This is a genomic window from Paenibacillus sp. ALE2, assembly GCF_054113385.1.
The window spans coordinates 4,597,982-4,650,000 of record NZ_CM134213.1 but is presented as its reverse complement, the minus strand read 5'-3'; the positions used below and the strand labels follow the sequence as shown (position 1 = coordinate 4,650,000).

The window sequence follows — 52,019 nt, the reverse complement described above, 5'->3', positions numbered from 1 at the left end:
CCATCAGCTAAGGTCCCCAAGTGTGTGTTAAGTGGGAAAGGATGTGGAGTTGCACAGACAACCAGGATGTTGGCTTAGAAGCAGCCACCATTGAAAGAGTGCGTAATAGCTCACTGGTCGAGTGACTCTGCGCCGAAAATGTAACGGGGCTAAACACACCACCGAAGCTATGGCTTGATGCTTGCATCAGGGGTAGGGGAGCGTTGAATGCGGGTTGAAGGTGTACCGGAAGGAGCGCTGGACTGCATTCAAGTGAGAATGCCGGTATGAGTAACGAAAAGATCTGTGAGAATCAGATCCGCCGAAAGCCTAAGGGTTCCTGAGGAAGGTTCGTCCGCTCAGGGTAAGTCGGGACCTAAGGCGAGGCCGATAGGCGTAGTCGAAGGACAACAGGTCGAAATTCCTGTACCACCGTAATCCGTTATGAGCGATGGGGTGACGCAGTAGGGTAGTGACGCGGACTGATGGATGTCCGTCTAAGCAGTGAGGCTGATGTGTAGGCAAATCCGCACATCGTAAGGCTGGGCTGTGATGGGGAGCGAAAATTATAGTAGCGAAGGTCATGATCTCAGACTGCCAAGAAAAGCCTCTAGCCAGGAGAAGGTGCCCGTACCGCAAACCGACACAGGTAGGCGAGAAGAGAATTCTAAGGCGCGCGGAAGAACTCTCGTTAAGGAACTCGGCAAAATGACCCCGTAACTTCGGGAGAAGGGGTGCCTCGGTAGGGTGAATAGCCCGAGGGGGCCGCAGTGAAAAGGCCCAAGCGACTGTTTAGCAAAAACACAGGTCTGTGCGAAGCCGCAAGGCGAAGTATACGGGCTGACGCCTGCCCGGTGCTGGAAGGTTAAGGGGAGTGGTAAGCTCGTAAGAGCGAAGCTATGAACCGAAGCCCCAGTAAACGGCGGCCGTAACTATAACGGTCCTAAGGTAGCGAAATTCCTTGTCAGGTAAATTCTGACCCGCACGAATGGCGTAACGACTTGGGCGCTGTCTCAACGAGAGATCCGGTGAAATTTTAATACCTGTGAAGATGCAGGTTACCCGCGACAAGACGGAAAGACCCCATGGAGCTTTACTGCAGCTTGATATTGAATTTGGGTACGATCTGTACAGGATAGGTGGGAGCCGTAGAATCTTGAGCGCCAGCTTGAGGGGAGGCATCCTTGGGATACCACCCTGATCGTATCTAGGTTCTAACTTGGTACCGTGATCCGGTACGAGGACAGTGTCAGGTGGGCAGTTTGACTGGGGCGGTCGCCTCCTAAAGAGTAACGGAGGCGCCCCAAGGTTCCCTCAGAATGGTTGGAAATCATTCGAAGAGTGCAAAGGCAGAAGGGAGCTTGACTGCGAGACCTACAAGTCGAGCAGGGACGAAAGTCGGGCTTAGTGATCCGGTGGTACCGCATGGAAGGGCCATCGCTCAACGGATAAAAGCTACCCTGGGGATAACAGGCTTATCTCCCCCAAGAGTCCACATCGACGGGGAGGTTTGGCACCTCGATGTCGGCTCATCGCATCCTGGGGCTGAAGTAGGTCCCAAGGGTTGGGCTGTTCGCCCATTAAAGCGGTACGCGAGCTGGGTTCAGAACGTCGTGAGACAGTTCGGTCCCTATCTGTCGTGGGCGTAGGAAATTTGAGAGGAGCTGTCCTTAGTACGAGAGGACCGGGATGGACGTACCGCTGGTGTACCAGTTGTTCCGCCAGGAGCACCGCTGGGTAGCTATGTACGGAAGGGATAAGCGCTGAAAGCATCTAAGCGTGAAGCCCCCCTCAAGATGAGATTTCCCAGTATGTAAGACCCCTTGAAGACGACGAGGTAGATAGGTTGGGGGTGGAAGTGCAGTAATGCATGGAGCTGACCAATACTAATCGGTCGAGGGCTTATCCTAAGATAAGACGCAATGAGTTTCGGATCCAGTTTTCAAGGTGTAACCTTGAAGGTATGTAGAAGTACATACGACAAGCGTATGGCGATTCATTCACACGATCCGTGATGAACTGAATAACCTCACGAAGGAATTTGCGAGGCAAATTCACGTTTGGTGGCGATAGCGGAGGGGTTCCACACGTACCCATCCCGAACACGACCGTTAAGTCCTCCAGCGCCGATGGTACTCGGACCGCAGGGTCCTGGGAGAGTAGGACGTTGCCAAGCACGAAAAAAGAGCACAGCCATTAGGGTTGTGCTCTTTTTGTATAACCGATTTATTTATCGGTCACCTGAACGGCTCATGCCATGCCTTCGGTTAAAAGTACTACAATACTCTGGTTCTTCCTTATACAGTACTGCCTGGAGGGCACTTAAGGATTGAAGTTTATGGGTAATTTCCTTTTGCCACTTTGTATCTCCGACTTGTACGGCAAGATTGAGAAGATCCAAATTCGGTTTTATTTTTGAAAAAATCATGTTAAACTTTTCTCATAAAATAAACGGACTTTCAGAGGTGAGTTGTAGTGCTGGAACGCTCTATGGAGAATACAAGGGATTTAAACAACGGAAAGGGAGTGATTTAAAGAAGAAAAGGAGACGATGAGGATGAGCACTTATCAAACGGTTATTAGTGATGGATTTGAGCTGAAATATACTATAAGAGGTAACGGAAAGTCGATATTGGTGATCGGCAGTAGTGTATATTATCCTCGCATATTTTCAGACCATTTATATAAAAAGTTTCAGTTTATTTTCTTAGATCATAGAGGGTTTGCAAAACCGACTCGTGCTTTAAAACCAGAAGACTATACTTTGGATAAAGTCATCAAAGACATAGAAACAGCAAGACAATGCCTTCATTTAGATCCATTTATCATATTAGGACATTCCGGGCATGCTTTTATGGCTTTGGAATATGCTAAACAATACCCAGACTATGTTGAAAAAGTGGTGCTATTAAATTCAGCGCCTACGAACAGCCAAGAAAGACAACGGCAAAGCTTGTCATACTTTTATGAAACGGCCAGTCCAGCCAGAAAAGAACGTTTTGAAAAAGATATTGTTTTATTAGAGGATGATATCAAAAGAGATCCCGACAGAAGATTTGTTCACATGTGTATACGTATGGGAGCCCAAAGTTTTTATGATTATACCTATGATGCAGCTCATATGTGGAATGATGTGCACACGAACATGCCTATCATTGATTATTTATGGGGAGAAGCCTTCGGAAAGATAGATTTGATACAGTCCTTGGGAGATGTCGATAAGCCCATGTTTATTGGTCTTGGAAGAACTGATTACTTAGTCGCGCCTGTTTCATTGTGGGATCGGGTCGATGATAGCTATACGAACGTAAAAAAGGTGGTTTTTGAGCATAGTGGCCATAATCCGATGTTTGAAGAACCTCATTATTTTGATCAAACATTAACCGAATGGATTAATGAAAATCACTAGGTTTTTAAAACAGTCGATTCCGGTACTGGAAACAGACCTGAAGATGATGGCAGGTTGACCCTAAAGATCTACGAATGGAGAACAAATAGTTTGAATTTTAAAAGGAGAATGTTTACCTTTTGGCTTGTCACTGAAGCATCGGGGACAGCTTGAGTTAGCATTCTCCTTTCATTTATAAATCGCTATGGTAGTAGTTTGGCACGAAGCATGTTACTTCGCACTGGCTCAAACTCATAGAAAATATTACTCCATTCTTTTTGTCATGACTTGACGGATCAATGAGGTTCTGTATAATAACCGAGAGATCATACTGTAATGATAGTTTATTTCCATTTGATATGGAGGTTGGAGGTCGTTTTGAAATACGAAATTATTTTATTTGATGTTGATGATACGCTGTTTGATTTTAAAATGGCAGAGAGCCATGCGCTACATAATACGTTCACCCAATTTGGATTGCCGCAAGGGGCCACAGAGTATAAATCCAGCTATGATGAGATTAACAGTGTGTTGTGGCGAGAGGCAGAGGAAGGACTTATTACCTCGGCACAGTTGCGGGTGGAAAGATTTAAACGATTGTTTACTGTCCATAAGCTAGACTTCAATCCAGACGCCTTTAGTGCTGCTTATTTACGTTATTTGGGTGAAGGTGCTTTTTTGATGGACGGAGCGGTTGAACTATGTGACGTACTATCTGAGTATCGTTTGGCGATTATTACGAATGGAATCAAAGAGGTACAAACCTCCAGAATTCAGCTCTCTCCGCTGCGTGATGTGTTTGAGCAGGTAATTATTTCAGAAGAAGTGGGTTGCCAAAAGCCACAAGCTGGTATTTTCGATTACGCATTTGCCAAGCTAGCCATTTCAGATAAAAGTAAGGTCCTTATGGTCGGCGATTCTTTAACCTCTGATATTCAAGGAGGGAATAAGTACGGAATTGATACCTGCTGGTTCAACCCTGCCAGAAAAACAAATACGTCTGGTATTCAACCCACTTATGAAATAACAAGTTTGATGGAATTACTGAGTAGTGTACTTTCAATAGGGTCTGTACTGAATCGTACGTCGGCGGAAATCTAGATGAATGATGTAGAAATCAGAAGACCGAAAGTTAAAGATGCCGAAAAGTTAAATGAATTGTTTAGAATAGTGATTACAGACACATTTGCTAAAGAAGGTATTGGAAGCAAGCTGGAGGATATAGAGGATGAAATTGAGACTAAAAGAGCGTATTTGGAAAGTGACTTAGAAAGCCACGGTGAGCAACGATATTTTTTAATCGCTGTAGACGGGGATCGAATAATGGGTTCAATTGAATATGGCCCGGCAAGTGAACTTATAAGTAAATCTACCAATGATGCATTAAAAAATTTGTGCGAGGTAGGAACTGTATTTGTTCACCCTGACTACCAGAAGATTGGAGTAGGAAATTTATTATTGAAATCAATGTATCTGGCGTTGAAAGATAGAGGAGTAGAAGAATTTTGTTTAGATAGTGGGTATCGTATTGCACAAAAAATATGGGAAAAGAAGTTTGGAACTCCTGATTATTTATTAAAAGATTATTGGGGAAAAGGCTTTGATCATATGATATGGAGAATCAAAATCAAGGATGCTATTAAATGGTCACAAAGTTATTAAACAAGGCAGGTCGGAAAATCGACCTGCCTTGTTTTAATTTTTTATCGTCACCGGCTGAACTATAATTAACAGGAGATAGCTTTAAGGCGGAAGGTAGAGCTGGCAAAATCCCCAGTGAGATCCGAGACAACAAGTCCAATCTTCATTAGACGGTCACCTCCAAAAATTTCACCGTCGAACGCCACACGGAAGGGGGAGACGCCATCTTCAGCCAAGGTACCACCGACTGGTTCTGAAGTATTGCTGGTTGCCCCGGTTTCGATTATATACTTTTTAGCTGGGTCAAGTCCTTTTAGAGTTAGTCGCCGGATAGGACCATTTGGCTCAGCCAACACACGGAAGTAAGCGACAAAAGCTTCGGACTGGTCCTCGCTAACAAACATCCAGGCAGTATTGCCTCGGCCCTCAAACGGACTAAGAAGTCGATACATATCTCCCTGCTGTACAAGGGAACGGATTTCTTTATACTGGGCAATTTGTCTGGCAGCAAGCTCTTTTTCTACATTAGTAAATGCAGTAAGGTCAAGCTCGTAGCCAAAATTCCCGCTCATTGCCACGTCGCCACGTATGGCGAGGGAGGTGTTTCGTCCCACCTGGTGGTTCGGCACGTTCGATACGTGGGCCCCCATGGTACTGGCCGGATACACGATGCTGGTGCCGTACTGGATAGCCAATCTTTCAATAGCATCAGTGTCATCACTGGTCCATGTCTGCGGCATATAGTAGAGCATCCCGGGATCGAATCGTCCACCTCCACCAGAACAGCTTTCAAACAAGATGTCCGGGAAGCGTGAGGTCAGGCGTTCCAGCAGATCATAAAGTCCGAGCATATAACGGTGCGCAGTTTCTTTTTGACGTTCGCTAGTAGCGGTAGCCGAAGCAATCTCTGTCATATTACGATTCATGTCCCACTTGACATAAGTAATTGGGGCGATCGAGAATACGGAGCTCAGCGTCTCGTACAAGTAATCGCATACTTCCTTGCGGGAGAGATCAAGCACCAATTGGGATCGGCCTTCCGTCCGCCGCCGACCTTCCGCATGTAAGCACCAGTCGGGATGGGTGCGGTACAGCTCACTATCAGGTGATACCATTTCCGGCTCAACCCACAAGCCAAATTGTAATCCTTGTTCATTAACCCGTTTGGCTAGGTCGGTGAGACCTCCAGGTAGCTTGCGGCGGTCTTCGAACCAGTCCCCAAGCGAACTGTTGTCGTTGTCGCGCTTGCCAAACCAACCGTCATCAAGAACAAATAGCTCAATTCCAAGAGGTCCCGCTTCTTTGGCAATCGCCTCGATTTTATCGGCGTCGAAGTCAAAATATGTGGCTTCCCAATTGTTCACGAGAATCGGGCGTTCCTTGTCGCGATAAGTTCCTCGGCACAGACGTGTGCGGTAGAGTCGGTGATAGGTGCGCGACATGCCCCCAAGACCTTCTTCGGAAAAGACCAGCACGGCTTCAGGGGTCTGGAATGACTGACCCGGTTCAAGCCGCCAGGAGAAGTCAAAAGGATTAATTCCGATACTTACACGGGTCTGATTAAACTGTTCTACTTCCGCCTGCGCAACGAAATTGCTGCTGTAGATTAGACTGAAGCCGTACACATCCCCACGATCTTCTGTTGCATCTGGACGAAGCAGGGCCAGAAAGGGATTCATTTGGTGACTGCTGGAGCCTCGCCGGCTTTCCAACCGAATGGCGCCGGGTCCAAGATCGCGGCGTTGGATATGTCTTTCCCGAACCCAGGCGCCAGATAGATAGAGAGCTTGATAATTGGAATCGGCGAAGTCGACAGAGGCGCTCATCGCCTGCTCAATATTCATGACAGCGCTTCCCTTATGTTCAAAAAGAGTAGACCTAGCAATAGCGCTGTGGTTCGCAAATACAGTATAGAGTAATGTAGCCTTAAGACCTGAGTGCTGGTCCTCAAGGAACAACAGGAGAGTTGTTGCTTCATCATCCGATTCGGTATAGACGGAAGGGAGGCCTTCAAGCTTTGGTTTGCCCGATTCAACACGGTGGCCACTATATTTTAGCTCCGTAGTTCGAGTTCCATCCGCAAGCGCAACCTGATAAGCCGGTTGACGGAAGTCGCTTGTCCCATACTGTGGATATTCCTGTGGAAGCGCATCCAAAGAAAGCGCACGATTAGAAGAAACGGGAGTGGGGGAGAAGGAGCAGCGCTCTCTAAGCTCCAATATACTTGCGAGACTTTGGTCATGATGAAGTTGGGCTCCCCAATAGACATGTGCAGGATATCCTTCTACCAACTGGATAATATAGCTGCAATCCTTGGACTGCAGGTGAAACAAACCAAGCGCTTCGTTAACATGAATGTTCATGATATTCACTCCTTAGGGGGTTATCATCTCGATTGACTCTCAAATATTGATTTTACTGTTGATGCATGAGCTTTCCCGTATGACAAGCTTAGTCCCGATCACGCTGTACGCAGGTGGTTCACGTCCCTCAAACCGTTCAGAGAGCAACTGCACGGCAGCTTTTCCCATTTGTTCGGGATAGGCACGTACAGTAGTTAGCGGAGGCTGCACGAAGGCCGCCATCTCAATGTCGTCGAAGCCGACAACAGCCATATCTTCGGGTACCTTGACTCCATGTCCATGAAGGGCGCGGAGGGCTCCAATGGCGAGCGGATCGCTGGCAGCGAAGCAGGCTGTCGGTCGTTCCTGCTCGGCTAGAAGCTCGTTCATCATTAGATATCCATCCGCAGTACTCCAGGCGCCTATGCGGACGAACTTCGGATTATACAAACCTCGTTCCCGCATGAATCGTTCAAAATAATGCGCCCTTCGCTCTCCATCGCTCTTCCCGCCAATAAATCCGATTTGTCGGTGGCCAAGCTCGAGCAGATGTCCAAGTGCCTGGTCAACCGCCTGCCGAAAATGGAGTCGTACGGAATCGTATTCCAGCTGCTCATGGTACTGGTCGACAAGGACAATGGTGTTCTTGTCCGGATACAGCTTGGACACCTCTTCAGGATCAACGCCGCCCACGACAATCAGACCATCCGCCTTCTGCAAGGTGTCGAGAGATGAACGGCCTCGCAGCGTCTGTCCCAATGTCAGGCCAAGCTCCTCACAGCGCAGTTCGATTCCACGGCGGATCGAGGCGTAATACGGATCGTCTCTTTCCTCCTCAATGGAACACCACAGCAGGAGGGAGACCGTTTTCCCGGCACGTTCCGTGTTCCTCTTTAACTGCCTCAGGCGGGAAGGCTTATACCCGAGCTGCTCAGCAATTAAAAAAATTCTGTTTTTGGTGTCTGGACTCACGGATAGTGACAGATCGTTATTTAAAACCCTTGAAACGGTTGCGGCAGACACTCCCGCTTCGCGGGCAATGTCTTTAATGGTTGCCAAAGAGCTCACACCTTTTTAGTTAATAATTTTACTAAAAATCGACTTTATCCTAACACATACTTTTTGCACTTTCAAGATGGATTGTTGAATTTTTTTAACATTATTTTAGTTCTACTACTGTTCAGATTAGTTGTGTTAACATGATGAATATTCTCTGATGACGGAGGGGTCTTATTTGAATATTCTGTCCCTAGCTCGTAAGTGGTTTGGTCGCCTTCGCTTTAAAAGCAAGGTTATAGCGGTATTTCTCCCGCTGATCATTATTTCTCTGCTCATTCTTGGACTTGTGTCCAACCAACTTTTCAGTCGTTCATTGATAGAGCAAACGACCAGCAACGTAGTTGACGAATCTCAGCTTATCCTGTCCCGGACCGACTACATATTCAGTAGTGTGGAAACGGCGGCCAACATTATGGTCACGAATATTAACCGGATGTATGATTCATACGGTGCAAGACCTGATACTGCCATAGATCGTGTTCAATTTGGTAACCTGATGCAAAGCCGTCTATCTATTGATTTATCAATCTTTCGCGAAGTGGATGCGGCGGTATTTATTGATAATGAAGGGACAATTTTTGCTTCTTATACCGAAAGTGGGGATGATAGTAAAGTCTATAGCATGCTCAAGCGGGTAAGGGAATCCGAAAGTTATGGACAAGCACTCTGGTTTGATATGGAGAAGAGAGATTTCCTAACACCGGATCCCAACTCTCCGGTTTTGACGCTGGGAAAGATGGTCATTAATATAGACACCGGCGAACCCTATGGAACGCTTTTTCTGTTAGTGAAGGAAGAAGGTTTGTCTGATTATTTTCGTTCCAGCGATCCCGATGCGCCCAAATCTTATTATTTTTTAGATAACGAGATGCGTGTGGCTGTGGCAGAAGACAATGGGATGCTGATGAAGCCAGTGAGTTCACAGTTAGCGGAGGCCATCCAAGGCTGTGGATCTGATGTGTCCCCAAAAACATGTTCATTTGAGGATGGCGGCAATCTCGTAACGGTCAATGATTATAACCGGATGGGTTGGAAGCTGGTCAATATTGTTTCTCTTAGCCTGCTTACAGCTGATGTCCGGCAAAATGTAAGGCTTTCACTCTTAATCGGCGTATTTTGTCTTGCTTTTTCCTGGCTCGGTGCTAGCTTCCTGTCCAAAATGGTCGTTAGTCCTCTCGAACAGCTGACTAGAGCCATGCGAAAAGTAGTTGCCGGCGATTTACAATCGGTTGCGATAGTCCGAACAGAAGATGAAATCGGTACCATTGCTGAAGCTTTTAACTTTATGATAAGACGGATTCGGGAATTGCTGGATGAAGTGAGGCAGGAGCAAAACCGCAAGCGTGAATATGAACTCGCATTGATGACGGCTCAAATAAAACCGCATTTTCTGTACAACACTTTAGATACCATTTATGCACTGAATGAGTTGGATCGTAATGATGAGGCTAGAGATACTACGAAGGCGCTGGCAGATTTTTATCGAATGGTGCTAAATAAAGGACGGGAACTCATTATTTTAGAAAAGGAAGCTCAGATTACTGATGATTACCTGACTATTCTGCAAATCCGTTATCCCGATGTGTTCCGCTATGAAGTGGATATCCCTCCAGAACTTGCGGGTACACCGATCCCGAAACTCTCGCTCCAGCCACTTGTCGAGAATTCGATTTACCATGGTCTTAAGAAGAAAGGAACCAAAGGTTTTATCCGTATTTTCGCTTTTACACAGAACGATAGGGTGATCGTCCGGGTGGAGGACAACGGTGTGGGAATGGACGAAATTCAAGTTCAGAACATTATGTCCAGACATTTACCGAAAGAAGGAATACGATCAATCGGTACCTATAGCGTTCAGCAACGGCTGAGCCTGTATTTTGGCGAGGAGTATGGGATATCCGTGCAGAGTGTTCTCGGAGAGGGAACCATTGTTGACCTGTCGCTACCAACGCAGCCAAAGGGGAGTGTACACCAAGATGTATAAAGTGATGATTGTTGATGATGAGCCGCTGTTCCGAGACTTTCTGCGAATTAAGATAGACTGGGAAAGTTACGGCTTTCGGGTTTGCTGTGAAGCAAGGAACGGGCAGGAAGCACTTCAGGAAGCCGAGCGGCATCAGCCGCACCTTGCCCTCGTTGATATCAATATGCCCTTTATTGACGGAATTGAATTAGCCGAGAGGTTGAAAGTCAAGTTCGAACGAATCGTAATTGTATTCATATCCGGGCATAACGAGTTTGAATATCTACAGAAGGCCGTTCGAACTGGAGTGCAGGATTATTTGCTGAAACCGTTCAATGCAGAAGAAATGCTCTCAATGTTGGAGCGTATTAAAGCGAAATTACCAGTGCTTCCACAGGAGAGTGAAAGTGCAGAGTTAAGGGGACAGGACGGCGAAGTGCTGCATAGCAGAGCAGGTATGCCTGATTTGGGTCATCTACGCGATGCGGTTGTGCTTGACCTCCGAATGAAAGACAGTGAAACACTAGAGGAGGTCCGCAAGGCAATCCGCCAGCTTAGTAAATATAAATGGGGAGATGAATACGCAGATGCGATGCTTATGGGAATCGTATCTTTAGCCCTTTCTTTTGCAAGTGAACGTGGCATTCCTTATGACCAGCTATGGGAAAACGGAGGAGACAAGTCTCCTTACGAACGGCTGCGAGAGTTAGATTCCTGGGAGGCTGCTGAAGGTTGGATGCTCGCCCTATACCGCAAGCTGATCCTGCTGATGGAGAATATGCGTCCTACGAAGGCTTCCAATTTATTCGCGGCGGCGATCAACTATATTGAGGAACATTATGCAGACGCAGAGTTGTCTGCTGAGCAGGTGTCGTGCGGAGTATTCGTCGATCCCAGCTACCTGCGCCGCGTATTTCGCAAGGAGTCTGGCTTTTCCATAGTGGATCACATTACACACATCCGAATGAAGAAGGCTAAGGAGCTTCTGCTGAAAGGCAATCGGAAGCTGTCAGAAATCGCTGAAAGTGTCGGTTACAGTGACCCCAATTATTTCAGCAAATGTTTCAAGAAACGTTTTGGTATGACACCCACTGAATATGAGCAACTCAAAAAGAGATAGTATCTGCCTTGTGAGGCAGAACACATCAATTTAAGCCTGACGGTTTTCCTATATGGAGGACCGCTGCTCTATTTGTCCCGTTTTTTACTGATAATACCCGTTTTATTCCTTAAAGAAGAATAGAGGCAGCGGTATACTGTAGTCAAGCAAATGAAAGCGCAATCATCAAAGACTCTTCATGAGGGGGATAAAACAAATGAAAAAAAATCTTAAAATTTGGAGTGCAGCCTTGCTAGTACTCACCATGTCCGTCGGATTGGTTGCTTGTGGCGAAGACAACTCAGCCTCTTCCAATAACGGATCAGGGGACGGAACAATCAAATTGAAGGTGTATGCGCAGCATTTCGATGACGATACCATTAAGCCGTTCGATTATGCGGTGGCAGAGCTCAAAAAGAAGATGCCAAACGTAGAAATTGAATTGGATCCTGCCGTGCAGGACGGAGGCCAGAAGCTTAAAACATATGCGGCAACGGGCAACATGCCAGATGTTTATTTAGCGGATTGGTCTGTCCTGCAAACTTTTGCAAAATCGAAAAATGTCGAGGTTCTTGACAACTATGACACAACAGCCGAATTCAAGAAGAGTCTTAACCCGGGAGTTGAATCGCGTTTGGTAGCTCCTGACAATCATGTGTATGCTTACCCTGAAACTGGTATTGAATTCCAAATGATTTATTACAACAAGTCCATTTTTGAGAAGGTAGGAATCAAAACACCGCTTAAGACGATTGACCAGATGGCCGATGCAGCGAAAAAGTTAAAAGCTGCTGGTTATGTACCAATGTCGATCTTTGCAAAGGAAAAATGGATTACGACCGCTTTTTATAACGGACTGGTTACAAGAGAGCAGCCGCGTGGATTTGGAGCACTTGAGGAGAAGGGTGTAAAAGCATTGCCAGAAGCATTCGTAACAGCAGCACAGCAAATGAAGCAACTGCAAAGAGCCGGATTGTTCGATGCCAACGCTACGAACACCAATTATGATCAGGCATCCTCTCTATTTTATCAGGGCAAAGCTGCCATGTTCGTGAATGGACAATGGGAAATTTACAGTTCCCAGGAAAAGCTGGGCGATCAAGTCGACTGGATGTACTGGCCTGCAAAGGATGAAGCAACCTACGAGAAGTCCAAATATTTTATTGACGGCTCAGGTTCTCCGCAAGGTTATGCAGTATCAGCGAATAGCAAAAATAAGGAAACAGCCGTAAAGGTAGCGGCATTCCTTGCCTCGAAGTCAGCAGAGTACAGATACACTCAACTTGGAAGTCCGATAGTTCCAGTGAAAGTAGATAAGCCAATGGCCTCCAATGTTCCAGCAATGATGCAGCGAGTTGTCAAAGAGTTGCTGCCTAATGCGCAGGAATATGCTCAACTTCTGAGCAATACAAAAATTCAGAACACCATTAATGACAATACTCAAAATATGATGGTAGACAACTTTTCTGAAAACGATTTTGTGAGCAATCTGAATAGCACATTGAATAAAGAAAACTGAGAATTCAGGGAATCGGCAACCCTTGGCGACATAGAGCGCTGGGGGGTGCTGTTCCAAAGATAAGGGGTGGAAGCAAGACATGAATAAATATTTGGGGAACAAACCGGCGCTCGCACTGTTTCTCCTCCCTGCTTTGATACTGTATAGCGTGATTCTAATCTATCCTGTTTTGCAAACCGTTCTTCGCAGCTTTTATGATTGGGATGGTCTTAGTACGCTGACCTTTTCGGGATTGAATAATTACCGAGAATTATTCTCCGATCCTCTACTTGGGACTTCGCTTAAGAACGGATTGATCTTTGCAATTGTACTGGCAGTCTTTCAGATCGGACTGGGAACGATATTGGCACTAATCTGTGCGGACCCACGTACACGCGGGCGGAAAATACTGAAAACGGCTTATTTTATCCCAGTTGTCCTATCGGTAACCGTGGTGTGCCAGCTATGGATTGCAATCTACGATCCAACCAACGGATTAATCAACCGACTGTTTGAACTCTTGAACATCCCATATCAGCAAAATTGGTTGAGTTCCCCAACAACATCCATTATTGCCATCGCCTTTGTTAATGCCTGGCAGTTTATGGGATACCAATTCTCGTTGTTATATGCGGGAGTTAAGTCAATACCCGAAGACTACTTTGAGGCGGCCACGATTGACGGTTGCAGCAAATGGAAAGCGCATCTGCATGTTACGCTTCCTTTAATGAGGGAAACATACAAATTTTGCTTCATTATCGCGATAACCTCTGGAATAGGGGCGTTTGTGCAGATGCTGATTATGACAAATGGTGGGCCCGGCACTACAAACTATACAATGACATTCATGATTTATCGCTATGCTTTTATGGAGAGCAACTATGGTTATGCGTGTGCTGTATCCGTGCTGCTTGTATTAATCTCGTTATTGGCAACTGTTGTTATCAATAAGCTGTTCGACCGCGGACAAACCGCCTGATGAGGCGTGTATTGAAAAGGAGAACGAAATGAGTAAAACCGCTTTGAGCAAGTTCAGACATGCTGCCCTGCAGATACCACTGTGGTTGTATCTAATTGTTTCGGTCTACCCGTTGTTTTGGATGGTATCCTACTCGTTAAAGAACAACGATGAGATCTTCGTCTCTAACCCATTTGGACTGCCAACGCATTTTCGATACGAAAATTATATTAATGCCTGGACACAATTTAATATTCCCCGTTACTTTCTGAACAGTCTGGTCGTATCAACGATTTCGACTCTGTTTATCCTTTTACTAGCTCTGATGTTTGCCTTCGCAGTGGCTCGTATGAGGTGGAGATTTCGTTCTACCGTCCGGACTTATATGACCATAGGAATGTTTATGCCGCTTCAGGTTATCATGATACCGCTGGCGATTCTGGTTCGCGATTTTAATCTAACGAATACGTATGGAGCTCTTATTCTTCCTTATATCGCAATTGGCCTTCCTTTCTCGTCCATGATTTTCTATGGGTTCCTTACAGGAATCCCTAAGGAGATAGAAGAGGCAGCATGCATGGATGGAGCTAATATTTATAGACTGTTCCTGAAAATCATTGTACCCCTTGCATTACCTGCAATTGCAACTGTAGCCATTTTTCAATTTTTGAACAACTGGAATGAGTTCACTTTGGCCTATATTCTCATTTCTGATGAAAATATGAAGACATTGCCGCTAGGCTTGCTTTTCTTCCAAGGTTCTTATAGTACAGATTGGGGAGCCATGGGGGCTGTTATGACTATTGCCTCCTTACCGATGGTACTCGTGTATCTGTTCTTGAGTGAACAAGTGGAGCGGGCGATGACGGTAGGTTCCGCTGTAAAAGGATAAAAATAGACTTGCAAGCAAACTGCCTGGGTTAAGGATCAGAAAAAGATCCTCTAACCCAGGCAGTTTGTTCGATACAGACATCAAACAATAAAATCGATATTTTCCACTATAATAGATAATAATATCCCCTTTTTTTGGGTGGTTTTTCTTTATAATGAAGGCGCACCCATAACAATTAAAGGAGCTGATATGTTTTGACTCGTAACAAACGCTTAAGAAAATGGTCCACGATCCTGTTAACGGTGCCTATGCTCACGATGTTCGCCTCAAGTGCAATGGCCGAGCAGGATATGAACGGGCATAAGCCTCCGAATTCTGCTGGAAGCGGCGTGTTTTACGAAATTTATATCAATTCTTTTTATGATTCGAACGGGGACGGACATGGTGATTTAAAAGGTATTACGCAAAAGCTTGATTACTTAAACGACGGCAATCCCCGTTCGGGTAAGGATTTGCAGGTCAGCGGTCTCTGGCTCATGCCACTGAATCCGTCTCCAAGCTACCATAAATATGATGTAACTGACTACTATCAAGTGGACCCGCAGTACGGGAATCTGAATGATTTCCGCACCTTGACGAAAGAAGCAAAAAGAAAAGGTGTCAAGGTGATCATTGACCTTGTTATCAATCATTCAAGTAGCGAGCACCTTTGGTTCAAGGAGGCTAGTGCCAACCCGCAAAGCAAATACCATGACTATTACGTATGGGCTGATGAGAATACAAACCTGGATGAAAAGGGATCATGGGGCCAGCAGGTATGGCATAAGAATCCGAATGGCGAAGGGTATTTTTACGGTACCTTCTGGTCCGGGATGCCGGATCTGAATTTTGATAATCCCGAAGTCCGCAAGGAAATGATCAAAGTCGGTAAGTATTGGCTACAGCAAGGTGCAGACGGCTTCCGGCTTGATGCGGCGATGCATATTTTTAAAGGGCAAACGAAGGACGGTGCCGATAAAAACATTGCGTGGTGGAATGAATTCCGTTCCGAGATGGAAAAGATAAATCCAAACGTATATCTGGCAGGAGAGGTATGGGATAAACCGGAGACAATAGCTCCTTATTACGAATCGCTCCACTCTCTGTTTAATTTTGACCTGGGCGGAACGATATTGAACTCTGTGAAAAACGGTCGAGATCAAGGTATTGCTACATTCTCCGAGAAAACGCTGAAGCTGTACAAATCATACAATAAGGCGGCACTCGATGCTCCATTTTTAAGCAATCATGACCAAACCCGAGTTATGAGCGAGCTGGGCGGGGATGTACGAAAAGCCAAGCTGGCTGCATCCATTCTTTTGACGTTGCCGGGTCAGCCGTTTCTCTATTATGGGGAAGAGATCGGCATGAAGGGAGAGAAGCCCGATGAGTATCTTCGAGAGCCTATGCGCTGGTATAAGGGAGAAGGCCTCGGTCAAACAAAGTGGGAGGAACCCAAATACAACAAAGGCGAAGTATCGGTGGAAGCGCAGTTGCGGGACAATGATTCTCTGCTGGAAAGCTACCGCACGCTTATCCGTCTGAGGGAAGAACATGAGGCTCTTCGCAGCGACAGTCTAGAGCCGATCCAAGCAGGTTCTGCCAGCGTGACGGCATACAAACGTTCTTCAGGCAAAGAAACATTGTATGTATATCATAATCTGTCAGGAGAGCCGGTTACCATCCAGATGAAAGATCGAGATAAGGAAAAGCGGAAAGTGGTTTTCTCTACCTCAAAGGATGCTAAAGTAAGGAAAGAAACGGTGACGATTCCCGCTTACAGTTCTTTAATTACCCAAGAAGATAGAAAGAGCTGAGCTACGCAAACTTACAGCCACAATAAGGATGGATATTTATTGGTAAATACATGTGGGGGGTGTGAAGAACACCCCTCTTGTAAAACTGTAATATATACTCAAATATAAGCTCGTAAGGAGGATGCAACCTGATCTCTTCCACTCATCAAAAGCGTATAGTTGCTGTGATGAATTCGTTACCGGTAAAGCAAAAGTATTCTAAAAACGAATTACTGATTAATGATTTCAAATTAAAGTCTTCGGGAGACGTTGAAATGTTCTATTCCCCGCATAATGAATATATCAATTCTTCCGCGAAAGTAATGCTAGTTGGTATTACACCCGGTTGGCAGCAGATGGAAATTGCCTTTCGAACTGCCATAGTAACTTTGAAGGATCAACAGTCATATGAGGAAGCTTGTAAAAAAGCCAAATTTGCAGCAAGGATGGCCGGTTCCATGCGAGACAACTTAATAAATATGCTTCAAGAAATAGGATTGCATGATTTTTTGAAAGTGTCGCATGTACGTAAACTATTTGATTCAGATTGCTCGTTGTTACATACAACTTCCTTAATTCGTTTTCCAGTCTTCGTAAATAAAGAGAATTACAATGGACATCAACCTTCCATGATTAACCATGCTTTTTTGTATGGAGCATTGCTTGAATCTTTTCTTCCTGAATTAGAATGTTTAGAGTATCCACTTATTATTCCACTAGGAAAGTCAGTCGAGACTGTTCTTCGTCGCTTGCTTGATGAACAGAAAATTCAAGAAAAGAAAATTCTGTGGGGGTTCCCTCACCCGTCTGGTGCTAATGGTCATCGAATAAAACAGTTTCAAAATTCAAAGAAGTCAATGCAGGAAATCTTGAGTGAGTATTTATCCAATACTGAATCCCCTAGATCTTAATATCCCCCTTTTTTTGGGGAAAGATTTCCTTTATAATGAAAGCGTATGCAATAACATCTTACAGATGACCTGCATGGCAGTAACCGATTTACAATTGAATTCGATCCGTGAGCAACCGTTTGATAGGTGGTGGCTCAATTTAGGAGTGGAAGGAAAATGAAAATGGACAATCGGAAATACAATGTAGTTATTATTGGTTATGGAGGTATGGGAAGCTACCATGTTCAATTAATTGAACCTATTGAGCAGCTTGCCATTGGCGGTGTATATGATATTGTCGATTATCGGATGGAATTGGCTGCAGCAGCCGGCTATAAAACTTATGCCAGTCTAGATGCCGTTCTCGGCGATCAGGACGTAGATATTGTATTAATAGCAACGCCTAATGACGTTCATAAAGAAATTGCGATTCAAGCATTGCAAGCTGGCAAACATGTTATTTGTGAAAAGCCCGTTACCATCACGAGCGCAGATTTCTTAGATATTGTCGAGGTGGCCAAGCAAGAAAATCGTCTGTTTACAGTACATCAGAATCGCAGATGGGATGAAGACTTCCGTATTGTCAAAGATATAATCAGTAAGAAGACTGTTGGCGATCTTTTCCATCTGGAATCGCGGGTTCAGGGAGCTAACGGCATTCCAGGCGATTGGCGGCAGTTGAAAGCGTATGGTGGAGGAATGCTGCTGGATTGGGGAGTGCATCTGTTGGATCAGCTACTTCAGATTACGGACAGTCAAATCGAAAGCGTGACCGCTACCTTAAGTTATATTTTGGGGACAGAAGTGGATGACGGCTTTAGTAGCTTCATTGAGTTTAAGGACGGTCTTACAGCGGTCATTGAAGTAGGTACAACGAATTACGTAAAGTTGCCGCGTTGGTATGTTAAAGGAACCGAAGGAACCGCAGTGATCAAGGATTGGGATCTGAGCGGAGAGATTGTCACTCGGAATCCAGATGTCGCTCACGTGGAACCCAAACCGATTCAAGCAGGTCAAGGGTTGACGAAAACGATGGCACCTCCGTCTGAGGAATCCACCCTTAAGTTCCCGATTGAGAAAATACCTGCTGCTGCAGAAAGCTTTTACGAAAATTTTGTCTCCACCATTGAAGGAAAAGCCGAGCTTGCGATCAAAAGCGAAGAAGTGCACCGTGTACTGGTGCTGATTGAGACGATTTTTGAGGCGGCAGCGAACAAAAGCGTGATTCGAAGAGATATTTAACGAATTGTAAACAAATCTAACCCCCATTGTCCTCATATTCAGGATAATGGGGGTTATTGTTTTAACTTTCAATCTGTTCTGAATATGGCTAGAAGCGATTTAATCTATTTTTAAACTTCAACAGCTTCAGGTCTTTTTACTTGAAGGGGAGGAGGCACCAGCCATCCTTTTTCTTTAGTCATTTGAAGAATCTTAACTCCTAAAGCTGTTTTGGTAGCATGATATTTTGCAAACAAGGCCCCTATATCCTCTCTAATGGATTGCCCCATCACTTGACTACAAGCCACCAGTCCCAATGAGGTATCAGACGCAATTTTAGCAGCAATCTCCGGGTCAGTAAAGCGCGCACCAACAGGAATATCTTCAAGTTTCACTGGAGGTCTTTCTGGTAAGACTGGCGCTGGAGCAATCCCATTATCAGTAAGGAGTGTATCACACTCTTTAATTTCAAGTTTCGCTTGATCAATGAGTGCATCCAATATTTTTTTCAAATCCTTATCTCCTGCATGATTCAGGAATGCTTGGTAGAAAGACAGAGCTCCTTTTGCGGCCAATGAAAATTGCCAAACACCGGAAATTTCACCATAGTGCATTGGTTCATCTTTTGGATTTCCACTTAATATTCCCATCATAACCGCTCCTTTAATATTTTTTACACCGATCTTATAGTTCCAATTAATGATTAAAAGTATCCAAATAAATTTGTAAATACACAATGGAATAAGGAGCAGTTTTTTGGAGAAATTATATGCATCACACTTTCAGGGAGGATTCCTTTTTATGAAAAAACAAATAGTCACTGCTGTAGCTTCCATGTTCTTCTTTGCAGCTTTAGTCGTTCCTTCATCAGCACAAAGTGCAAATGTAGATGTGGCCAATGACACAGCTAATAATGCTTATCACAACAACAATTCAACCTACAACGCTAACAGTGTACGAGCAAACGCCGTAGATAATGACAACGATATGGATTGGGGATGGATTGGCTTACTTGGGTTACTGGGACTGGCTGGAATGCGCAAAAGAGTATCTGACCATAAATAATTAGTAAACTACAATGGGTTTCAAAACAAAAACACCTTCAGGAGAATGCTTCCATTTCTAAATATGGAGGCCGATTTTGAAAGGTGTTTTTGTGTTGACCACTTAAGTCACTGCATCAGAAAGGATTTTTTATAACCTCTATCTGTTCTTAAGGGTTTTGACCATTTCCAGTAACCCTGATAGAATTAATTATTCCCTATAATGACTTCTATAATATGTGTTAATTATACTTTAGAATAGAACGGGTGAGTCGAAATGCATAACAACAATACTATCGAACTTTTAAATATTTGGCTGTCCCTTACTAAACTCCAATCGAACATAAACGATGAATTGGAACATGCACTTCAAGAAAACTATAGTTTATCCTTAAATGAATTTTTGGTTCTGTATTTCTTATCTCAAACCGAGGAAAAGAAATTAAGATTACAGCATTTACAAGAGATGGTTGGGTTAAGCCAAAGTGCATTATCTAGACTGGTAGTCAGAATGGAAGCAAAAAGCTGCGGAGCTATGCAAAGACATATATGTGAAGATGATCGTCGGGGAATCTATACAAGCATGACCGATTTTGGGGAAAAGAAGTTTGACAGAGCGCTCGAAACCTTCAACCAAATTTTGGAGTCGGCTCTTTCAAAAGATGAGTTGAAGCAAAAATTACAATCACTCATTGAAAAAATATAATTCTTTCATTTAAAATTAAAACTTAATACGAAATTTAATGTCTGAATAGAGTAAAATTTAACCCTAGGTCTAGAGAATACAATCTCTGGGCCTTTATTTACGTAAATGCATAGTTTAAACGGTAGTTGACAAATAAAAAATGCATGCTGTATTATATGCATGTGCATGCATATAATATGTTTACTATAAAACCTAGAAAGGGGTCTTTCTTAATGAAAGATTTATTTAGTCCTTATAAATTTAAAGACTTGGAATTAAAGAACCGGGTCGTCATGCCTCCAATGTGTCAATATTCTGTTGACAAGAAAGATGGTATAGCTACTGATTGGCATTTTATGCACTATGTAAGTCGTGCCATTGGTGGAACTGGATTCATTATAGTTGAAATGACTGATGTAGAACCAGATGGACGTATTTCTGACTTTGACCTGGGATTGTGGTCTGATGAGCAAATTCCTGCATTGAAAAGAATTGTAGATGCCTGCCATAGTTATGGAGCAAAAGTAGGTATTCAAATTGCTCATGCTGGACGTAAAGCAGAAGATGCTGAAGTGCCTGTTGCTCCGTCCGCTATTCCATTTGATGAGAAATCTACATTACCTAGAGCACTTTCAACACAAGAAGTTAAAGAAATGGTGGAGAAGTTCCGCGGCGCTGTAGCACGTGCTGTGAAGGCCGGATTTGATGCCATTGAAATACATGGAGCTCACGGATATTTAATCCATCAATTTCATTCGCCTCTTACCAACCAAAGAGATGATGAATACGGGAAAGATCTCCTGAAATTTGGTCGAGAAGTTATTCAGGCAGCCAAGGCAGAGATGCCGGAAGACATGCCGCTTATCATGCGCATTTCCGCTAAAGAATACGTAGAAGGCGGATACGATATTCAAGATAGCATTTCTTTTGCCAAAGAATATCAACAAGCAGGAGTAGATATTTTTGATATTTCTTCAGGCGGTGAAGGACCTATCGCTGCGTGGGGTAGACCAGGTAGTCACGCAGCATACCAGGTGCCGCTTGCTCGAGAAATCAGACAAGCACTTGAAGTGCCGGTCATTGCAGTCGGAAGACTCGATGATCCGATCCTGGCTAATGCTGTAGTAGGAAATGAGGACGCAGATCTTGTGGCTGTCGGGAGAGGAATGTTAAGAAATCCTTACTGGGCTCTTGAGGCCGCAACAAACTTGAAAAAAGAGACAACGATCCCGAAACAGTATACTACAGGTTTTTAGATACAAAACCTTCCTATTATGCCATATGTTATGAATATAGGATACTTTAACATAGTAATTTAACATACACGTTGATACACCCTGGTGTTCTTAAAAATAAACTTGGAAGTAGAAATGACTCAAAAGCAACCGGTATGCCGGTTGCTTTTTTATTTATGGTGGTCAAACATTCAGTAAGCATATATTAACAAAATTCACTATACTGGAATGATCAGAGATTGCAATTAGTAAGTAAAATGGAAGTAATAAAGGAGGTCTCTATGTATGAAGAAGTCTCATACTTCTGACCATATTAAAATTCCACCAGGATTTTGGACAGGTTTGTATCAATTAGGAATTTCCGCTCACGACGTAGCTTGTAAAGCAAGACTGCCGCTCACCATTATTCATGAGCCCGTAGTCACAAGCGTACAATATCTCGCGATCTGGCAGGCATATTCCGATCTCATTGGTGACACTGCAAAAGGAATCGTTAAGCTTGCAACTGTCTTTGAGACAGCGAAGTACCCACCGACCGTCTTAGCGACATACCACGCTCGTGACTACCGCGACGCTCTAAACCGAATGGCTCGGTACAAACAACTATGTCCTCCCGAAACCTTACGTGTCACTGAGGAGGGGGAGCACTGTACCATAGAACTGGAATGGCTATATACCAAACAGCCCGGTCCACCGATGCTGACGGGTATTACACTTGCATGTCTTCTGGAGCTTGGGCGCCGAGGCACTGGTCAACCTTTGACGGCGCAGCTCGTAGAATTTTCGCAATCCATGGGAGATGTGCAGGCTCTTGAAGCTTATTTTGGGTGTAGTGTCCAGGTTGGTGCAAAATGTAATCGATTGACGTTATATCGAAGAGATCTGGACCGAACTTTTGTCTCATACAACCAAGAGTTGTTAGAGATTCTCACACCCGCTCTGGACCGGTCGCTGGATGAACAGTGCAGCCGCTCAATTACTGAGACGGTCAAATGGATTATAAAACGTAGCCTCACCGGAGGACGCCCCGACATTCAGGCTGTGGCGAAGGAGCTCAGAATGAGCGATCGTACCTTGCAGCGCCGGCTTACTGACGACAATACGAGCTTTAAACAACTGTTAACACAAGCTAGACATGAGCAGGCACTAGAATACTTGGCAGATCCCTCGCTTGATATAAAAGAAGTGGCCTTTTTGATTGGATATGAAGACCAGAACTCATTTTACCGCGCTTTTCGTCTTTGGGAAGGGGATACTCCTTCAAATTGGCGCACTACACATTTAGATACCAACTCGATATCAAAAGAATCGCTAGGAAGATCGACTATCTATTAATAGTTTCCCAACTCCATTCATTCTACAGAGAGCTTGTAATTACTGACCTTATTCATCTGGCGTGTTAAACAAGAACTTTGGCGCAATATGCTAGTTACTGAGCATTGCTGCCCAAGGTAATATAATCAGATACCAGAGCTTAAGGTTGTTTTAAAATAAGCTAAGAATTCGCTTACCAGCAAAGATAAACGAATGAGAGGGAGAAAAGTATTATGGATATGGGATTAAACAATAAAACAGCTTTAGTTACAGGGTCTACGAAAGGTATAGGTAAACCAATAGCCATTGAGCTTGCTAAAGAAGGTGTGAATGTACTTATTAATGGACGGAATAATAAAGAGGTAGAACAAACTGTAAATGAAATAAAATCAAATTTTCCAACGACCTTTCCTCAAAATGCTACAGCCGATATTGTGGATCTGGAGCAGAGGGAGGTTTTGTTTGAAAAATACCCCAATATCGATATCTTAGTGAATAATATGGGGATTTATGAAATTATGCAATATGAAGACGTTGACGATGAAGTATGGGAAAAATATTTCCGTACTAATGTTCTTGCTGCAAACGGATTATCTAAATTTTATTTACCTAAAATGTTGAAAAACAATTATGGCCGTATTATTTTTATTGCGAGTGAAGAAGCAATCATGCCTTCAGGGCAAATGCCACAGTATTGTATGACCAAATCGATGCTGTTATCACTGTCAAAAAGCTTATCTAAATTAACAATAGGAGCAGAAGTTACAGTCAATACGATTATGCCAGGACCAACGCTTTCTGAAAATGTACACCAAATTATTGAGGGTATTTATGCCAATGAAGATATGACTTTTTTAGAAAAAGAGAAACAATTTATGGCCGCAAACCTGCCTCAATCCGAAATACAACGATTTATTAGACCTATAGAAATAGGTAGACTAGCTACATTTGTATGTAGTCCTTATGCAGCCGCATTTAAGGGCTCTCCAATCCGTATAGATGGGGGAATGGTGCCAACTATTTTCTAACTAAACTCCTTTCTCTTTCGTTGAAAAATTAACATTAAATAAAGAGTAGAGGGGTTTATTTGAAGAAACGGTGAACCTATGACTCTCGCAATTGTCCTGACTCCCGGCGTCGCCGACTCATGAATACCAAAGTCAATGCAATTACCGTAAGGACAATCCCAAGCACTTGAAATCCCTCAAAGCTGAACTTACCTCCCATTACGATACCTATCAACAATGAAGAGAAAATGGTTCCCAGATATCTTGATGTATTAAACAATCCGGATGCTACACCGATTATTTCTTTTGGAGAACTTTGGAACAAGGCTGCTTGCATACCTACATTGTTCAGTCCGTTGCTAATACCGAATGCAGCCAAAGCCAAACACACGCTGATTACCGGAGAAGTTGGATTTAATGTTACAAGCCACACAGATCCCAATGTCATCAGGATTGCGGATACCAGTAATGCCGGTCTGTGTCCTGATTTATCAATCCATCGTCCTGCTATTGGAGAAGCAGCTAGCGAGCACAAGCCTAAGCTTAGCATGAGAATCCCTGTTTGGAACTCGCTTACATGCCTTACCACTTGCAAGTAGGACGGAAGCCCGAAAAAAAGCGAGTAATAGAGTACGTTAACGAACATGAATTCGACATTAACCCAAGTCAACGCAGGATATTTGGCGAACGTGCGTAAAGGAATAAAGGGTGACGTCGCTTTTAACTCATATCGTACGAATGCCCCCAGCGCAGCGAGGCCTATTAACCCGACAATGACGTTTTCTAACGAGATATGCCCAGATGATTTTGCCGAGAGTAATCCAACGAGCAAGGCAACCAGCCCTAATGTGAAGAGCAGGATTCCTCTTGCATCAATTAAATCAAACCATTTACTAAAGGACATGTTGCGTGCAACGGATGTTGGTGATTCGTCCTTAGGAATAGTCCTCCAAGCCAATAGAAAGCTGGCTACCACAAACGGAATATTGATGAAAAAGATGGCAGGCCAATTCCACCAATGAATCAAAACCCCGCCAATAAAGGGTCCAATTGCTGCCGCTCCTGATAGGAAAATGGACAAAACAGACAGCGCAGTCGCTTGTTTCTCTGTAATATGCATTCGAACAATGGCCATTCCAACCCCAACCATCATGCTTGTTCCGATGGATTGCACAATGCGGAACACGATGAGCGATCCAAAGTTTGGTGACAATGGGGCTAGTAATGATGCAATGAATGATACAACAAGACCTGTAAGAAATATCTTTCTACGACCGAATAAATCGCTGGCTTTGCCCATGACAGGTTGAGCGATGCTGCTTGCAATGTAGAAAGAAAAAATAATCCAGGAAACACCTGTAAAGTCAAGGCGAAATACCTTTTGCAGACTTGGAATCGCAACAGAAACCATCGAAGAATTTAATGGATTCAATAGTATCCCTAGACCAACTGAAATCATTAACCACCAGCTGCGAACACTCATTTCCGGTCCCCCTATAGCAAATTAATGTCATCGTACTCGAAATCGATTATTTATTCCAATGCATTTGATGTTATAATCTCATTGACTTGAGGGAATGAATGGAGGATGCGAATTGGAACTTCTTCAACTGCAATATTTTCTCGCTGTAGCTCGTTTGGAACATGTAACAGAAGCTGCACGAAGTCTGCATGTTACTCAATCGTCGCTCAGCAAAACGATTCAACGCTTGGAGGAAGATCTGGGGGTCCCTTTATTCGATCGAACAGGGAGGAAACTGCGATTGAATGAGTTCGGGAGCAAATTTGTTCACCGTGCAGAAAGGGCTTTGTTTGAATTAGAACAAGGGAAGCAGGAGCTTAGCGACTTATCCAGCCCAGAACACGGAACTCTCGAATTGGCAGTGACCACCGCAAGCACATTACCAAATATCCTTCGAGAGTTTCGGAGAAAACGACCCTATATTCAATTTCATGTACAAATGCTGACCACACAGGAAATGGTTACACTTCTTCATAGAGGGGAGGTTGATTTTTGCTTATCCTCACCTCCTGTAGAAGGGAATGACATCGAATGTAAAATCGTATGTATCGACCCCATTCTTGTAGCTGTTCCAAAGGGGCATCGGCTTGCGGATCGAAATAGCGTATCCTTGACAGAGCTAAGGGAAGAATGGTTTGTCGGCGTAAAGAGAGGCTATGGTACTCGTGATTTAGTGGACTCTGTATGCATGTCGGAAGGATTTGTGCCTAAATATGTGTATGAGGGGGATGAACCTGCAAGGCTTAGTACTCTTGTGGAAGCCGAAATTGGCATAGCTTTCATACCGAGCACGGCACGAAATTCGCAGGAACATCTCAAATACCTCCAGGTAGAGAATCACGAATTGATACGGGAAATTGCTTTATTATGGAACAGGAATCGGTATATTTCGCAGGCTGCTCAGGAATTCCGCGAGATAGTTGTAAAATATTTTGCGACGATTTCCAAACAAACAACTTAGTTCCATATATGTTTTTGATGATCTACCATTGAAAATAAATAAGTAGGAGATTGCGTTAATAAGATAGCGCAGAGGCTAAACATTGTTATCCAACGAGTAGGAACTAACCGTTTTTGCTTTACTTCGTCATGAAATGATTATCGTCAAAAATAACAGGTGATATTTTTATTATTTTAGTGATAATATGGTTAGGTAATTGCAATTAAACAGATTTTTACTTTTATTTTGTGGAGGCGTTAGAATGAAGTACATAGTGAAAAGAAGGGCACAAATTAAAGGGGATAACGCATCACTGGCCCTATAAACTGCGTAATCCCTGGCATTTTTAAGGGTTTGCATAATGGAAAAATCGATTGAGAAACGTATTCCTAATTCTTTGATTTGGCTGTGCGTGCTTGCATTTTTCAGCGTATTGAATGAGACGGTGTTCAACGTATCGTTGCCCGACATTGCCGCTCAATTTGGAATTAAGCCATCCGCTGCAAATTATGTTAATACCAGCTTCATTCTTTCTTTTGCCGTAGGAACGGCCGTTTACGGAAAAATATCGGATATTTACGGCGTAAAAAAACTGATTTTCATCAGTATGATGATATACGGCGGGGGATCGCTAATTGGCTTGCTTTTTCATGCCTGGTTTCCGATTTTGCTTGTTGCACGATTTATCCAAGGAGCGGGTGCTTCTGCCGTCCCTGGGCTGATTATGGTCATCGTCACCAAAAGTATCGAAATGCAGCATCAAGGAAAAGCTTTTGGTATGATTGGATCGACCGTTGCCTTGGGAGAAGGTTTTGGTCCTATACTTGGAGGCTGGATCGCGGACTATGTACATTGGTCCTATCTGTTTTTCCTGCCCATGATGACGTTAGTCACACTACCGTTTTTCTTACGGACGCTCTCTGACGAACCTGTGAAAAAAGGTGGGCTTGATGTTCCGGGAGGCCTGCTCTTTGTTCTTGGAACGGTTTCGTTCACTTTATTTACGACACATTACGAGTGGTGGTATTTGAACATCAGTGTCATTCTTTTCATAGGATTTGTGCTGAGAATTCGAAGAGCTAAGGAACCTTTCATAGAACCAGCTTTATTCAAGAGGAGAAGATTTACTGTCGGCGTATTTGTAGGTGGAATACTTCTAGGAACCGTTGCAGGATTTATGTCTATGGTCCCTTATATGATGAGAGAAGTGCACCAGATGTCGACAAGCCTTATTGGAGGCGGTGTTCTGTTTCCAGGAACGATTAGCGTGATTCTTTTCGGGATCGTTGGCGGTTCTTTGGTCGATAGACAGGGAGCTCGTTTTGTCATGGTTGCAGGGTTATTGCTTCTGGGGTCGGGTCTTTTAATCGTTTCACTTTTTGCCGATCGTAGCCCCTGGATCATCTCAGGAGCATTGGTTTTGATTTTTGGTGGACTATCCTTTGTCAAAACGGTCATCTCAACCATTGTGGCAGGCTCGCTAAGTGTTGACGAATCTGGCTCAGGTATGGTTTTTTTGAATTTTTCCTGCTTTTTGGCGGAAGGGATCGGTATCGCAGTTGTAGGCGGACTGCTTACACAGCTGAGGTTCAACTTTTCTATTTTCCCAATCGTTACTGACGTTGCAGCATACTTATACAGCAATTTAACGTTACTTCTTCTAGCTGTAGTAATTACAGGCGGTGCCATTTTTATGATCGTGTTCAAGGGAGAAAAGGCTTCCTTGGATCATTAATAGGAAATAATAATTTTTATAGAGCTGACATTGATACATCATGATGTCAGCTTTTTCATACAAAAAACTAAACATTTTACAGCATAAGGTTAAATCTTTGCAGGTTAAATATGAAGAATTCGATGATAAAATACCATATGTAAACGTTTACAATTAATAGATACGAGGCTGTTTTTGGCAATTAAACCCGTAGCAGAGCAGAGGAATGCAAATGGAAAATCTTTCAGTCCAAATCTTGGTGAAAACAAATACTATATGAATAGGTGATACTTTTATGCTTAAAGCAAAGCTAGTAAAAGGCACAATGGCTCTGATGCTTATCGGTACATTGTTCTCCGTACCGATGATGTCTGTCGCCAGTGCTGCCGATGCGAGTTGCGCGAACGGTTACGTAGGTTTGACGTTCGACGATGGCCCAAATACCAGTAACACGACAAAACTGCTTGCGGCTCTGAAGCAGGCCGGTTTGCGCGCAACGATGTTCAACATCGGGCAGAACGCGCAGAATAGTCCGTCTCTGGTACGGGACCAAGCGGACGCAGGCATGTGGGTCGGTAACCACTCCTATACGCATCCGGATATGACTACGTTGAGTAGCTCGCAAATGTCGTCAGAAATCACACGGACGCAGCAGGCGATCCAGTCGATTACTGGAACTGCACCAAAGCTGTTCCGTCCGCCGTACGGTGCGACCAACTCGACCTTGAAATCCATCGAGAGCCAAAATGCTCTTACTGAAGTGCTGTGGAGCGTTGATTCCCAGGATTGGAACGGTGCCACTACGGCCCAAATCGTAGCGTCTGCGAACAGGTTGCAAAACGGCGACGTGCTCCTTATGCATGACCAGTACCAGACGACGCTCCAAGCGATCCCGCAGATTGCACAAAATCTCAAGAGCCGTAGCCTATGCTCTGGCATGATCTCGCCGACCACCGGTCGCGCGGTGGCACCTGACAGCTCTACATTTCCTCCAAGCGCAGGAACAAAAGTGGAAGTCGAGAGTATGACCAAAGGCGGTCAGTACACCGGGAATATCAGTTTGCCGTTCAACGGAGTTGCTTTATATTCTAACAATGATTTGGTGAAGTACACGCAATATTTTGCGAGCGGCACCCATCATTTTTCACTCCGTGGTGCTTCAAGTAATTCCAACATGGCCAGAGTCGACCTAAAAATCGGTGGACAGGCAAAGGGGACCTTCTACTTCGGCGGGAGCATTCCCGCGGTCTATACTCTAACCAATGTCAGCCATGGAGCCGGAAATCAAGAGATTGAGCTCGTTCTAACAGCTGAAAACGGAACATGGGATGCATACATTGACTATTTGAAGATCAACTAGAAGCAAAGGAAGTTAAAAATGCACAAAGAAGAAAAGGGTAAACTTGTTGTCACTGTTATCAATGGACAAAAACATATACGCTTGGAAGTCGCCATATTGGCGACTTTTTTTGTTTATTCGATATTACTGAACGTTTCCTATGAGGCTGAGCATCGCGTATAATATATAGTAAATGGTTATGAACTGTGTGTGAAATTCGTTTATTTTGGTTTGGGGTGAGTGTAGTGGCATCTATCCATGAGGTGGCCAAACAAGCAGGGGTATCAGTGGCAACGGTATCCAAAGTGATTAATAATTATTCAGATGTCAGCAGCAAAACGAGGAATAAGGTAAACAAGGCGATTGAATTGCTAAACTACCAGCCGAATGTGGTTGCCCGAAGCCTCGTGAAAAAGCGTTCCTGGACGGTCGGGATGTTCCTGCTGGATTTCTTCACGAATCCTTTTATTTCGGAGCTTCTTGATGGGTTAAGAAAGTCTCTTGAAGATAGCGGTTATGACCTGCTCTTTCTATCACCGAATCTTAGCAATCCCGATTATACCTTCACTAAGCATTGCATCAGCCGCAATGTAGATGGAGTTGTCATGTTTGGTGTCGATCGAACTAATCAAAATTTTTTGGATCTGCTTCAGGCTGAGATGCCGACGATGATGATTGATACCGATCTGCTGGGACCTAGAACCGGCTATGTAACAGCCGACAATCGCAGAGGTGCTTACTTAGGTGTTCAGCATTTGGTGGAACTTGGACATAAACGCATCGCCTTTATTTCCGGGGATTTGGGATGTCTGGTTGGTCAAACGAGATTTTCCGGGTATCAGGAAGGGCTGCGCTCGAACGATCTTCCTTACTATGCCAAATATGTTGAGGTAGAGGAATACAGCATTGAAGGTGGATATAAGGCGATGAAGCGCCTGCTACAGCTTCCGGAAGCACCGTCCGGCGTGATCTGCTCTTCAGACTATATGGCGACCGGTGCGATCGAAGCAATTCGCGAAATCGGAAAGCGAGTACCTGAGCACATTTCCGTCGTTGGGTTTGACAACACGTTCTATGCGGAGCTGACCATGCCTAAGCTTACGACGATCAATCAGAACATTACTCTAATGGGAATGAAAGCAGGAGAGCATATCATCCGAATGATTGAGAATCCCGATTATTCACCGCCGACGGAGATTATCCCGGCAGATCTGGTTGTACGAGACTCGACAGGACAGTATAAGGAATAGTTTTTTAAGAATTGACAAACACAAAAACAAATTGTATTTTAATTATGATGTAAGCGCTTAACATAAGTTTCCTTGAATTAAACATTCTTCTGCTCGTTCTTGTTTCATTCCCGAGTTATGGACAAAAGGGAAAGCCTCATATTGCGTCAGAGGGGAGGAAACTAGAAGAGATATGATTTTGAAAGAAGGTGATGACCCGGAAGACGTAGGGCGATATGTTGTAAACCCAATGCAAGCTTGGAGATGTTAATGGTTGAATCTATGGGAGCAGGAGGTTTTACTAACATTTTTAGCTTAATTACCGAAAACGTTTTCGATAATTAAATGCTAAGAACTTGATGCCGACTGATCAAATTTCATATTCTTCTTTGAAATCAATAAATTTATACTTTTTGTGAAAGATATAAAACTAGAAAATTGGTATTGAATTCTAAAACGTTTTCGCTAACAAGTATGTATACTGTCACTGTTCTTGAACCCAGCCGATATGCTGATGAATATCGGGGCTACTTGCCGAAATTTTTCGCGTAACCATGCCATATTAAAGGGAGAAGAGAATTATGAAAATGTCGTTCAATTCATTCACTAAGTCGTTAACCATGATCCTACTGTTCAGCTTGTTTACGCTGCTTTTTCAAGCGGTCATACCTGCAACGCCCGCTTCTGCAGCTGCCTGCGCAAACCCTGTAAGCTATTTCGGTGAAATGAAAGCAAGTGGAAACAAGATTAACGGCTCCAAAACGAATCGACCGATGATGGTCAAAGGGGCGAGTTTCTTCTGGAGCAACTGGTCCGGTCCATTTTGGAATACCACCACGGTGAATCGGATGGTGGATGAATTTCAAGTAGAGATCGTAAGAGCGGCATATGGTGTGGACCCCAGCGGAAATCCGTATAACACGGCCGATGAGTCCAAAGTTCGTGACGTGGTCAATGCGGCAATCGCAAAAGGGATCTATGTCATTATCGATTGGCACTCACATGACGCGCACAACAACGTCAACGCTGCCAAAAGTTTCTTCAGCCGGATGGCGCAGGAATACGGAAGCTATGATAACGTCATTTTTGAGATCTATAACGAACCTACCCAAGTCTCGTGGGGGACAATCAAAAGTTACGCTGAGCAAGTCATCCCGGCCATTCGTCAACATTCCGACAATCTGATTGTCGTTGGAACGCCGTTCTGGTCTCAGAGTGTAGATCAGGCAGCGAACGACCCCATTACATCCTCTGGTAATATCGCCTATACATTGCACTTTTACGCTGGATCTCATTTTCAGTCGCTCCGGGAAAAAGCCAACTACGCAATGAGCAAGGGTATCCCGCTGTTTGTTACCGAGATGGGCTTTGTTAACGCGGATGGCGACGGCGGCATTAATTACGATTCCACGAACCAATGGCTTGACTGGATGAACCAGAATAACCTGTCATGGGCCAACTGGGCGATTAATGACAAGACAGAAGGCGCCAGTATTTTCAATACGAACGGGAGTCTCACAGCAGGAGGTAACTATCTGAAAAGCATTTTAGCTGGGCACGCTCCATATGCCGAGTGGAGGCAGAATGCGGCTTGTGGTGGCAGTAGCGCAAACACATTATATGACTTCGAGGGTAGTACGCAGGGTTGGACCGGTTCGAATATATCCGATGGTCCATGGAGCGTAAACGAGTGGTCATCCAAGGGCAGTAATTCTCTTAAAGCGGATATCATCATGTCTGCCAATTCTCAGCACTACCTGCATCTCTCACAAAGCCGCAACCTAAGTGGTAAGACCACGCTAAGCGCGACCGTCAAACATGCATCTTGGGATTCCGCAGGTGACGGACTCCATGCCAAGATTTATGCCAAGACAGGATCAGGTTGGGCTTGGTATGCTGGCAAAGCCGTCAAGATTAATTCTTCTGGAGATACGACGCTGTCGTTCAACCTTACATCTATACCTAATCTTGACGATGTTAGGGAAATCGGCGTACAATTTCTTGCCTCGGAGAACAGCAACGGTAAGTCAGCCGTTTACGTTGACAACGTGACGCTGCAATAACACATTCCTAACAGATCTTCATGAAGTACCGTGTTTTGTAGTTGGGAAAAATAAGGCTACAGCTGCGAGGACATATAATCTAAAATTTTGAAAGGCAACTGGTAAGAGAAGAGTTCGTCACCCTCATCAAGCGAGGAATTGAGTAATTTTTTGATCTTATTTACGCGGTAAAGCAGCGTATTTTTGTGAATATTTAATTCACTGGATGTTTTGGCGGTATGTTGTCCGTTGTGCAAAAATGCCATTAACGTGTGGCTTATAAATAGAATCAATAAACCTCCTTTTAAATGCAACCTTATCTTAGTCCTCGGACTGGAGCAAGGTTGTTTTTCTTTGTTATAAAATAGGCATCCTTCGTTGTGTGACACAAAACGCCAGAAACGGCTGATGTTTTCATGAACTGCAGTCCAAGGTGCAAAGATTACTGTATTATGTTCCGAGTTGATTATTCCCTAACTAATCATTAACATTATGATATCGCGGATTAACGAGAGAAGACGGGGGTTATGATGAATAAAGCAAAAATTCTCATTATTGAAGATGATACACCAATAGCAGATTTATTATCATACGGACTTTCAATGGAGGGGTTTGAAACGCGAACTACGGCAAATGGAGCAGCGGGGATGGTTGAACTTCAACAATTTCAACCTAATCTTTTGCTACTTGACTGGATGCTGCCGGATCAAAGCGGATTAGATATTTGCAAACAAGTAACTGCAAGTTATAACATACCGATCTTGATGATTACCGCGAAATCGGATATCACCGATAAAATCCTTGGTCTTGAATTCGGCGCGGATGACTATATTACAAAGCCTTTTGATTTAAGGGAGGTTATTGCTCGGATTCGGACAATCCTCCGGAGGGTAGATCAAGCAAACAATGGAAAAAATACGGAGAGTAAAGTAATTCGGTTTAAACAAATCGAAATTATTGTCGAGGAACATCTTGTCAAACAAAATGGTATTCCAATTGACTTGACTCCGAAAGAGTTTGATTTACTTATGACTCTGATAAATCACCGAGGCAAAACGTTCACACGCTCGGAACTGCTGGATATTGTATGGGGATATGATTTTGTCGGCGATACTCGGACTGTTGATACACACATACAAAGGCTTCGCAAGAAATTGGATGCAAGCGATCTGATTACTACCGTGTTTGGTATTGGATACAAATTCGAAAAATAGGTGAAAAGCAAACCAAGAATTAGCCCTTACATTGACACGAACTTATTGGTAAACGACATGTGAAGACTGGCTTCGGTCGGATATCAGAGCACCATCGGGAAAGCGAGCAAATTCCTCTAGTGAAACTATTCAAGGGTATTTATGCTGGCAGAATAAATCCAAAGTCGAATGCAGCGCCTTTTCAAGCAAGCCAAGAGCACATTACTCGCTCTTGGCTTCTTTTTTAGGAGCTGTCCTGTTATCTAATAACATTATGACATGTACTACTATCACAGTGACATTCCAATACATAAGAATTGTTAGATATACTTGAGCTGCCTAAGGTTAAGTCCTCAACCTTATGACATGTCTTGAGGGAGGCATGAAATGAAAAATAAGAAGCGGGTACGTGGGAGGTCAGCATTTCGCTAGGAATGAGAAAGGATGAAATCAGGTGACTTATATCGCACAAGAAAATCGATACGAACAAATGAAATATCGGCGGATTGGACGGAGCGGCGTCAGGCTGCCGGCCATTTCGCTCGGCTTGTGGCAAAATTTTGGAGGGGACAAACCGTTTGAGAATAGTCGTGCAATGATATTACGCGCCTTCGATCTTGGTGTCTCGCACTTTGATTTGGCAAACAATTACGGACCGCCTCCCGGATCGGCCGAAGAGACCTTTGGACACGTTTTAAAAAAAGACCTTGCACCTTATCGGGATGAGCTGTTTATTTCAACTAAAGCTGGCTACTATATGTGGCCTGGTCCGTACGGTGAGTGGGGTTCGAGAAAAAACCTGCTTGCAAGCCTGGACCGCAGCCTTCAACGAATGGGACTCGACTATGTCGATGTCTTTTACCATCATCGTCCCGATGGTGATACCCCATTAGAGGAATCGATGGGAGCGCTTGCTCATGCTGTAAAATCAGGCAAAGCACTGTATGTCGGTTTATCCAATTACGGACCGGAGGAAACGAAGCAAGCAGCTATGATCCTTAAGAACCTTGGTACACCGCTGCTCGTCCACCAGCCTATGTATTCAATGCTGAACCGGTGGATTGAGAACGGATTGCAGGACGTGCTGACTGAAGTGGGAGCCGGCACAGTGGCTTTCTGCCCGCTTGGTCGCGGACAGTTGACGGGAAAATACATCGATAAGCTGGAAACTGAGTTTAAAACAGGCCAGCGCACACTGAAACCGGAGGCCGTATCTCAGGAGCGGATCAACAAATTCCGTGCGCTAGAGACGATCGCGAAGCGCCGCGGTCAGACGCTACCGCAAATGGCGTTGACATGGGCGCTACGCGAAGGCGGCGTCGATTCGGTGCTAATCGGTGCAAGCCGTGTAGGTCAAATTGAGGAAAACGTGCTAGCAGTACATGCGGATCCGCTATCAGCAGCGGATCTTCAAGAGATCGACCAGGTTATGCATAATATCGGGGATGTCCCCTGGTAATGTCAGAGCAACAATACGATTCATTAAACGAACAAATCAGTCAAGGCTTGAAAGACCCATTAAGCTGTCTCTTTTAAGCCTTGCGCGAAAGTGTGATGGAGAAAGTCCCTTCACCTTTTTAAACATTTTGGAGAACAGCAGCGGGTCGCTATAGCCAACAGAATAGGAGACTTCCGTGATGGACAGCTGCGAATTGTCCAGCAGATCGCTTGCTTTGTCCATCCGGAGGTTCAACAAGTATTGCTGAGGGGAAACATTAAGAATTTCCTTGAAAAGAACGGACAGATAGACACGATCAATGCCAACTATGTGTGCGACCTCGGAAATGGAAACTCTTTGGTTATAGTTCATTCGAATAAACTCGACCGCTTTACGGATGTAGGCGTCTTTGGGCCGTACCTCGGGCAGTAGTTGACTCGTAGCAACCAACATTTCGATCCAATCGGCAAGTAACCTGAACAAAATGCTCTGTCTTCGCAGTTCACTGGTGCTGTGGTTCACGTCGCAGGCGGAAAATTCCTCCAAATAAGAATCAAACCAAAACAACGGGGAGTACCTGAATACGGGATGAAGGGGAGAAATGTGCGCCTGCTCGAATAGAGGTATAACCCCGTTACCCGAAAAGGCTATCCAAGAATAAATCCAAGGATCAGTTTGGTCTGCCTCCATGTAACAAAGAATGTTATCGTATACGATAAATCCTTCGCCTTGCTGAAGATGAAAGGTCTTACCGTCAATCTGGTAAACGCCTCTACCCGCATGGATAAACATGATTTTGTATTGTCCTTTGATGCCGGGTCCCCATGAATAGCTGGGTTCACAAACTTGTTTGCCGTGATAACAGTAACAAATATCCATCTGGTTGCGTTCCTCCTAAAATAGTACATCATGATATATAAGACCCTGAAAGTCACTTGCGATATGTCAATATACAGAGAAGAACAATTTATAACTACAAAATACATATGATATCACCCTCACAGGAAACTAGACCCATTTCTCCGCATGTCTTTTAATGAGCTTGATCATTTCCTTCATAGCAGGTGAGAGCCATTTATCTTTGTGATATGCCAAATATGTTGATATTGCAGGACAGTCTGGTCCAACCTCTTCACCCTGAAGCTTGTTATGTTCTAGTTCCTCTTTAACGGAGAAAAAAGGAACCATGGAGATGCCTAAACCGCTCTTAGCACATTAGCTCCCCAGCCTTCTTTCTCCAAGGCGACAAGGAAATCAATCTCACCGGTCTGAACAGCATAAGAGACATCTTGATAATCCAAAGATTTCAGAGAAAGATTGACTTTGGGATACATTTGTCTATATTCAACAAGCAATGATGGAATACGGCAGATCATTAACGACTCTGAGATTCCTAATGTCAAGTTGCCGGTAGGTTCATCATTGGTCGTTAGTGCCTGAGTGTAGAGCTCAATGATCTTAAGTGCATAAGGGAGAAACTGATGACCGTGATGGGTTAGAACCACCTTCTTACCTAAGCGATCAAAGATGGGCTTGCCGACCTCAGATTCCAATTCCTTAATATGTGTCGTGACAGAAGACTGAGCGTAACCCAAGTGTTCAGCTGCTTTTTTAAAGCCTCCTGTTTCGACAATGGTTTTTAATGTGATCAAATAACGAAGTTCCATACGTCCACGTCTTTCGTTAATAACAGTTCAATTTTGTTGAATTAATCGTTCGATAACATCAATTTTACCGGTTTATAATGTACTTGTTCGATGATCATAAATCAAGTATTGAATGTGTTACGAATGAATCTAATGTTAGAGGTGGATGTGAATTGGGACAACTAAATAAATTGTTTAAGAGGGGGCTTTGGTCTAATCATAACAGAAGGAACATATACAGACGAATTGTATAGCCAGTGTTATTTTAATCAGCCTAGTTTAGTGAATGAGGAGAAAACCACATCTTGGAAAAAAGTGGTGGATGCTGTTCATACAGCAGGCTCTTCTATTGTTGTGCAGCTTGAGCATGCAGGAGCCTTATCACAAGGAAATCGATTCAAGTCCCAAAATCTAGCTCCGTCAGAAGTGCTTCCAAAGGGTGAACCTCTAGCTTTTTATGGTGGTGCTGAATCGTTTTCTACTCCGATTGCTGCAACGAAAGAAGATATTGAGGAAGTCATCCGTGGATTTGTTGCTTCAGCCGTTCGTGCGAAGAGCGTAGGATTTGATGGCGTGGAGATCCATGGAGCAAATGGTTATTTGCTTGATTAGTTCCTTACGGACTATACGAATCGTCGAACAGATGAATACGGTGGATCCATTGAAAACCGGATACGACTCTTGGTTGAAGTGGCTACTGCAATTCGCCAAGCCGTTGGTCCCGATTTTACAGTAGGCATTCGAATTTCCCAGGCTAAGGTTAATGATTATCAGCATAAATGGTCAGGAAAAGAGGATGAGGCCGAAGTTATTTTCATGCAATTAAGGCAAGCGGGAAAGGGGCATTTGCAAATCATGATTGGATAAAGAAGGTTAGAAATGGTGATCCGTTATCTGAGCTGGATCAAAATAAAGTTTTAAAACCGGATGCAACCATTAAGGATTTCGAGATTAGTCAATAAGATAATCTTTGGGTAAACAACCATCTGGGGGCACGGTTATGGTGCGGAGGTGCTGGAATAAAATCGAAGGAACCATCGAAGGATGAAAAGTCCGGGGCGGTGGTTCTTTTTTTCTTTTGTTACCTGTGCCATCATTGTAGATGGAGGGCGATGAACCATGTTCCAAGATTTTAAGCTTGTTGGTGACCGTCCGGTCGCGATACAAGTAAAAGAATATATTAAACGTTTAATTATAAAAGGGACGTTTCATAAGGATCAGAAGCTACCCTCCACACGAGAAATGAGCAGTGTGCTCAAGGTGAGTCGCAATACAGTTATTGCAGCCTATGAAGGTCTGGAGGACGATGGATTTACGTATACGATACCGAGTAGAGGCAGCTATGTGGCCGCTATGGTGGGCCGTTTGGCTGTGGATAACGGAGGGTCTGACGCCTCCTTCGCCTGGCAGATTGATTGGAAGACAAGAATGAGCAAGTACGCTGTATCGGCTGCAGAGCTTGATATGATGAAGCAGGGCATTCGCACCCCAAAAGGAACCATCTCGTTTACAAGCATCGCACCGGATGAGCAGCTGTTTGATCTGGGAGATGTAAGGCGAGCCTTTATGGATCGGATGGCAATCGAAGGGCAGGTGCTGCTCAACTACGGCTATGCCAAGGGTTACAAACCACTGATCGATTACCTGATGGGATATATGGAGAATAAGGGCGTCGATATAAGCGGCAAGGATATACTGATTACAAGCGGGTTTACAGAAGGCTTTGACATTGTGTTGTCGGCACTCCGCCCTTCAGCGCGCCGCGGTACGGTAATTTGTGAAAATCCAACCCATCACACAGCGATCAAAAATTTAGAACTACAAGGTTTTGAGATTACCGGTATTCCAATGGAGCGGGATGGTATTAATGTAGATCAGCTTGAAGCGGTATTGCAGAAGCAGACAAATAGCTTCGATCTCGCTTATTTGACTCCTTCCTATCACAATCCTACAGGCATTGTCATGTCGCCAGCAAAGCGAAGCGCTGTAATGAATTTAATGATGCGCTATCAGATTCCGGTGATTGAGGATGGTTTTAATGAGGAGCTGCGCTATTCAGGAGCTCATATTGCGCCATTAATAGCAACAGCAGGGCGAGGGAACGGAGTAATCTATATAGGCAGCTTCTCCAAGGTGCTGTTCCCTGGCTTGCGAGTAGGCTGGGTGCTTGGAGATCGAGCGCTGATTGACACTCTGGAAAGCATTAAGCGGGCGCGCACCATTCATACCTCAACGATCGACCAATCGATATTATATCAATATCTGCTCAATGGAAATTTTGAGAAATATGTAAAAAGAGCACGTATGGAGTATAAGCGCAAATACGAGCTTACAAAGGCATGCTGTGAAACCCATCTCTCTGAGGCGCAACTATCTGGCGATGGGGGCTTACATGTGTTTCTTACCTTTCCGTCAGGCGTAAATACGCGCCAGTTGCTTGAAGTATGCATAAATCAAGGGGTTATATATACACCTGGAGACAAGTTTTTTATACAAGAAGGTGAAGGGACGAATACTTTGCGGCTTGGTTTTTCCCGAGTAACCGATGAACAGATCGAGCGGGGGATTCAGATCATAGGCCAACAGGTGCGTAACTTTCATAAGGCATGTGGTCATAAGAACAACCTGTAATTGCACTATGATTTTTCAAGAAAATGGGGGGTCATGATGAAGATAGGCGTTATTATGGGAGGGACTTCCACTGAGCGTGAGGTTTCGCTGCAGACAGGTCAAGAGATGCTGAATCATTTGGACCGCAGCCGCTATGAAGTGGTTCCAATTGCGATTGATCAGCCAGCGGATTTAATCGCACAGGTTCAGCACGCAGGCATCGATTTTGCACTGTTGGCGCTGCATGGCCAATATGGAGAAGACGGCACGGTGCAGGGAGCGCTAGAGACGCTAGGCATTCCCTATACAGGGAGCGGTGTTCTGGCAAGCAGCCTGTGCATGAATAAGCAGCTGTCCAAGATGCTGCTGAAGTCGGCAGGGGTGCATACGCCTGCAGGCCTCTGCTGGCAGGGAAGGGACGATTATGATCAGCAAGCGGTAGAGCAGTTGGGTTACCCCGTTATTGTGAAGCCAAATATGGGAGGATCCAGCATCGGCATCCAGCTTGTGCATAATGAGATGGAGCTTCACTCGGCTATTCAGGAGGCTTGCGGTTTGGATCAGACGCTTTTAGTTGAGCCTTTTATTCAAGGGACGGAGCTTACCTGCTCAATTGTGGATGGCGAGGTATTACCAATCATCAGAATTCGCTCCGCTCATTCTGAATGGTTTGACTATAAAGCGAAATATGAGATCGGCGGCGCTGAGGAGAAGGTAATCCAGCTTCCTCCCGTTATTGAGCAGCGTGTGCGCGAGACGGCACTTGTCAGCTATCGGCTGCTGCAGTGCAAGGTGTATGCAAGGGTCGATATGATTTTGTGTCAGAATGTACCTTATGTACTGGAGGTAAACACCTTACCCGGAATGACTGCTAACAGCCTGCTTCCGAAGAGTGCAGCTGCAGCAGGCATAACCTTTACGCAGCTGCTGGACCGTATTATTACTAGCTCACTTTATGAGCGGAATCGGGAATGGGGGAAGGTTTAATATGTTTGATGGATTATACAGAAAATGGCGAAACTTTGTTATAATGGTTAGAACGGAACAGCGTTAAACTGATGTAGATTTGAAGAATGTGCAGCATTAATGCAATTTGATTTTGCTTCAAGATGGGGGAGGTGAAAATGGATATTTTAATCAGAGAACTGAAGGCTGAGGACGGTGAGCGTGGTACTAACATTGATGGTAGCTTTATCGTGGATTCTACCCTTGTCTTGCAATTAACGGGACAGCAAATCGAATATACGGTGAAGGAGAGGCCTATTAGCAAAAAAAGCTACGATGATGATCAGTTTGAGGAAGATACAGTTGAGGATTATTCGAACTATATCAGCAATCCCGATCAAATCATATATTTAGCGCTCGTAAATAATCAAGCTGTAGGTCAAATTGTTCTGAAAAGAAATTGGAACAAATTTGCATATGTGGAAGATATCAAAGTCGACAAGCAATATAGAAGCCTCGGTATCGGTAAGAAACTAATCGAACAGGCTAAACGCTGGGCGAAAGATGGCGGAATGCCAGGGATCATGCTGGAGACACAAAGCAATAATGTTCGCGCATGTAAATTCTATGAAAGCTGCGGTTTTGTGATCGGTGGATTCGACTCCTACATCTACAAAGGTCTAAATAGAGAAAGTGACGAGATCGCGATCTATTGGTATCTAATGTTTGCTTAGAACGACACACCTTTATTGAACAAGGGAGGACAAAAAGATGACTAAAAAGAGAATGGAATGGGAGGAAGGGAATTGGATCAATTCACCTCTATATGCCCGGAAAGAAGGAGATTTTCTTAAGGTTGCGCCTGAAAAGGGAAGAGACTTCTGGAAAAAGACTTTATATGGTTTTGAATTTGAGGATGGGTCCGCTCTATTATCGGATTGGAATCATAACACGGCGGTGGAAGTGTCGTTTCAACTCGCATCATTTACGGAGCTTTACGATCAGGCAGGTATTTTGTTATACCATGGCCCGGAGCAATGGATTAAAGCGGGGATAGAAATCAATGACGGCATTCCTCAGCTTTCCACAGTCGTAACCGCTGGATATTCTGACTGGTCGCTTGCGGCTGTGCCAGAGTGGGTCGGTGAAGAAGTCACCCTGCGCGCTTCCATCATCAAGGATGCTGTAATTATTCGCGCAAGGACGGAGCAGCACGGATGGCGAACGATCCGTGTGGCGCGTTTTCCCTACACCACCGGAAATCAGGCCGGTCCTTATACCTGTTCGCCAACCCGAGAGGGTTTTGAGGTTACCTTTACTCGCTGGAACTTTACAGAGCGGGATCAAGACCTTCACAGTGATCCTCCAGTAGAACATCATTGAAAAACGACTGCACAACTGAGCACAGCAATATGAGATACTATAAACTAGCTTATATGCACATAAAGTAATGATTAAGAGCAAGCGTCTTATAATAAAATGGTTTTTAATGGACCCAAAAGGGAAGAGGTGTATTTGGGTGTGAAAGTCGGGACTGATGAGGATGGCCAAAGCGGAAAACTGCTATTTGACACATAAAATACATACTATAAAAATTCCGATTATGGCATTCCTAAGTTCAGTTTTTTCCGTAACAAAATGGGGTCAAAAAATATTTGATGTAAAGCATACCCCATAGAGTACACACAGGGTAGGTTAACATACTCAACTGTGTACTCTATGGGGCATATTTATATATGTCCTCATCCATTTTAAAGGTTATGCGGTTTAATATATTTATAGGGGAGATATGCTTTCCAGCACCTTACGGTCCTTCTCTTGGCAGGAAACTATTCTCCGAAGGGCAAGTTCTCTTTAAGCGCCCACAGGTCATCATAGCTGAAAATATTGTGATCTGCCTTGGACAAATCCTGCTGGCCCGAGCCTGGGTTGTGCAAACCGATGCAGCGCATGCCCGCACTCTTGGCTGCATGAACACCGTTCCGCGAATCTTCAATAACAATGCAATGTGCGGGGGCTATGCCGAGCAGTTCGGCGGCATATAGGAAGATGTCCGGTGCCGGTTTACCCTGGGATACTTCTTCTCCGGTGATTCGAATATCAAAGTAACGGCCCAGTCCCGTTTTTTCCATAATGAGATCAATCAACGACCGTGGAGAGGAAGAGGCTACTGCAACCGGAATTCCTTTTTCCTGTAGCCAGTCCAGCCACCGTTCCAGTCCGTTGATCGCCACCAGGCCCTCGTGTGCTGTTATGGTCTGCATCACATTTTTTCGGTGATAGGCAAGCGCCTCTTCCAATGTATGAGTGAGTTGATGCCTGTCCAGCACTTGACGCCACATGGATTCGAGTGTCACTCCGACATAGGTATGGTGCTCTTCTTCCGTCATGGGTGCACCGAAATGGGCAAAGGAGCTGCGTTCAACTTCAAAATAAATCGGTTCGCTGTCTACCAACACCCCGTCCATGTCGAAGATGACCGCTTTGACCGGAACGGACGCTGATAGGTCTCCTGTGTATTCATTATTCGTCGGTGTAACATGATGGATGCTCGTCATGTCCATTCTCCCCCTTGTTAGTAGCTAAATTTAGTTGCCGGAGCCATTCGATTGCAGCACAATCTTGATCGCCTGCGACGAAGGCTGAAGTGTCCGCTCGCTGATATTGCATCCAAGCGTCTTGAAGGCTTCATGGTAGTCGTCCAGCGGATACGAGTGGGTAATGATTTTTTTGGCGGGAATGATTTGCTGCTCAATCAGGTAATGTGCCGTGGAGAACGTGCCCAGAGAATCAATGGAGCCGATGATTTTAAGGCTACGGTCAACTACCTCTTTCGGATTAAACGAGCTTATCCCATCTCTTAGCCCCACCAGCATCAAATACCCGCCGCTCGCAAGCTGGCTTAGTACCTCAGTGCCGACCACTCCTGTGGTGTCCACAATCATGTCCACCTGATTTTTTAACGGAGCCAGCTTATGAATGGCCGATTCCAGTGTGGCGTGCGCGGACCACCGTTCGGGGGCAATAGAATCCGCTATGGCGAGCCGTTCCTCCGAGATGTCAACAAGGCAACCAGTTACGCCTTTCGAAGCAAGAGCATAGCTGTACAGAATCCCGATCGGACCCGCACCTATAATAACGGTTGTGAAGTTAGGCAGCAGGTTAATCTGGTTGATTCCGGTCAGCATACAGCTCAGCGGTTCGGTCAGCGTCGCTTCTTCGTAGCTGATATGGTCCTTCAGCTTGTACAAAAAACGGTCCTCAGTCACATAATAATCGGTGAACGTACCGTCGGCGCTGACTCCGGTCTCTGTTACGGATTTGTGTGTGCAATGATTCTGTCTTCCTGTCCGGCACATTTCGCATTGCCCGCAGTAGTATGTTGGATCAATTACCACCCGGTCTCCAGGCTGTAGTGAACTGACGGCTGATCCTACAGCGATCACATCCCCCGCTGATTCGTGGCCCAAGATCGTGGACGGCACGGCATGATATTTGCCACTAATGATGCCTAGATCCGTACCGCATACGCCTGTCGCCCGAATCCGGACGAGTACATCGTTATCTTTTTTAATCTCCGGGATAGGTCTTTCCTCAAGTGCGACATCCCAAGCTGATTTGTATACCAGTGCAAGCATGAATAATTCCTCCTTTGGCCTATTGGGCAGATCGTTAGTGAAGGGTAGCAAGAACGGTGTCAAGCCGTTTAACAATTTCGACAATCTCATCTTCTGTAGCCGTGAGGGAAGGTCTCACTTTGACCACGTTGCCATAACCGTAACGGGAACCTCTGAGGATTAATTGCTGTTCCTCAAATGCACGATCGATAATTCCATTGCTTTTCACTGCATCCGGGCCATCGTCCTCGTCTACAATTTCCAGTCCCCACATCAGTCCGACGCCACGAGCCTCACCAATGCAATCATGCTTGTCAGCTATCTCGGTCAGCAGGGATCCGAGCAGGTTTCCTTTGGACCGGACGGCTTCCAGAAAACCGGGCTCGCTTACAACCTCCAGCGTGGATTTGGCTGCCGTGACCGAGATCAGATTGCTGCCCGAGGTAAAGGAATGCTCGTGCTTCTCCAGGACATCGAGACGAGACTGCATCAAGACCGCCGCAACCGGGACACCAATGCCGCCCAGACCCTTGGCAAGAGTAATAATATCCGGTTGGATGTCAAACAGCTCACTTGCGAACATGTAGCCTGTCCGCCCAATCCCAGTCTGCACTTCGTCAGCAATCAGAATCATCCCATGCTCGTCGCATAACTGACGGAGGCGCTTGAAATATCCTGCAGGCGGGATGATGTTACCTCCGTTGCCCAGAATGGGTTCAATAATCATGCAGGCCACAGAGCCTGAGCTTGCATATTCAATGGCGTCCGATATGGCTTCAATACAGTGATGACCACACTTGTCTGGTGAAGAATTAAAGGGACAACGATAGCAGTAGGGGGCAGGCACATGCAGAGAATATGCCGCAGTTGAATTGGGAAAATTCTTGCGGCGAAAGGCATTACCGGAAATGCCTGTTGCGAACTGGGTCTGTCCATGATGTGACAGATGCAGGCTGATGATATCAGTTGCTCCGGTATATTTCTGGGCCAGTTTCACAGCACATTCATTCGCCGTGGAGCCGGTAATATCTCTCATCCACCCGGCATCGATGCCGTTCGGGGCATATTGGATTAGATGGTCTAGGACTTCTTCAACGTAAGGCTCGGTAAAGGATGAAGACATGTGGGCAAGATTGGCGACTTGCTCCTGTACTTTGGAGACGACATGAGGGTGATTATAACCGAGCGACAGATTGAAGGTGCCAGATACGCCATCCAAATACTCCTTACCTGAATCGTCAATCAAAGTAATGCCTTTTCCGTATCTGAAACGTTCTTTGGTCAAGGTATGCACGATATTTCCCCTCCATATCAGAATATACATTTCATTAAGTCATCCTTAAAAAGAGTAACGCCCAATCAGCATAACGAGGCTGAACTCACCTCCCCAAAATAAGAAAATCACCTTCCTTGTCCTAATGGACAAAGAAGCCACAATTTGACTGTTCCTGCGATTTCACAGATATGAGAGATAACCGCAGCAACAGAATCTGCCCGAAAAGCAAAAACGCGATAGGCCTCACCTCCCCTAAGGACTAAAACAATATCATCCTTCCTTGCCCTGATGGACAAGGGAGTCAATTACTCGGCTGCCCCGATTATTCCACAGATGTGTGAGAATAAGTGCCAGCAGCAAAATCAAAGTAAATCCTCCTAAGATCCAGAGGCTAGCTGTCACTGGCCATTCGCTCATGCTCCAGCCTATTACGTATTGAAGCACTGAGCCGCCAATTCCGCCTGACGCAATCAGAATACTGGTCGTCCGCTCCGTCATTCCCGGAATCAGTACGTTGGCGTAGACAAGTGCGATACAGAAGAGTCCAGACATGAATATCCCTGCACCAAAAATTAGAAGGTATGTAGCCCATTGGCTGGATATAAACACCATAGCGACTAAGAAACAGAAAGTTCCAATTGCACTCCATAGCAGATAAGGAATATATCCTGCTGATTCTGCAATCCTTCCTGAGAACATACGACCAATGATCATTGCAATCCAAAGCACGCTGACACCTAGCGAGGCAACAGATCCCTGAAGTTGTAGCGTTTCGGTCAGAATAGAAGGTAGGAAGTTCATGAGTCCAAGTTCAAGACCCATATAAACAAAGAAGAAAATAATGAAGATTCCTAGCAATACACGGTGCTGTCCTGAGTAACGGGCTTGTTCAACTGAACGCTCAGTAGTGCGGATGTCTGCTTGAGTGAGGTGAGTGGAGGCGGAAACAGGCATGGTAAGCCAAAATAGCAATAGGATAAAAGTGAGAAAGGAGATGGTGTAAAAGGTTAGATTCCAAATTCCAAACCAGATATACAGGCTAACGATCGCAGGCATAAGCAGTGCACCAAGTGCAAAATAGACATCCAGCTTGGACATCGCTACGGCTTTTTGCTCCTCCGTAAACTCAATGGTGAACGCTCCGATGGATGATTCAATAATGCCTGAGCCGAAGCCAATCCATATGGCCATTACAATGACCCAATTCCAAGAGGGAAGTAGGCCCAAGATAGTACATGAGACGACAATACTCCCCAAGGCAATAGCAAGCATGGACTTGCGGCCCATATGTAGAGCCATGAAGGGAGTGAGCAGAACACCGACAAGAAAGCCGAAAAACTGCAAGAACAGCAGTAATCCACCATCGCTGTACCCCCGTCCATAGTGAGGCAGAAAAGTCGGCAGTAATGCCCCAAGCACCACGCTGGTGACGCCGATTAATAGATAGAAAGCACAACTTAAAGCGAAAAGTCTCTTCAAGGCCTGTCCCTCCATAAGGTCATATTTTTTTATATGAGCATTGTTTTTACTAGAATATACCATTACTCTGGAAAAGTATATATATAATTCCACAGAAATTGTAAAAATAAATCGATAAACTCTTAATAATATGCATCCTGCTCCTTATCAACGTGATACACACAGTTTTATCTTACAAGGGGACTATCAGGGTTATGGTATGAAAGATAGATTATTCGCCTGTACTTTCGTACAATTGACTTTGATTTAGAAGTTGATCCATACTTCAAATGAACGGTTGATTAAAAAACATTGGAGGGATCTTTCATGCGTTTGGGAGGAAAAGTTGCGGTCGTTACAGGCTCAGCATCAGGAATGGGGAAAGCGATTGCAGAATTATTTGCAAAAGAAGGGGCAAGTGTTGTTCTTTCAGACCTGAACATTGAAGGAGCAGAAGCGGTTGCAGCAGGAATTAAATCAGCTGGAGGAAACGCCATCGCAATAAAAACCAATGTTGCTGATTTGAATGATATACATGCTTTGATCGATACAGCTGTTAATGAATTCGGAACTCTCGACATTTTGGTTAACAATGCGGGCGTTATGGATAACATGGCGCCAGTAGGGGATGTGGACGACGAGACATGGGATTTGATATTCGATATTAATACAAAAAGCGTTATGTGTGCGATTCGCAAAGTCATCCCGATCTTCCTGGATAAAGGAAATGGAGTAATTATAAATACGGCATCTACGGGTGGCTTCAGTGGTGCGCATGCAGGCGCTGCCTATACCGCCTCAAAGCATGCGGTAGTCGGTATTACGAAAAACACGGGATTTATGTATGCTCAAAAAGGCATCCGATGCAATGCCATTGCGCCAGGTGCAACAGCTACCAACATTACTTCAACGATTCATAACTTGAATGAGTTTGGCGCATCTCGAACGAAGGTCACGCAAGGCGTAATTCCTCGTGTAGGGCAGGCTGAAGAAATCGCGAAAATAGCCCTTTTCTTGGCTTCAGACGAGTCGAGCTTTGTGAATGGAGCAGTTATTGCTGCTGATGCGGGTTGGACGGCAGGATTCTAATCAGAGTTGTGGCCCGGTTCTACTGTTGACAACAAGCTAACAAACATGAGAATTACAAATCCCCCTGACCAAAGTTTCGTGGCAGGGGGATTGTTTAATGTAAGTTCTAGTTCACATACTTCTCTATGGTGCTTCGGACTGCTCCGGGACCTGATAGCATTTCATGAAACATGGCTTCAATCTTGTCGCCCAGACCAATCTCATATAATCGGACGCCGAACAGTTTTTCATCCTCAAGGAGGTTGCGAACCCCAGAGGTCTGATCGCCTAGCTTCGTATTCTGCAAATACCCCTGCAATGTATCCAGTAACGGGTCCGGACTGAGTGTGAAGGGTGCTCCTTGATCATCCACCTCCAGCAAATAGCGACACCAGATCGCAATGGTCAAGGGAATAGCAGTCAGGTCGGTGGGATCAAGCCCTGCTGTGCTAACATACGACTTTATGGTTTCGCCAAAACGGATGCTCATCTTTTGAGAAGTATCTGTTGCAATCCGCTGTGGCGTATCTGGAATATAGGGATTGGCGAAGCGTTCCTGCAATACCTCGTTAATGAACGCTTGGGGTTGGATAATTCCGGGATCAACCACAACAGGCAAGCCTTCCTTGTAGCTGATGGTTTCCACTAGACGACGCAAGGTGCGGTCCTTCATTTCATCTGCAATGAGCTGATACCCAAGCAGACACCCGGAGAGGGCCAGCGCTGTATGTAGCGGATTGAGACAGGTCGTGACTTTCATCTTCTCCACTTTGTCTACCGTATCCCGATTTGTGAAGATGATGCCAGCTTCCTCCAGTGCAGGTCTCCCGTTTGTAAACTTGTCTTCAATGACCAAATACTCGCTAACCTCAGCATTGACAAAGGGAGCCGTATACGTATGCCTGGAGGTAACGACAATCTCCATGTCGGCTAACCCCAGCTCTCGAAGAGCAGATTGTACCTGTAAGGAAGGGCGGGGGGTGATTTTATCAATCATAGTCAGCGGGAAGGTTATTTTTTCCTCATTCTGCAGATAGTCTGCAAATCCTTTCTCTACCAGGCCTCTGCACGTCCACTCCTTGGCGATAGCAATCATACTATCCTTTAACAGATCGCCGTTATGGGAGCAATTATCCATGCTTACCAAGGTCATTGGATGCTGTCCCTTTAAATAACGCCGATAGGCAAGCGAAGTAGCTATGCTCATCACATGCACCGGCTGTTCAGGACCATTCACTAAATCCCTCTCCACAACAGTCAGATACTTACCGTCGGGCCCGGTGAGGCCGTATCCTTTTTCCGTGACAGTGAAGCTGGCCATTTGCAGAGTCGGATTTTCAAATACTTCAAGCAGACGGAGATAGTCGTCCGGACGATTCTGCTCCGTTGCAAGGCTCTCAACGATGCTTGCGACCACACTTTTGTGAAATTTACCGTCTGCACTCATTAACACCAGTAAGGTTAGATTGTCGTAAGGCTTGTAGGCTTTGTCAATCATTTCAAAATCAAAGGTTTCGGCCGCAATTATACCTGTATCCGCTTTCAAACTATTCAGCAGTTGTTGCTGTACATTGGCTACGAACCCCCGAAAAATATTGCCTGCTCCGAAATGCACCCATTGCGGTCTAACTCGGGTGTTATGGGCTACAAGCTCCAGATCATACTTCGGTAGTTCAATGCCTGCTGCTTCCCAGGCCGCCTTGTCTGAAAGGCTTTTCCGGTCAAGCTGGAGCATCTATTTCACTCCCTTGCTTTGAGCAAGACTATCCCAGACACCTAGCAAGTACATAACTCCCAGCGCACGGTCATACAAACCGTAGCCTGGCCGACAATTTTTTTCTTCTCCCCATAGATGTCTACCGTGATCTGGGCGCACATATCCCTGATAGCCTTTTTCGTGATAAGCTCTAACCACTTCCGGTATTTCGACGCTTCCGTCTTTCCCACGATGTGACACTTCAATAAAGTCGCCATTCTCAAACACCTTGACATTACGAATATGCGCAAAATGAATACGATCATGGAACTCCCGAATCATAGCTGGCAAATTATTCTCAGGGTTAGTCCCCAGTGAGCCTGTGCAGAAGGTTAGACCATTATATGGACTGTTCACTGCATCCAGGATGCGCCGGATGGTCTCACGACTTCGGACAATTCTCGGCAGCCCGAAGATGGGCCATGCCGGATCATCAGGATGAATGGCCATCTTGATGTCAACCTCCTCGCAAACCGGGATGATGCGCTCAAGAAAATACTTCAGGTTGTCAAACAGCTTGTCTTCGGTGACATCCGCGTAAGCAGCAAACAGTTCATCCAGTCTCGCCAACCGCTCCGGTTCCCAGCCTGGCATCGTGAACTTCCCGGCTCCCTCGAGAATCCGATTCACCATTTGGCGGGGATTATCGGTAATGGCAGCCTTTTCATAAAAGAGGGCGTTGGATCCGTCAGGCAGCTCTTTATAAAGCTCCGTTCTGGTCCAGTCAAAGACAGGCATAAAGTTATAGCAAATCACCTTGACTCCTAATTTGGCCAATTTGCGAATGGTATCAATATAAATGTCAATATATTGATCGCGGGATGGCAGGCCGATTTTGATATCATCGTGGACATTTACACTCTCTACGACTGCCGTACTAAAGCCCTTGCTTGTAATCTGATCAGCTACCTCCTGAATTCGCTCCATTTCCCATATTTCACCGGCTATCTTATCATGTAAAGACCAAACAATGCCCATAACTCCTGGAATTTGCCGGATATGATCCAGTGTAATATTGTCATTGCCTTCCCCATACCATCTCCAGGTCATGTTCATAACGATACCCTCCCTGATTGATTTTTTGATCTTGTATACAAGATTGACTTGATCATAAAATGCAAAGTTTATCCTTGTCAATGACAATTTTTGAGGAGTCTATCACATCAAAATGCTTTATAATAAGACTAGATTTATAAAGTGAAGGCAGGAATGTTATGTTTACAAAGGAAGAAATCAAGCAGCTTTTGAAAAATGATATTTTGTCGTTGACCTTAAAGCCTGGGACTCTGCTCAGCGAGACGACCTTGTCAGAACGCTTCCAGTTGTCCAGAACTCCGCTGCGCGATGTGTTGAAACAGCTTGCGCTGGAGTCTTATATTGATATTTATCCCAAGAAGGGGAACATTGTCTCTTATATTGATCTGGAGTCCGTAGAACAAATGAGCTACTTGAGAAGCGCAGTGGAAAAAGAGATTATGAAGGAGCTTTCTACGCAATTTGCATTAAGCGATATACAGAAGCTGAGCGAAATTTTGGACAGGCAGAGGGCTGTCATTGATGACGATCATGCTACGGATCAATTTCTCATTTTGGACGATCAGTTCCACCATACTATGTTCCAATTGGTGGGCCGAGAATTTCTTTGGCAGCTGATTCAGCAATCAAATGTTCACTATATCAGATATCGCAAGCTCCATATGCTGGAAGCAGGGAAGCTGATGGAAATCTGGCATGAACACCAAACTATGCTTGAATATATGTTGAATCAGGATACAAGCAAAATGGATGATCTGGTTCACCATCATCTCCGAAAGGATATACATTCTCTCGAATTCCTCCGGCAGTTCGCTGACTATATCAAGAAATAATGCTGGTCTGTGTTATTCATTTTTTTGCTCGTGAGTCTAGTTGTTTGCCGTCAAGCGGTGGATGGAATTGAAGGATTTTCATAGAGGTTCGATATCTTGTATACAAGACAAGTGTAATCCTGCTTGAATATACGCATAGGAGAATGTGATAAATTAAAGCATGACCAATTGAGCAATGCTTCCTTCGACTTATTATTTATGTAAACGGATTCAGTTGAAACTATAGTAGAGCGTTGTTGACACACTAAGCCCCTTGCCACTTCGTAATTGTAAATAGAAGGGCAAGGGATGGAAAGTGAAGATTCTATACCCCCGAATAGGCCATAAAACCACCATCTATAGGAATGACTGCACCGGTCACAAAACCGG

General features: G+C 44.7%; 42 protein-coding genes, 2 rRNA genes and 2 pseudogenes (2 of these 46 running past the window's edge). 32 read left to right on the top strand and 14 right to left on the bottom strand.

Annotation, left to right across the window (positions count from 1 at the left end):
* From ACXHJ1_RS20020 to ACXHJ1_RS20000, 5 genes are all read left to right on the top strand, one after another.
* A 23S ribosomal RNA gene (locus tag ACXHJ1_RS20020) occupies positions 1–1,889 on the top strand; it begins 1,039 nt to the left of the window's first position.
* Positions 1,890–2,038: 149 nt separating this feature from the next.
* Positions 2,039–2,155, top strand: a 5S ribosomal RNA gene (gene rrf, locus ACXHJ1_RS20015).
* A 381-nt stretch (positions 2,156–2,536) separates the two neighbouring features.
* Positions 2,537–3,388, top strand: coding sequence for an alpha/beta fold hydrolase (locus ACXHJ1_RS20010; RefSeq protein ID WP_240753698.1), 852 nt, complete (start codon positions 2,537–2,539; stop codon positions 3,386–3,388).
* Positions 3,389–3,745: 357 nt separating this feature from the next.
* Positions 3,746–4,468, top strand: a complete 723-nt coding sequence (locus ACXHJ1_RS20005; protein ID WP_016818751.1) for a YjjG family noncanonical pyrimidine nucleotidase — start codon at positions 3,746–3,748, stop codon at positions 4,466–4,468.
* Positions 4,469–5,029, top strand: a complete 561-nt coding sequence (locus ACXHJ1_RS20000; RefSeq protein ID WP_019687226.1) for a GNAT family N-acetyltransferase — start codon at positions 4,469–4,471, stop codon at positions 5,027–5,029. It abuts the gene before it with no gap.
* 65 nt (positions 5,030–5,094) lie between these two features.
* Here ACXHJ1_RS20000 and ACXHJ1_RS19995 read toward each other — a convergent pair whose 3' ends face one another.
* Together ACXHJ1_RS19995 and ACXHJ1_RS19990 are read right to left on the bottom strand one after the other, a co-directional pair.
* On the bottom strand, positions 5,095–7,371 hold the full coding sequence (locus ACXHJ1_RS19995) for an alpha-galactosidase (RefSeq protein ID WP_457905113.1): 2,277 nt from the start codon (positions 7,369–7,371) through the stop codon (positions 5,095–5,097).
* Positions 7,372–7,410: 39 nt separating this feature from the next.
* Positions 7,411–8,409, bottom strand: a complete 999-nt coding sequence (locus tag ACXHJ1_RS19990) for a LacI family DNA-binding transcriptional regulator (RefSeq protein WP_016818754.1) — start codon at positions 8,407–8,409, stop codon at positions 7,411–7,413.
* 175 nt (positions 8,410–8,584) lie between these two features.
* Here ACXHJ1_RS19990 and ACXHJ1_RS19985 point away from each other — a divergent pair, with 175 nt between their 5' ends.
* The 8 genes from ACXHJ1_RS19985 to ACXHJ1_RS19950 all read left to right on the top strand — a co-directional run bounded on the left by ACXHJ1_RS19985 (position 8,585) and on the right by ACXHJ1_RS19950 (position 18,726).
* The gene (locus ACXHJ1_RS19985) at positions 8,585–10,393 is read left to right on the top strand and encodes a cache domain-containing sensor histidine kinase (protein WP_031463512.1); all 1,809 of its coding nucleotides are present in this window, start codon (positions 8,585–8,587) and stop codon (positions 10,391–10,393) included.
* On the top strand, positions 10,386–11,492 hold the full coding sequence (locus tag ACXHJ1_RS19980; protein ID WP_045245255.1) for a response regulator transcription factor: 1,107 nt from the start codon (positions 10,386–10,388) through the stop codon (positions 11,490–11,492). Before ACXHJ1_RS19985 ends, ACXHJ1_RS19980 begins: the two co-directional genes overlap by 8 nt.
* A 196-nt stretch (positions 11,493–11,688) precedes the next feature.
* The gene (locus tag ACXHJ1_RS19975; protein WP_025364847.1) at positions 11,689–12,990 is read left to right on the top strand and encodes an ABC transporter substrate-binding protein; all 1,302 of its coding nucleotides are present in this window, start codon (positions 11,689–11,691) and stop codon (positions 12,988–12,990) included.
* A 79-nt stretch (positions 12,991–13,069) separates the two neighbouring features.
* Positions 13,070–13,948, top strand: a complete 879-nt coding sequence (locus ACXHJ1_RS19970; protein ID WP_016818758.1) for a carbohydrate ABC transporter permease — start codon at positions 13,070–13,072, stop codon at positions 13,946–13,948.
* A gap of 28 nt (positions 13,949–13,976) precedes the next feature.
* A complete protein-coding gene (locus ACXHJ1_RS19965) occupies positions 13,977–14,819 on the top strand; it encodes a carbohydrate ABC transporter permease (RefSeq protein WP_013371135.1) in 843 nt (280 codons plus the stop codon).
* Positions 14,820–15,013: 194 nt separating this feature from the next.
* A complete protein-coding gene (locus ACXHJ1_RS19960; protein WP_457905112.1) occupies positions 15,014–16,615 on the top strand; it encodes an alpha-amylase family glycosyl hydrolase in 1,602 nt (533 codons plus the stop codon).
* A gap of 254 nt (positions 16,616–16,869) precedes the next feature.
* Positions 16,870–17,505 (top strand): hypothetical protein, encoded by a 636-nt coding sequence (locus tag ACXHJ1_RS19955; protein ID WP_457905111.1) that lies wholly within the window; start codon positions 16,870–16,872, stop codon positions 17,503–17,505.
* Positions 17,506–17,661: 156 nt separating this feature from the next.
* Positions 17,662–18,726 (top strand): Gfo/Idh/MocA family oxidoreductase, encoded by a 1,065-nt coding sequence (locus ACXHJ1_RS19950; RefSeq protein WP_044787916.1) that lies wholly within the window; start codon positions 17,662–17,664, stop codon positions 18,724–18,726.
* Positions 18,727–18,836: 110 nt separating this feature from the next.
* Here ACXHJ1_RS19950 and ACXHJ1_RS19945 read toward each other — a convergent pair whose 3' ends face one another.
* Positions 18,837–19,355 carry a DUF3231 family protein gene (locus ACXHJ1_RS19945; RefSeq protein WP_044787915.1) on the bottom strand — a complete coding sequence of 173 codons (519 nt, stop codon included), beginning with the start codon at positions 19,353–19,355 and terminating at the stop codon, positions 18,837–18,839.
* A 151-nt stretch (positions 19,356–19,506) separates the two neighbouring features.
* Here ACXHJ1_RS19945 and ACXHJ1_RS19940 point away from each other — a divergent pair, with 151 nt between their 5' ends.
* The 5 genes from ACXHJ1_RS19940 (at position 19,507) to ACXHJ1_RS19920 (ending at position 24,010) form a co-directional block, all read left to right on the top strand.
* Positions 19,507–19,770 (top strand): WGxxGxxG family protein, encoded by a 264-nt coding sequence (locus tag ACXHJ1_RS19940; protein ID WP_016818763.1) that lies wholly within the window; start codon positions 19,507–19,509, stop codon positions 19,768–19,770.
* A 255-nt stretch (positions 19,771–20,025) separates the two neighbouring features.
* Positions 20,026–20,454 carry a MarR family winged helix-turn-helix transcriptional regulator gene (locus tag ACXHJ1_RS19935; RefSeq protein WP_457905110.1) on the top strand — a complete coding sequence of 143 codons (429 nt, stop codon included), beginning with the start codon at positions 20,026–20,028 and terminating at the stop codon, positions 20,452–20,454.
* A 212-nt stretch (positions 20,455–20,666) separates the two neighbouring features.
* Positions 20,667–21,689: an NADH:flavin oxidoreductase/NADH oxidase gene (locus ACXHJ1_RS19930; RefSeq protein ID WP_044787913.1), complete on the top strand. Its 1,023-nt coding sequence runs from the start codon at positions 20,667–20,669 to the stop codon at positions 21,687–21,689.
* A 264-nt stretch (positions 21,690–21,953) separates the two neighbouring features.
* Positions 21,954–23,003: a helix-turn-helix domain-containing protein gene (locus ACXHJ1_RS19925; protein ID WP_457905109.1), complete on the top strand. Its 1,050-nt coding sequence runs from the start codon at positions 21,954–21,956 to the stop codon at positions 23,001–23,003.
* A 212-nt stretch (positions 23,004–23,215) separates the two neighbouring features.
* Positions 23,216–24,010 carry an SDR family NAD(P)-dependent oxidoreductase gene (locus tag ACXHJ1_RS19920; RefSeq protein ID WP_457905108.1) on the top strand — a complete coding sequence of 265 codons (795 nt, stop codon included), beginning with the start codon at positions 23,216–23,218 and terminating at the stop codon, positions 24,008–24,010.
* Positions 24,011–24,086: 76 nt separating this feature from the next.
* Here ACXHJ1_RS19920 and ACXHJ1_RS19915 read toward each other — a convergent pair whose 3' ends face one another.
* On the bottom strand, positions 24,087–25,472 hold the full coding sequence (locus ACXHJ1_RS19915; RefSeq protein ID WP_457905107.1) for an MFS transporter: 1,386 nt from the start codon (positions 25,470–25,472) through the stop codon (positions 24,087–24,089).
* 112 nt (positions 25,473–25,584) lie between these two features.
* Between ACXHJ1_RS19915 and ACXHJ1_RS19910 the strand changes: the two genes are divergently transcribed.
* The 5 genes from ACXHJ1_RS19910 to ACXHJ1_RS19890 all read left to right on the top strand — a co-directional run bounded on the left by ACXHJ1_RS19910 (position 25,585) and on the right by ACXHJ1_RS19890 (position 32,796).
* Entirely contained in the window at positions 25,585–26,472 is an 888-nt protein-coding gene (locus tag ACXHJ1_RS19910; protein WP_457905106.1) for a LysR family transcriptional regulator, read from the top strand.
* Between the two features lie 340 nt (positions 26,473–26,812).
* Positions 26,813–28,186, top strand: coding sequence for an MFS transporter (locus ACXHJ1_RS19905; RefSeq protein ID WP_457905105.1), 1,374 nt, complete (start codon positions 26,813–26,815; stop codon positions 28,184–28,186).
* 274 nt (positions 28,187–28,460) lie between these two features.
* Positions 28,461–29,525, top strand: a complete 1,065-nt coding sequence (locus ACXHJ1_RS19900; RefSeq protein ID WP_457905104.1) for a polysaccharide deacetylase family protein — start codon at positions 28,461–28,463, stop codon at positions 29,523–29,525.
* 224 nt (positions 29,526–29,749) lie between these two features.
* A complete protein-coding gene (locus ACXHJ1_RS19895; RefSeq protein ID WP_025364858.1) occupies positions 29,750–30,754 on the top strand; it encodes a LacI family DNA-binding transcriptional regulator in 1,005 nt (334 codons plus the stop codon).
* Positions 30,755–31,314: 560 nt separating this feature from the next.
* Positions 31,315–32,796: a glycoside hydrolase family 5 protein gene (locus ACXHJ1_RS19890; protein WP_457905103.1), complete on the top strand. Its 1,482-nt coding sequence runs from the start codon at positions 31,315–31,317 to the stop codon at positions 32,794–32,796.
* Positions 32,797–32,852: 56 nt separating this feature from the next.
* Here the strand turns inward: ACXHJ1_RS19890 and ACXHJ1_RS19885 are convergent, their stop codons facing one another.
* Complete coding sequence (locus tag ACXHJ1_RS19885; RefSeq protein ID WP_107735182.1) at positions 32,853–33,041, bottom strand: helix-turn-helix domain-containing protein; 189 nt, start codon at positions 33,039–33,041, stop codon at positions 32,853–32,855.
* Positions 33,042–33,305: 264 nt separating this feature from the next.
* Here ACXHJ1_RS19885 and ACXHJ1_RS19880 point away from each other — a divergent pair, with 264 nt between their 5' ends.
* Complete coding sequence (locus tag ACXHJ1_RS19880) at positions 33,306–33,989, top strand: response regulator transcription factor (protein WP_025364861.1); 684 nt, start codon at positions 33,306–33,308, stop codon at positions 33,987–33,989.
* A 433-nt stretch (positions 33,990–34,422) separates the two neighbouring features.
* The gene (locus ACXHJ1_RS19875) at positions 34,423–35,427 is read left to right on the top strand and encodes an aldo/keto reductase (protein WP_017426888.1); all 1,005 of its coding nucleotides are present in this window, start codon (positions 34,423–34,425) and stop codon (positions 35,425–35,427) included.
* Positions 35,428–35,463: 36 nt separating this feature from the next.
* Here the strand turns inward: ACXHJ1_RS19875 and ACXHJ1_RS19870 are convergent, their stop codons facing one another.
* Positions 35,464–36,285 (bottom strand): helix-turn-helix domain-containing protein, encoded by an 822-nt coding sequence (locus ACXHJ1_RS19870; RefSeq protein WP_044787906.1) that lies wholly within the window; start codon positions 36,283–36,285, stop codon positions 35,464–35,466.
* A 129-nt stretch (positions 36,286–36,414) separates the two neighbouring features.
* Positions 36,415–37,073, bottom strand: a pseudogene (locus ACXHJ1_RS19865) (LysR family transcriptional regulator).
* A gap of 225 nt (positions 37,074–37,298) precedes the next feature.
* Here ACXHJ1_RS19865 and ACXHJ1_RS19860 point away from each other — a divergent pair.
* The 5 genes and pseudogenes from ACXHJ1_RS19860 to ACXHJ1_RS19840 all read left to right on the top strand — a co-directional run bounded on the left by ACXHJ1_RS19860 (position 37,299) and on the right by ACXHJ1_RS19840 (position 41,990).
* Positions 37,299–37,919: pseudogene (locus ACXHJ1_RS19860) on the top strand (oxidoreductase).
* A 252-nt stretch (positions 37,920–38,171) separates the two neighbouring features.
* Complete coding sequence (locus ACXHJ1_RS19855; RefSeq protein ID WP_457905102.1) at positions 38,172–39,683, top strand: aminotransferase-like domain-containing protein; 1,512 nt, start codon at positions 38,172–38,174, stop codon at positions 39,681–39,683.
* Positions 39,684–39,719: 36 nt separating this feature from the next.
* A complete protein-coding gene (locus ACXHJ1_RS19850) occupies positions 39,720–40,649 on the top strand; it encodes a D-alanine--D-alanine ligase (RefSeq protein WP_457906191.1) in 930 nt (309 codons plus the stop codon).
* A gap of 137 nt (positions 40,650–40,786) precedes the next feature.
* Positions 40,787–41,341: a GNAT family N-acetyltransferase gene (locus ACXHJ1_RS19845; protein ID WP_457905101.1), complete on the top strand. Its 555-nt coding sequence runs from the start codon at positions 40,787–40,789 to the stop codon at positions 41,339–41,341.
* A 37-nt stretch (positions 41,342–41,378) separates the two neighbouring features.
* Positions 41,379–41,990: a DUF1349 domain-containing protein gene (locus ACXHJ1_RS19840; protein ID WP_016818781.1), complete on the top strand. Its 612-nt coding sequence runs from the start codon at positions 41,379–41,381 to the stop codon at positions 41,988–41,990.
* Positions 41,991–42,436: 446 nt separating this feature from the next.
* Here the strand turns inward: ACXHJ1_RS19840 and ACXHJ1_RS19835 are convergent, their stop codons facing one another.
* The 4 genes from ACXHJ1_RS19835 to ACXHJ1_RS19820 all read right to left on the bottom strand — a co-directional run bounded on the left by ACXHJ1_RS19835 (position 42,437) and on the right by ACXHJ1_RS19820 (position 46,979).
* Entirely contained in the window at positions 42,437–43,165 is a 729-nt protein-coding gene (locus tag ACXHJ1_RS19835) for an HAD family hydrolase (RefSeq protein WP_107735189.1), read from the bottom strand.
* A gap of 30 nt (positions 43,166–43,195) precedes the next feature.
* Entirely contained in the window at positions 43,196–44,245 is a 1,050-nt protein-coding gene (gene gutB1 / locus ACXHJ1_RS19830) for a 2-amino-2-deoxy-D-mannitol dehydrogenase GutB1 (RefSeq protein ID WP_019687253.1), read from the bottom strand.
* Between the two features lie 34 nt (positions 44,246–44,279).
* Entirely contained in the window at positions 44,280–45,548 is a 1,269-nt protein-coding gene (locus tag ACXHJ1_RS19825) for an aspartate aminotransferase family protein (RefSeq protein ID WP_019687254.1), read from the bottom strand.
* 222 nt (positions 45,549–45,770) lie between these two features.
* A complete protein-coding gene (locus tag ACXHJ1_RS19820) occupies positions 45,771–46,979 on the bottom strand; it encodes an MFS transporter (RefSeq protein WP_017426896.1) in 1,209 nt (402 codons plus the stop codon).
* 306 nt (positions 46,980–47,285) lie between these two features.
* Here ACXHJ1_RS19820 and ACXHJ1_RS19815 point away from each other — a divergent pair, with 306 nt between their 5' ends.
* Entirely contained in the window at positions 47,286–48,047 is a 762-nt protein-coding gene (locus ACXHJ1_RS19815; RefSeq protein WP_457905100.1) for an SDR family oxidoreductase, read from the top strand.
* A gap of 106 nt (positions 48,048–48,153) precedes the next feature.
* Here the strand turns inward: ACXHJ1_RS19815 and ACXHJ1_RS19810 are convergent, their stop codons facing one another.
* On the bottom strand, positions 48,154–49,761 hold the full coding sequence (locus ACXHJ1_RS19810) for a mannitol dehydrogenase family protein (RefSeq protein WP_457905099.1): 1,608 nt from the start codon (positions 49,759–49,761) through the stop codon (positions 48,154–48,156).
* Positions 49,762–50,838: a mannonate dehydratase gene (gene uxuA / locus ACXHJ1_RS19805; RefSeq protein WP_457905098.1), complete on the bottom strand. Its 1,077-nt coding sequence runs from the start codon at positions 50,836–50,838 to the stop codon at positions 49,762–49,764.
* Positions 50,839–50,996: 158 nt separating this feature from the next.
* On the opposite strand from uxuA, the gene ACXHJ1_RS19800 reads away from it, so the two are divergent.
* Entirely contained in the window at positions 50,997–51,650 is a 654-nt protein-coding gene (locus tag ACXHJ1_RS19800) for a GntR family transcriptional regulator (RefSeq protein WP_103042417.1), read from the top strand.
* A 304-nt stretch (positions 51,651–51,954) separates the two neighbouring features.
* On the opposite strand, the gene ACXHJ1_RS19795 is transcribed toward ACXHJ1_RS19800, so the two are convergent.
* Positions 51,955–52,019 carry the final stretch of an SDR family oxidoreductase gene (locus ACXHJ1_RS19795; protein WP_017426900.1) on the bottom strand. Its footprint extends 790 nt past the window's final position, so only the last 65 of its 855 coding nucleotides appear in the window; its start codon lies off the right edge, out of view — the gene reads right to left on this strand; it ends in the stop codon at positions 51,955–51,957.

What these genes read in the sequence shown, in the direction of transcription:
- ACXHJ1_RS19980 (WP_045245255.1), top strand. Translation starts at nt 10,386, where the DNA reads ATGTATAAAGTGATGATTGTTGATGATGAGCCGCTGTTCCGAGACTTT.
- gutB1 (WP_019687253.1), bottom strand. Translation starts at nt 44,245, where the DNA reads ATGCTTGCACTGGTATACAAATCAGCTTGGGATGTCGCACTTGAGGAA.
- ACXHJ1_RS19815 (WP_457905100.1), top strand. Translation starts at nt 47,286, where the DNA reads ATGCGTTTGGGAGGAAAAGTTGCGGTCGTTACAGGCTCAGCATCAGGA.
- ACXHJ1_RS19950 (WP_044787916.1), top strand. Translation starts at nt 17,662, where the DNA reads ATGAAAATGGACAATCGGAAATACAATGTAGTTATTATTGGTTATGGA.
- ACXHJ1_RS19925 (WP_457905109.1), top strand. Translation starts at nt 21,954, where the DNA reads ATGAAGAAGTCTCATACTTCTGACCATATTAAAATTCCACCAGGATTT.
- ACXHJ1_RS19835 (WP_107735189.1), bottom strand. Translation starts at nt 43,165, where the DNA reads ATGACGAGCATCCATCATGTTACACCGACGAATAATGAATACACAGGA.
- ACXHJ1_RS19955 (WP_457905111.1), top strand. Translation starts at nt 16,870, where the DNA reads ATGTTCTATTCCCCGCATAATGAATATATCAATTCTTCCGCGAAAGTA.
- ACXHJ1_RS19850 (WP_457906191.1), top strand. Translation starts at nt 39,720, where the DNA reads ATGAAGATAGGCGTTATTATGGGAGGGACTTCCACTGAGCGTGAGGTT.
- ACXHJ1_RS20000 (WP_019687226.1), top strand. Translation starts at nt 4,469, where the DNA reads ATGAATGATGTAGAAATCAGAAGACCGAAAGTTAAAGATGCCGAAAAG.
- ACXHJ1_RS19890 (WP_457905103.1), top strand. Translation starts at nt 31,315, where the DNA reads ATGAAAATGTCGTTCAATTCATTCACTAAGTCGTTAACCATGATCCTA.
- ACXHJ1_RS19970 (WP_016818758.1), top strand. Translation starts at nt 13,070, where the DNA reads ATGAATAAATATTTGGGGAACAAACCGGCGCTCGCACTGTTTCTCCTC.
- ACXHJ1_RS19800 (WP_103042417.1), top strand. Translation starts at nt 50,997, where the DNA reads ATGTTTACAAAGGAAGAAATCAAGCAGCTTTTGAAAAATGATATTTTG.
- uxuA (WP_457905098.1), bottom strand. Translation starts at nt 50,838, where the DNA reads ATGAACATGACCTGGAGATGGTATGGGGAAGGCAATGACAATATTACA.
- ACXHJ1_RS20010 (WP_240753698.1), top strand. Translation starts at nt 2,537, where the DNA reads ATGAGCACTTATCAAACGGTTATTAGTGATGGATTTGAGCTGAAATAT.
- ACXHJ1_RS19840 (WP_016818781.1), top strand. Translation starts at nt 41,379, where the DNA reads ATGACTAAAAAGAGAATGGAATGGGAGGAAGGGAATTGGATCAATTCA.
- ACXHJ1_RS19845 (WP_457905101.1), top strand. Translation starts at nt 40,787, where the DNA reads ATGGATATTTTAATCAGAGAACTGAAGGCTGAGGACGGTGAGCGTGGT.
- ACXHJ1_RS19885 (WP_107735182.1), bottom strand. Translation starts at nt 33,041, where the DNA reads ATGGCATTTTTGCACAACGGACAACATACCGCCAAAACATCCAGTGAA.
- ACXHJ1_RS19930 (WP_044787913.1), top strand. Translation starts at nt 20,667, where the DNA reads ATGAAAGATTTATTTAGTCCTTATAAATTTAAAGACTTGGAATTAAAG.
- ACXHJ1_RS19995 (WP_457905113.1), bottom strand. Translation starts at nt 7,371, where the DNA reads ATGAACATTCATGTTAACGAAGCGCTTGGTTTGTTTCACCTGCAGTCC.
- ACXHJ1_RS19975 (WP_025364847.1), top strand. Translation starts at nt 11,689, where the DNA reads ATGAAAAAAAATCTTAAAATTTGGAGTGCAGCCTTGCTAGTACTCACC.
- ACXHJ1_RS19810 (WP_457905099.1), bottom strand. Translation starts at nt 49,761, where the DNA reads ATGCTCCAGCTTGACCGGAAAAGCCTTTCAGACAAGGCGGCCTGGGAA.
- ACXHJ1_RS19945 (WP_044787915.1), bottom strand. Translation starts at nt 19,355, where the DNA reads ATGGGAATATTAAGTGGAAATCCAAAAGATGAACCAATGCACTATGGT.
- ACXHJ1_RS19965 (WP_013371135.1), top strand. Translation starts at nt 13,977, where the DNA reads ATGAGTAAAACCGCTTTGAGCAAGTTCAGACATGCTGCCCTGCAGATA.
- ACXHJ1_RS19900 (WP_457905104.1), top strand. Translation starts at nt 28,461, where the DNA reads ATGCTTAAAGCAAAGCTAGTAAAAGGCACAATGGCTCTGATGCTTATC.
- ACXHJ1_RS19915 (WP_457905107.1), bottom strand. Translation starts at nt 25,472, where the DNA reads ATGAGTGTTCGCAGCTGGTGGTTAATGATTTCAGTTGGTCTAGGGATA.
- ACXHJ1_RS19905 (WP_457905105.1), top strand. Translation starts at nt 26,813, where the DNA reads ATGGAAAAATCGATTGAGAAACGTATTCCTAATTCTTTGATTTGGCTG.
- ACXHJ1_RS19920 (WP_457905108.1), top strand. Translation starts at nt 23,216, where the DNA reads ATGGATATGGGATTAAACAATAAAACAGCTTTAGTTACAGGGTCTACG.
- ACXHJ1_RS19935 (WP_457905110.1), top strand. Translation starts at nt 20,026, where the DNA reads ATGCATAACAACAATACTATCGAACTTTTAAATATTTGGCTGTCCCTT.
- ACXHJ1_RS19825 (WP_019687254.1), bottom strand. Translation starts at nt 45,548, where the DNA reads ATGTATATTCTGATATGGAGGGGAAATATCGTGCATACCTTGACCAAA.
- ACXHJ1_RS19855 (WP_457905102.1), top strand. Translation starts at nt 38,172, where the DNA reads ATGTTCCAAGATTTTAAGCTTGTTGGTGACCGTCCGGTCGCGATACAA.
- ACXHJ1_RS19870 (WP_044787906.1), bottom strand. Translation starts at nt 36,285, where the DNA reads ATGGATATTTGTTACTGTTATCACGGCAAACAAGTTTGTGAACCCAGC.
- ACXHJ1_RS19880 (WP_025364861.1), top strand. Translation starts at nt 33,306, where the DNA reads ATGAATAAAGCAAAAATTCTCATTATTGAAGATGATACACCAATAGCA.
- ACXHJ1_RS19940 (WP_016818763.1), top strand. Translation starts at nt 19,507, where the DNA reads ATGAAAAAACAAATAGTCACTGCTGTAGCTTCCATGTTCTTCTTTGCA.